Here is a 57,044-nt window from a genome sequence, read left to right as displayed (position 1 = left end):
TCCGTATCCCGATCCTGTATTCCAATGGCAGACAACGGTTGTCCAATGTATACAGGATCGGGATGGACCAAGATACGTTGTTCCCGATTCAAAATGATCAGTCCTGAGGCAGCATTGCCTAAGGAGGCTTCTCCTAGTGTGTTTTGCAAAGAGCATGCAGGGATTCCCGCAATCAGGGCAGCATCGGAAGACGTATTCAGATTCGGAATAGATCTCGCAAGGGCAATATGATAAATACAGCCTGTACCGGGTGAACGCTCATCATTGCTGAACACCGATGAAGGGGAGAGTTGCCATCCAGAAGTTAACGTATCCGATATCAATTCCTTCATGGGAAGAGCCAATGGAAAATCCGTATTACGATATAATCCGGCATGATCAATAAGCCAATTCTGAGATTGATTCACCAGGGTAATATCCAGCAAAGGTTCCCATGACCTCATATTCTGAAATTCGCTCTGTAGTTTGTCGGCAAGTAAAGGTCCTTTCCCTTGTAGTGATGAAGAAGAAGCAGACAGGGAACGGAGGGTTACTGGAGAGCGAACGGCCTGATCAAGCATATAACTGACTGTAGCGAGTTTGTGCTCTACGTTGGATTGCATTTGTTCCAGCAACTGTCTGTTGGCCTGCGTACGATGCAGCTCAGTTTGGTTTGATGAATAGATAAATGCGGCAATTCCCGTTAACAAAATGGGCAGGGTGCTTAACAGGATTCCGAAGATAATCATTTTATGGAGATAGCTGATTGGTCGCACAGTTTCAGTTCCACTCCTGACATTAGTAATAGTAACACTTCCTATTTTAGTAAACGCTTACATATAGAACAATCTAAAATTTGTTTATTTGGATAAAAAAGTAATTTAGTAAGAGGGTTTAGGAGCAGAGATAAGGGATTACTGACAGATAATCTTGCAGAAAATGCTAGAGAAACGGCTTGGACTAACTATCCTGAACGGAATCATGAGAAACGAAATAGCAGTGTGAACGTAAATAGAGACATGGACACCATCTCTCTACAGGTCGATATCGGCTAAATGGTAGCCTGAATACGGGTAATAGAAGGTATCTTGGAGTGCTATTCAGCTTAGGTGGAACGTTGGTCTTATATAGGGACAGTCAAAGGTCCAACTAGATCCCCGACCTGAGTCTAGGATGAAAAACCGTCCACGGTCTGTTTTGAAAAGTCGCGGAATCCCCTAGAATAAGGACATAAGGTTAAACAAGAAACACGGAAACAAAAAAACAAGAAACAAACGAACAAATGACTCAACACATTAAAACGAACGAATGGAAAGGGCGGTGAACAACAATTATGAGATTGAATAAGGGAAATGGATGGGCGATTGTATTGATTGCGCTGGGTGCACTACTCCTCTTCGGAAAGTTAACTCCACTTCTTGGACACTTAATGGGTTATCTGATTCCGGTACTGATGATTGCACTGGGATACTACGGGGTTAAACGAGGGAATGTGATGCTTGGCTGGATTGTTCTCATCATCGGTATTATCTCACTGATGGGTAAACTGGCATGGTTGATCGGACCGATCATCGCGATCGGGTTAATCATCTTTGGTATCTCAATGCTAAGCAATAACCGCAGTCGTCGTGGTCGGTACTAAGCTTTCACGATTATGAAAAGGAGGGACAGAACATAATGAGTGTATTTCGTCGAATGCGGGATATTACCGTAGCCAATCTGAACGAACATTTGGAGCAAAGTCAGGACCCAGTCAAACTGATTGATCAGTTCCTGGTCTCGACCCGCCAAGACATCGGTGAAGCCGAGAAACTTCGTCATCAATATGCAAGCCATACCAGACAAATGAAACAACAAGCCGATCAGGCAGCAGGTATGGTGAACAAACGGGAAGAACAGGCTTCCATGGCTCTGAAAGCAGGGGAAGAACATCTCGCTAAGCTGGCCTTGCAGGAGAAAATCCTCCACGAGGAAAAAATGGAACAGTACAATGAATTGTATGCACAAAGTTATGCGGCATTACAGGAGTTGGATGAACAGATCGACCAGCTGAAGGTTGAATATCAGAATGTATACAGCAAACGCCAATATTACTACGCTCGTATGCAGACGATTCAGTTACAGCAACGTATGAACCAGAGAGGCAATCACAACGGTCAGAATGTACCCCGTATGTTTAACCGACTGGATGATCAAGTCTCTGATCTCGAATATGAAGCACAAAGTCTCCGCGATATCCGGCGGATGAATCAAGATGGTTCAGGAGTGACTGGCAGCATGTCATCCTCTACGCTGGATAAGGAACTGGAACGCTTAAGACAGAAATTGAACAATGACAGAAAGGAGTAGTCACATGAGTAAATTATACCGCTCGGCGCGTAATCGAATGCTAACAGGTTTGATCGGTGGCATTTCTGAAAATCTCGGATTGAGTACCACGCTGCTACGTATCATCTTCTTCATCAGTATTTTCGCTACGGGAGGTACATCATTGTTGATCTACTTCATCGCTGCGTTGGTGGTACCCAAGGAATCCAATCACGTTGATCCATATGCTTATGATTCCAACGTAAGAGGATACAAGTAAACGAAAGGAGCAAGCACATGAGCAAATTATACCGCTCAACGCGTGACCGGATGTTAACCGGCTTGTGCGGCGGAATTTCCGAAACCATCGGAATGGATTCCACCCTGCTGCGTATCATCTTTGTTATCAGTATCTTCGTAACTGGCGGCACGTCGTTGTTAATATACTTTATTGCAGCACTGGTGGTACCAAAAGAACCGTATCCGCCTTATGATCCATATGGCTACGGTCCGGGCCCAGGCCCTGGTCCTGGCAGAGGATACGACAACTATGATCATCAGCCACCAAGAGGTCCTTTTCAAAATAATCACAACCAGCAAGGTCCTGGTAACTTCGGTCCCGGCCCTGGATTCAACGGCAGACCTCAATCTGGTCCCCGTTCTTATGACAACAACGCCTACGGAGCAGGAGCACCACAAGAAAGTGAACTTGATTCCATGATGAAAGATATCGAGAAAAAAGCACTGAAAAAAGAAGTTGAAGAGCTTCGCCAAAAATTATCTCGTTACGAGAAGGGAGAAAAGTAAAATGGGAGTATTTAAACGGATTAAGGATATGACGAAAGCATCGGTAAATGATATGTTGGATAAAGTAGAGGACCCGATTGTAATGTTGAACCAGTACTTGCGTGATATGGAGGCTGAGATTCATGAGGCAGAGGTAACTGTTGCCAAACAAATGGCAAATGAGCGTCGCATGAAACAACGTTTGGATGAAGCGGAGCGTACTTCGGTACAACGTGAGTCCCAAGCAGAAGCTGCTCTGTCTAACGGTCAGGAAGAAGTGGCACGCAAATTGTTGGAAGAGAAAATCTACTTTGATCAAAAAATTACGGAGTACAGCGAACTGCATGCACAGTCCGAAGCACAAGCAAAAGATCTGTTGCAACAGTTGCATGATATGAAAGATGAGTTCTACAAAATGCGTAACAAACGTAATGAACTCGTATCCCGTGCACAAATGGCAAAAGCCAAAAAACAAATGTCTTCCATCAACAGCTTGCATTCGATAGAAAGTGGCGGCGCATCACTTGGATTCCACCGCATGGAAGAGAAAATCATGCAGCTTGAAGCTGAAGCTGACGTAGCTCGTGCACCTTATCGCAACACATCATCCACGTATACGAATCCTGTAGATGTGGAAAAACAGTTCAAAGTGGATCAGCAATTACAAGCCCTCAAAAACAAAATGGGCAATGGTTCCAAGAATGAAGCGAACGGAACTTCAAAAGAATAACTGTTCGCTTAGTGGACAATATGATATTCTATAAATCGTGTATAATGTACGGTTGGTAGAACAAAAGTTAAGCCATACAGGACTTCATTGCCTGGTATGGCTTTTCCGTTGAATAAAGAGAGATTAACTTACAGAGGAGGTGCGGCGGGGATGAATCAAAAGAGTAAATGGCTTGCAGTTGTCATTATGATTATTGGCACAATGATGTTATTGAATGACAATATTAACTTCCTGACCGCTGCCGCACTTATTCTGTTAACGGTTGGAATGCTTCAAGTTCGCAATGGGGATACCCGCAAAGGTCATCGGTATCTTGGCATTGGTGCGGCACTGTTATTGCTGGATAATTTAATGATTGTATTTTTGATTGTACTTGCTTCTTTAGCTTACTTTTATTCAAAAAACAAAAAGATTCATCTGGACGAAGGCGTTATGAAGAAACAGAATTTTATGGCTCGTTACTACTGGGATCAATCATCCTGGACGTTACGTAGTATGAGTCTGTGGCATGCCATAGGTGAGGTTAACGCCGATCTATCTCTTTCGATTCCGGAGGAGAAACAAACGATTGTGCTGCTGCAAGGAGTTATGGGTAATGTTCGCCTTACACTACCAGAAGATTATGGTGTGGAGATTGAAGCATCGGTTCTTTTCGGCCGGATTAATCTTCTTGGAGAACAAGATAGCGGCATGATGAACAAATTAGTATGGAGAACGCCTGGATATGAATCCAGTGAATATAAAGCAAAATTTGTCATTTCTTATATTGTTGGCGACCTAAACATCAGTAATCCGTAGTAAAATAGATGAAGAGAAGGAGGAGACCCCGATGAAGACAAAACGACATACCGACATGGTAACCCGAAGTATGGGTGAAGGGATCCTCCTGGTTTTCATTGTGCTCGCTGTTATTTTGTATGTATTGTATACATATGGTTATCTTGCTCCGTTTGCAGGCTGGCGGCATCTGATTCAGTCGGGTCTGGCTCTATTGCTGCTTCTGATTGGGATCGGTGCGGTCTTTGGGTTCTATCAGAGTTACCGGGTTAAACGCCGGCTTGAACTGCTGCGGGAAACACTTCTACTGTGGGAGAAGGGCTCTCTATCACGCACTGTACCTGATCTGGGCGATGATGATGTGGGCCGTTTAAGTGAGCAACTCGGACGAATCGGCAAAAAGTGGGAAGATCAGATATCTTCGCTCCAGCGATTGTCTACTCATAATGCACAGCTTGCTGAACAAGCCAGAATTACGGCTATTGTGGAAGAGCGGCAACGTTTGGCACGGGAACTGCATGATGCGGTATCGCAGCAATTGTTCGCGATATCCATGACAGCAACAGCCGTTGGACGGAAGATGGAGAAGGATTTTGAACGTGCTCAGAGGCAGGTGGCTTTGATTGAGGAAATGGCTTCGGTAGCTCAGTCCGAGATGCGTGCGTTACTGTTACATCTGCGGCCAGTCTATCTGGAGGGTAAACATCTCGAACAAGGTCTGCGTGATCTGGTGATGGAATTGAAAACAAAAGTACCCATGGACATTGTGCTCGAAATGGACGAAGACATTGATCTGATCAAAGGCATCGAGAATCATCTGTTTCGAATCGTTCAGGAGGCTATGTCCAATACGTTACGGCATGCAAAAGCGGATAAAATGGAGATACGGATCCAGCGCCGTACTGATGCGATCCGGGTATTGATTCGTGATGATGGGCAAGGCTTCGATCTGGATGAGAATAAACAAGCTTCCTACGGTCTGGCTAACATGCGTGAACGTGTTACGGAGATTGGTGGAGCCATACAATTTGTAACAGCGCCTGGTAAGGGAACGCGGATTGAGATTACGATACCTTTGATGAACGATGAAAGCGAGGAAGAACATGTCAATGGAACCGGAAGTCGAAACGGAGACGGAAACGTCGATCAAAGTATTGCTCGTGGATGATCATGAGATGGTACGTATTGGTCTTGCAGCGGTACTGGATACCGAAGATGGAATTGAAGTTGTTGGTGAAGCAGGTAGTGGAGAGGAAGGCATTCGGCTCGCACAGGAATATAAACCTGATGTTGTTCTGATGGACCTGGTTATGGAAGGAATGGACGGCATTGAGGCTACTCGTCAGGTACTTAAAATGTATCCGGAGTGCAAAGTCATCGTATTGACCAGTTACCTGGATGATGAAAAAATGTATCCTGTCATTGAAGCAGGCGCATTCAGTTATCTGTTGAAAACATCAAGAGCCAATGAAGTGGCAGATGCGATTCGCGCAGCAGCTCGCGGGCAATCCGTTCTGGAGTCACAGGTGGCTTCGAAGATGATGAATCGCTTCCGGCAGCCACAGGCAGCAGCTCCTTTGCATGATGAATTGACGGATCGGGAAATGGATGTACTTCGGTTGCTGGCTAAAGGCAAATCGAATCAGGACATCGCTGATGATCTGATCATCGGCATTAAGACAGTCAAATTCCATGTTACAAACCTACTGGCAAAATTGGGCGTAGACGACCGTACACAGGCCGCGATCTATGCTTATAAGAATGGACTTGCAGAGTAAATAGGATCATATGCAATAACATCATTAAGCCAAAGAACCGTACATTAATGTGCGGAAGTTATAGATAAGAGATGATTTATATAAATTGAATTAAAGATTTACACAAAACGGAGAGGACAGAAAGAACCTGAAGAAGCGAAGCTAAAAGCTTTCTGAAAGAAAGCTACTTCGGAAGCATACACTTCGCCTTTATCCTCAGATTTTCACCTTAAAAAAGGGAATTAAAAAAATCTGGGGATAACAGCGATCGGAAGGTTGTTCTGTCAGCGGAGTGCGAGTGTAAATATTGATTAGTTCAATTTATCTAGAAAAGGATGAATGGAAAGCTCTGATCTGCCATGAATGTGGCGGGTGGGGCTTTTTTTGCTATGTGCAGAAGAAGTATAGCTAATGTGGGAAAGGGGCATGCTGTTGATAGATTCATAGAATGCAAGAAAGAAGCGGGGGATTCGAATGTTAAATCGTTGGATGACAGCAGGTATATTGGCAATGGCTATCATTATTCTTATTGGTGTGACACAGGTATACGCAGAGAAAAACGAACTCAAAGCAGCCCAACTGGAACAGTTAATCTATACTGCTGACAGCGTTATTGATAATGTGGATCGTCTGGTTATTAAATGGCAAGGAGAAGGCCGGGGAGATGCTGAGGCACAAGCAGCATTACTGGCCAGTCACTTGGGTCTGGAACAACCAGTACGGGTACGCCAGACGGGCCATGATGTGTACCGCAGTGAGCTGGTTGTAGGTACAGCTAATGGTGGCGTAGGTATGTTGGTCAATGTCGTCGCGACAGGAGATAACGGCTACTACGCCATCGTACAAATTTCAGGGGATGCACACACGGATCGGAAGACTTTAATGACAGTACATGAACAGGTGGATCAACTGCTTGTAGACTCAGGGATGAAGGCAACCTGGAATATGTCTGTGCAAGGTACGGCAGCTACTACTATTGAAGGTGATGCGAGTCTGCAGTTGGCACTGATCGAGAAAGACCTGTCCAAAAATGTGGATATCGCCTCCGTTGAACGTTATACGGATGTAGCCAGCGCAAGTGTCTCTTATGAGGCGGCTGAGCTGCCCTTGTCAATCAAGAGTGGCTCGCACATGCTGAATATGCAACTCGCAGTTCACCAGATTGGTGAACAAGGGAACAATCGAATCACTGTAGGTTTCCCGGTGATTACGATTGAATATTAAGGGATGAATTTTTCATGAATTGGGACCCAATATTGAGAATCTTTATCAGAAAAATGAGTTAGAAATAGTGCATCCGTTCAGTTGATATGCTAAAATGGCATCACATCCAAGAAGGAACTTGCTGGTAATTGACAGTTGTATGTCATGCATATATAACACCATTACATAGCTCGGGGAGAGCGTGAAGGTTATCTTCCCGGAAGAAAGAGGAGCCCATGGTTGAAAAACAATTGCAAGATGAAGTACAGACACCAGGCGCAGTATTTTTCATTTTTGGAGCAACGGGTGATTTGGCCCGCCGGAAGCTGTTTCCGGCAATCTACAGTCTTTACCGTGAAGGCAAGCTTGCCGAAGACTTTGCGGTTATTGGCGTAGCACGTCGTCCGAGGTCCCCAGAAGAATTCCGGGAAGACATCTATGAATCCATTAAAGAGTTCTGCCGCTATCCAGCGGGGGAAGCTGATGAGTGGAACGCTTTTGTCGATCATTTTGAATACAAAGCACTGGATATCAATAATGTGGAAGGATTCAAAGAGCTGCGTGCGCAAACGGAGCATCTGGAATCGAAGTTTAACACGCCGGGGAACCGGCTGTTCTATCTGGCACTGGCACCTGAGCTGTTTGGCAGTGTCTCGTACAGTTTGCGGGACGGCGGTATGCTGGAAAGTCAGGGTTGGAACCGTTTGGTGATCGAAAAACCATTTGGTTATGATCTGCAATCCGCCGAACATCTGAATGAGCAGATTCGTGAGGTATTCCGTGAAGAGGAAATCTATCGGATTGATCATTATCTGGGCAAGGAAATGGTGCAAAATATTGAAGTGATTCGGTTCGGAAATGCTTTTTTCGAACCGCTCTGGAACAACAAACATATTGCCAACGTTCAGATTACGCTGGGTGAGACGGTAGGCGTGGAAGAACGTGGTGGTTATTATGATCACTCCGGTGCACTGCGTGACATGGGGCAGAATCATATGCTTCAGATGCTGACGATGATTGCGATGGAACCGCCGAGTCGCCTATTCCCGGAGGACATTCGGGATGAGAAGGTGAAGGTATTGCGCTCATTGCGGGCCTTTACTTCGGATGAGGAAGTAAGGAACAACGTTGTGCGGGGACAGTATTCCGAAGGGGAATACCGTGGCAAGCAACTTCCGGGGTATCGCCAGGAAGACAAGGTTGATCCGCAGTCGAATACGGAAACTTATTTTGCAGCACGTGTATTCGTGGATAATTTCCGCTGGGCGGGTGTTCCATTCTACATTCGGACAGGCAAGCGTCTTCCGGTGAAAACAACCGAGATCGTAGTTGAGTTCAAGTCGATGCCAAACAACGTGTACCTTGGGAAAAAGTATAAATTGGAACCGAATCTGCTAGTCATTCGGGTGAATCCGATGGAAGGCATATATATCAAAATCAATGCCAAGAAACCAGGCTCGGATTCCGAGATTCAGCCACTCGCAATGGATTTCTGTCAGAGCTGCATGATTGGAATTAACTCGCCTGAAGCGTACGAACGTCTGCTGCACGACGCCGCAGAGGGGGATTCTACGTACTTTACCCGTTGGGATGAAGTGGCAACAGCCTGGTCTTTTGTGGATCGGATCGCAGCAGCCTGGGGACAGAATCAGGGAGAGCTTCATACGTACCCTGCTGGAACATGGGGGCCAGAAGCGACAGATAAGCTGCTGGAGCAGGACGGATTCCACTGGTGGCCGGTGAATGGTCAGGACGAGGACAGCGTGATCTGGCAAGTGAATGGTTAGGGTAGGGTAAGGTAAGGGCATTAACAACAGTATTAACAACATACACAACATGACTGAGCCTGGGGAAATCGCAAATTTTGCGGTGTACCCAGGCTTTTTAGCGGGGAAAAGGTAGGTATCCATCATAAGGAAATAAGTAATTTAAATTAAGTTGTTGACAAAAAGTAAGTATGTAACTTATACTCAACACATGAGTTAAAGAGTTACGCAAATGACAAACTTCATCCGGGCAAACGTTTCGGATAAGTTATCATTCATGAGATAAAATGTAAACCAGTTGAAGGGGTTTGCGTCACAGAGAATCATGAAAAAAAATATGCATAATATCTTTAATCTGAGAATACTATTTTGTATATATTGAATGGAGGAAAAAGAAAATGATGTTGGATGTAGGGTTGTTGTTGATTCGTTTGGTGATTGGATTGTCGTTCATGGCGCACGGGGCTCAAAAGCTGTTTGGTTGGTTCGGAGGTTACGGGATCAAGGGTACAGGCGGCTGGTTTGAGTCGATGGGCATGAAGCCCGGTGCATTGGTGGCGGTGCTGGCTGGACTCGCGGAATTCGGTGGCGGATTGCTGTTGGCTCTGGGTCTGCTTACACCAGTAGGTGGCATTCTGATTGCATTGACAATGGTCATTGCGATTGTGAAAGTCCATGGTGCGAACGGATACTGGTCCACCCAGAATGGATTCGAATATAATCTCGCGATTCTGGTGATTGGTGTGGCGCTGGCCCTGACAGGTGGCGGACAATACGCGCTGGATGCATTGATTTTCTAAACCCGATAAATAAAAATGAATGAGGAGTGCCTGGATGCCATGGAAATGGCTGAAGGGTGCTTTTTTTTGCAAGTGAAAAGAGAAGAATCTGCTGTAGTAATCGGTTATTTTCGGTACAGATTATGGTACAATAGGAGAGTTGGGTTAAGAAGCAGTTCATGGTATGCATGAAAGCACAGATTTGAGGAGGATGAACTCCATTGTAAATGTGTAAAATTAATCTAGTGTGTAAATACCTAGTATGGAAAAATGACCAGTGTACAATCAACCGGCCTCGCCGGATTGCATAAAGATTGAATGATGGACCGGCCATGCCGGATTAACGTGAATGAACGGACGAAAGGGATTAAACCTATGAGCAAAGCTGCAAATGATATTCTTCAACAGGAAGTGGACAAACGGCGGACGTTTGCCATTATCTCTCACCCGGATGCGGGTAAAACCACATTAACTGAGAAACTGTTGCTGTTCGGGGGCGCGATTCGCCTTGCGGGAACGGTAAAAGCTCGGAAAGCCAGCAAACACGCAACAAGTGACTGGATGGAAATTGAGAAACAACGGGGGATCTCGGTTACCTCTTCCGTAATGCAATTTGATTATCTGGATCATCGCGTCAACATTCTGGATACACCGGGTCACCAGGACTTCAGTGAAGATACGTATCGTACACTGACGGCTGCCGATAGCGCGGTGATGTTGATTGACGTGGCAAAAGGTGTCGAGGCACAAACGATCAAGTTGTTCCAGGTATGTGCGAAGCGTGGCATTCCAATCTTTACGTTTATCAACAAACTCGACCGTGAGGGTAAAAGCCCATTTGACCTGATGGAAGAACTTGAAAATGTACTGGGTATTCGTTCGGTTCCAATGAACTGGCCTATTGGTACAGGTCGCGAGCTGTGCGGTGTCTATGACCGGATGAAAAATCAGGTGGAGTTGTTCCAAGGGGACGATCACTCGACGATTAAAGTACAAAAGGTAGATGGCTACAAAGATCCGATTATCCGTGAGATGGCAGGAGAATACCTGCATGATCAATTGTGTCAGGATCTGGAGTTGCTGGATATTGCGGGCGACCAATTCGACATGGAGAAAGTTCAACGCGGCGAATTGACACCTATTTTCTTCGGTAGTGCGATCAACAATTTCGGCGTACAGACCTTCTTGGAGAATTTCCTGGAACTGGCACCGAAGCCTGAACCACGTCGCAGTACGGCAGGAGAGATTCAGCCAACGAATGAGAAATTCAGCGGTTATGTGTTCAAGATTCAGGCAAACATGAACCCGGCACACCGGGATCGTATTGCGTTCCTGCGTATTGTGTCAGGCAAGTTCCAACGTGGAATGAGTGTGAAGCATACTCGTGTGGGCAAAGAAATCAAGCTGTCACAGCCACAGCAATTCCTGGCACAAGACCGGGATATTGTCGAAGAGGCATATGCTGGCGATATTATCGGTTTGTTCGATCCGGGTATCTTCCGGATTGGCGATTCACTGAGCCAAGGCAGCGAGATTGTCTTTGAGGAGTTGCCAACGTTCTCACCAGAGATTTTCGCCAAAGTTACCGTGAAAAATGCATTGAAACATAAACAGTACCAAAAAGGAATTGATCAGTTGACGGAGGAAGGAACCATTCAGGTGTTCCAGACAGCAAGTTTCGACGAGACAATCCTCGGTGTAATTGGTCAACTTCAGTTCGAGGTATTTGAATACCGGATGAAAGGTGAGTATGGGGTAGACGTGCAATTGCAGCGCATGCCTTATCAGTTCGCTCGCTGGATCGTGGACGAGAATCTGGACCCAAGCAAATTCCGGATTAACTCTGCGCTTGTAAAAGATAAAAAAGGGAATTATGTAGTGCTCTTCGAAAATGAGTACGCAATGAGAACGGCTATGGATAAAAATCCTACAGCTCAATTCCTGGAGACTGCGCCTTAAATAAGGCCGACGTATTCCTCTGGAATCATTGAAGGGTTAGTTAAACGTGACAAGCTCATGTGTTGAGATAGAGCTTGTTAAAAATAAGATCCCTCCGCCCATTGGCGGAGGGATCTATTGCTATACACCTTACTTAGAGGCGGGTATGATCCAGCCGAATAAGGGAAAGCTTTCTTTTGCAGACAGAACAAACGTAATGATGGTTACCTTACCCTCCAATGCTTCGATTAGCGAAGCGGTTGAACGGGAATGGTGTGCAGATGCTCCTGCGCGATTTGAATCAGTTCTTCCTGCTTGGCAGGTTCTGTGTTCTTCCAGATCATCTCGAAAATGGCGCCAAGTCCAGGTAATGCAGCTTCCGGTCCATCTACTGAACCTTCAATCATCTCCCGGAGCTGATCATCACTCTTGTCATGAACTTTATGAACAATCGCTTCACGCAGGCTTAATGTAATGGGCATCGCAATTCCCTCCTCGTATATTCGGCTGCTCTTATACTGTTCCCTGGGAAGCGCGAGCGCATTCAAGTTTATCAGGCTTTGTGGTATACTACGAAGGATTATTTACGTTAGCATGGGTATCCGTAATGATGCGTCATGCTGAAGTGCAGCGGGAGGTTAAGACCCTAATGGCCAAGAAACAGTATGCCGTAATTGGCATGGGACGGTTCGGATCAAGTGTTGCCAATGCACTGAGTGGCATGGGATTTGACGTGCTGGCAATTGATGCGGACGAGCAGCGGACTCAGGAAATGTCCAATGTGGTGACCCATGCGGTATCGGCAGATTCAACAGATGAAGAAGCGCTGCGTGCGCTGGGCATACGGAATTTCGACGTTGTCGTTGTGGCAATTGGTGAAGATATACAGGCGAGTATTCTGACAACCTTGATATTGAAAGATATGGGTGTACCGGTGCTGATCGTAAAAGCTCAAAATGAGCTTCATGGTAAGGTGTTGCAGAAGATTGGGGCGGATAAAGTCATCTATCCTGAGCGGGATATGGGACTGCGCGTAGCTCATCATCTGACCTCGCCTAATATACTGGATTACATTGAGTTATCTGAGGATTACAGCATTTTGGAGATGAGAGCCTCCGAGCAAATGATCGGTAAGAATCTGATGGAATTAAACATCCGTGCTCGTTTTGGGTGCAACGTGATGGCGATTCGCAGTGGAAATTCGATGAACATTTCGCCGTATGCGGATGACCGGATTGAAGCTGGAGATGTGCTGATTATTGTGGGTCACAAGGATCATTTGACGAAAATGGAGCTTGCGTATCCGAAGTGATGGATGCAGATGGGAAGGATGGAAAGATGGATATTGTATCACCGCAAAATACACGTGTAAAAGAATGGGCGCAGTTGCTGGAGAAAAAGCATCGTACGCGTCAACATAAATATATCATTGAGGGCATTCATCTGGTCCAGGAAGCATTGCGGGCCGGAGCGGATCTGGAGTGTATTGTGTACGACGGAGAGCAAGGCGTACCTAGCGAACTGGCCGGGCTTGAGAACCCGTTACAGCGTGTGGAGTGGGTCAGTGTATCTCCTGCGGTTATCGCCAAATGTACGGATACGATGACACCACAGCCTGTATTCGCAATTGTGCGTAAAGGCAGTGAGCCACTGGAAAGCCTGATCGCAGGAGCGCGTGGGTTTGTTGTTGTGTTGGATGGAGTTCAAGACCCGGGTAATGTGGGGACAATCATCCGTAGTGCGGACGCAGCTGGAGCAGCGGGGGTTGTACTTGGCGCTGGCTGTGCTGATGTATATAACCCGAAGACGATTCGCTCGACGATGGGGTCATTGTTTCATCTGCCCATTGTGGAGGGCCAGTTGGAATCCTTGCTTCCCGAAGCGAAGGCCGCGGGCGTGAAGCTGGTAAGTACTTCTTTGCAGGCACAGCATTCATGTTATAGTTATGATTTTACGCAGTCAGTATGGCTTGTCATTGGTAACGAAGGCAAAGGCATCTCGGATGCTACGGCACGTTTGGTGGATGATTCGATTAAGATCCCGATGCAGGGACAGGCAGAGTCGCTCAACGCGGCAATGGCGGCAACGATTCTGTTATTTGAGGCGATGAGACAGCGGATGTTTAACAAATAAAAAATTCCTGTCCAATTTTATTTTTAACGTCCCTAACTAAAATTAACTGTCCCCAAACCACCAAAGACTGGAACCTGGTTGACGATTGTCCCAACCATTTCTCCAGTCTTTTTCTCGTCCATTAAACCACCACAGCAGGGATTTCCCATCCAAATCCCGAATAGGTGTTATAGTTTCTATCTCTTAAGCTGATGGGCAGGTGTTCATTTTGGAAATGAATAATGGAAAAGGAAACACTCTCTTTAGGGAATTTATGACTTGGGCTGGGGAAAAGGGCTGGGACATAATGAGTAAATCCGGTTCACAGCTACATTTAAACAGCAGCATTACTTCAAGATATAAAGGACTTCCAGATGAATATTTAGAATTTCTAAATGTAGTTGAAAAATGCGTTGCACCGGATGAGCAAACCTGGTTTATTTGTGAGGCTGAGTTCAACAACAATAGCACGGAGACCGCATTCCAATGGAATGAATTTGAAATGCTTAGTTTGGAGGCAGCAGAGGGTGATTCTATTTGGCAGTCAGAGATAACGGCTTGGTGGGATCATCACTTGCCGATCGTAATGTCTGTGGAAGATGGATATTCCTTCTATGCCATTGACTTAACAACGGACAGTGGAGCTATTGTCCGTGGATGTGAGCCTGAATTTGAAGAGGTTGAAAAGGTATCCGAGTCGTTTGGAGAATTTCTGGCATGGATGATGTCGAATTCAGATTATCGTAGCTAGGAAAGGTTGATGGTTATACTTGTGGCCAGTGGCCTGACATTAGATTATTCAATGAAAGAACTTATAAAACGATATAGGAATTCTTAATTTATGATATAAAAAATGGCTTATATAGCGTGATTTTAGTCTTATTTAAGTGTGTTTCAAGCATATTCTCTAAATAAGAATAATTCTTTACTGTTCGTTCTAGAAATGATATGCTAACAGCAAGTTAGATCTAACTACTTTTTTTTGCACAATATAGAACGATCGTTCTCGAAACTGAAATTACACTAATCTAAAGAATATGAGGGAGAGAATATGATGAAATACACAGTGATTACAGGAGCAAGTTCAGGAATTGGATATGAAACAGCATTGGCATTTGCAGCACGGGGCAAAAACTTGATTTTGGTAGCTAGAAGATTGGATAAGCTTGAAGAGCTTAAATCGACTATTCAGGGTATCGATCCTAAAGTAAATGTTATCGTTCACACAAGCGACCTGTCTGTTACCGCAGAGGCATATGCACTGTACAACAATTTGAAGGAATATGAAATCGAGACTTGGATCAACAATGCAGGGCTTGGAGAAGGCTCGTTCATTGCTGAACAGAATTTGGGTAAAGTGGAGACGATGCTGCGTGTTAACATCGAATCTTTGACCATTCTATCTACACTGTATGTGCGAGATTATGCGAATGTGGAAGGCACTCAATTGATTAACGTCTCATCCGCACTTGGATATGCCATCGCTGTAGGCAGTGTAGCTTATTCAGCATCGAAATACTACGTTAGTGCCTTCACAGAAGGTCTTGCCAAAGAACTGGAACTGAAAGGTGCAAAACTGAAAGCGAAGGTACTTGCACCAGCGATTACGGAAACAGAGTTTGTACAAAAATCTATAGATGCTGAAGGATTTGATTACAAAGCGAATATGTCCAAATATCACACTGCTAAAGAAATGGCGGGCTTCATGATCGATCTGTATGATCGCAACGATGTGGTCGTAGGAATTGTAGACCAGAACTATGATTTCCAGCTGACAGGCGCAATCTACCCGGTGATTTCAGAATTGAGTTAATACAGCAGAATCCAGAGGATACATTTACAAAATCTCAAATAAGAAGAGGAGTTTCAGCCAATCCGGATTTGGTGGAACGACTTCAACAAGGTGCGCCACTGAATGAAGCAGACCCAACAACATTCTTTGGTTTGGGAAGTAAGGGCTACACGGATTATCCTACGTTGGAAGAATTAAAGCCACAAGAGGGGCAACACTAGCACAAGCAAGTAAGGTGGCGTACAACTGAACATTGTGCGCCATGTTCCTAGTCTATAAGCAAAGGAAGCGGATAAATGATGAAAGCAACTCAAATTCAGAAATACTCCAAAAAAATCCAAGTGGAAATCAATAATATTGAGACACCTCAGGTTCAGAGCCATGAGGTCCTCGTCAGAGTAAAAGCTGCGGGTGTAAATCCGCTGGATATCTTGAATATGAATGGCAGTGTTCGGATGATTGCCGACTATAAGTTACCTCTAACTTTAGGGAATGAATTATCGGGTGTCATTGAAGCCGTCGGTGATGATGTTTTGAATTTTAAAAAGGGGGATTCGGTTTATACCAGGTTGCCACTGAATAAAATTGGTGCTTTTGCTGAATATGCGGCTGTACATGAGGATGCCTTATCCATTATGCCTGAAAATCTGTCTTTTATCGAAGCTGCGGCGGTACCCCTTACTGCCCTGACCGCGTATCAAGCATTGCATGATGTACTCCGAGCGGAATCAAATAAAAAGTTGTTTATACCTGGCGGAACTGGTGGATTCGGTGCGATGGCCATCCCGATAGCCAAGTCCATGGGATTAACGGTTATTACAAGTGGTAGTGAGAGGGGCAGCGGATGAGATCAAAGCTGAATTGAGTATTTTGAAACCACAGGGCAAATTAGTTTCTTTGAAGGCGGGACCCAATTATCGCTTTGCAGTGGACAGTCAATTCCCGTTGTGGAAAAGAGCATTGTTTGGTCTTGTAGGTGCACGCCTGGATTCGTTAGCACGTAAGAATCAAAATGAATATCGTTTTTTATTTGTACACTCCAGTGGGATTCAATTGCAAGAAATCACAGCTCTTGTAGAAAAAGAAGACATTAAACCTTCGATCGATTCTACGTATACGTTTGATGACATTGAAAAGGCATTGATTAAAGTATCAACGGGTCACTCCCAAGGCAAAGTCATTGTTACCTTTTAAAGGCTCGTTAAGATGATGCTCATGCTGTTCAATGTTCGTATTCTGAACAGGAGGGAAGCCAATGGCGAGAAGCAAAGAGTTCGAAGAGTCTGTTGTACTGGATAAAGCGATGAGACTTTTTTGGGAACAAGGATATGAGAAAACTTCTATGACGGATCTGGTTAATCATATGGGAATTCATCGTAAAAGCTTGTATGACACATTTGGCGACAAACATACCTTGTTTCTAAAGTCAGTAGATCTGTATGATCACAAAATCAGCTCCGCCCTTGCAGCAGGCGTAAAGCGTTCCAAAACGGCAACTGAAGCACTTCAGTTTATATTTTCTTCTTTAATTCATGGAGAGGGACCTCCAGTATCAGGCTGCTTCATTGTCAATTCGACGGTAGAATTGGCGGCACGCGATGACGACATGAACAACCGATCGACGGAGATGTTTGCAAATACGGAGAAACTAATCAAGGACATTATTATGTGGGGCCAGCAAGAAGGTGAATTCACAACGGAGTACAACGCCGAGGTATTGGCGGAATATCTGCTTAATGTAGGCGTTGGGTTAAGGGTGATGGCCAAGACTTCGACGACCAAGGAAAAACTGCTTCGTATAGCAACGCTATCTATGGATCTCATACGAAGGTAGTCTATTTTTTCACATTAAAAGAATGTTCGTTCTAATATGGGTGTTCCAGATGAAACATATGTTATAGAAAGAGAGGCAGGTAACGATATGAGAAAGACAGTTCTAATCACAGGGGTCTCTGGTGGGATCGGTAAAGAGTTAGCAGATCGATTTGCCAGAGGTGGACATCATATTGTGCTGGTGGCACGAAGCAAGGGTAAAATACAGGATCTAGTTCAGGAGTATCAGAAAAAGTATGGCATTCAGGCAACGGTTATTGCCAAAGATGTAGCAGCACCTGGGGTACCACAGGAGATTTACAATGAGCTGAAGGAAAAGGGGATTGTTGTTGACTATCTTGTAAACAATGCGGGCTTCGGTCTGTTCGGGACGTTTATGGAAACGGATATGGAGCAAGAAGTTAATATGATTGACGTGAATATCAAGGCTTTAACCATCATGACAAAGCTATTCTTGCCGGATATGATCCAACGTGGGCACGGCGGTGTGATGAATGTGGCTTCGTTGGTAGGTTTTTTCCCAGGACCGATGATGTCGGTATATTATGCAACAAAGGCATATGTGCTATCATTCACCGAGGCTTTGGAGAATGAAGTAAGCGGAACTGGCGTTACGGTAACGGCACTGTGCCCAGGCCTGACATCTACCGGATTTGTTGATCGATCGGGTATGGGTGTCTCGAAGATGTTGCAGGGCCCGATTATGGAAGCCGGGCAGGTGGCCGAAGAAGGGTATCGAGGTTTCTTACGTGGCAAGACGTTAATTATGCCTGGTGCTCGAAACCGATTCATCGCGTTTATGCCGCGGTTGTTGCCGCGTAAGATGATGACTCGCATGATTAGATCCTCACAGGACAAGACAGGACATTAAACATTTATAGAGTGTGTCCTTCATCTTGTCTTTTACGACAAACATACACAAAAACAGGAGGGAAACTAAAGGGCACAAATTGAATTTTCTCCATCTCAAATAACTCAGCTAATTGTTTCCTCATATGAAGGGAGTACTGGTATAAAACTAACGTGCCTCCAGGTCGGAGCGCTGTATGGATCTGTGACAGGATGTTTTGTCTCATTTCTCTGGAGAAATTAAAAAAGGGCAGTCCGCAAATGATGCTATCCAACTGATGCACATGTTCTTGATTGATCCTTTTCAATAGATAGGATGAATTGGAATGGAACATGAATTCAGGATATGTTTTCTTTAGATTATTCCTCATTTTGGGGTCTCTTTCAAATAAAAACACGGTTGCAGATTCCGGTAAATTTGCCCTCAAGAGACGTGTGACGGCCCCTGTTCCCGGCCCCAGTCAGCAATGGTTCTAACCTCATTCCATCGTACAGACCGAACGATTTTACGGGCTAAAAATTTGGAACTGGGCAGGACACTACCTACTCGTTTGGGATTCCTCAGAAATCCTTGCAGGAAAAGAAATGTTTCGGGTGTTTTCATCGCGGTATCCTCCATGGTTGAATTCATTGATGGTTCACTTGATGTTGGAAGGCAAGTTTAACTCGAATGTAAATACGTTATGCGTATGTTGAAGCGTCAAGGTACCTTGATGTAGCTCTGCAATATTTTTTGCTATCGAAAGACCCAAACCTGACCCCGTTTGAATGCCTTCGCTGCTTCTTGAATAATCCACCTTATAAAAACGATCAAACAGTTTGTCTTTTTGCTCCATTGTGAGCGGCGCACTTTGATTTTCGACTTGAATGGTAATGTGCTCATGGTGCATACTCATACGAATGTGAATCACACCAGGTTTAAAGGAATACTTCAGAGCATTGATGAGAAGATTATCGATAGCCCGAGCAATCTTATCACTATCCACGCAGGCCATAATGGGAGCATTACCGATTTCTTTCTCGATATGGATACCATTCTCCTGAGCTAAAGGTTCAAATTCAAACAACAACTGGTCTAATAGCTGATATAGGTCAACCTTTTTCAAATCCAATTGGGCATCTACTGAGGTTAGACGTGTGTATTCAAATAAATCATCGAGCAGCTTTTTCAGATGCGTTGCTTTGTTATAGGTGTTCTGAATGAAGCGGTCATACTCTGCTTTGTCTTGAAAGGATTCTGTTCTAAGAAGCTCAATATACCCGATGATGCTGGTAAGTGGTGTGCGCAGGTCATGAGAGATACCCGTAATCATGTCCATCTTGGATTTCTCCAGCTCACGCTCTTTGATGATCTGCAGCTGCAACTGTTCAGTCATATGATTAATGTTGGAAGCGACTCGCCCAAGTTCATCTTGTCGATTAACGGGCACCCGGTAATTCAGATTTCCTTCGGATATGATTTGAAGCCCTTGTTCTAATGTAATGAGATCTCTCACAATTTTTCGTGTGGAAAACAAAAAAATTAACGTGAAAATTACGATGAAGATTGGTGTTAAAACGTAAGGAAAGATATAGAGAAGCGAAGGCCAATTAAATCTTTCACTAATTTTTGCAGCAGCTATGATCAACATATTATTTACACCCACAGAGCCAACAAACGAAATCAATAAACTGATCAACATTTGATATAGGATGTTAATCTGTATCTTTTTTTTAAACTGTGGTAATCGTTTAATCAATTTTATATCCCACTCCCCATACCGTTTTAATGTAATGAGGTTCCCGCGGGTTTACTTCCAATTTCTCTCGCAGATTACGAATATGGACCATCACCGTGTTGTCCGAATACCCGTAAGGTTCCTTCCATACGGTTTCGTAAATTTTCTCAGAGCTAAATACTTGTCCAGGATGGCTGGAAAGCAGCACCAGAATGGAAAACTCCAGTGGTGTAAGCGAAATTTCATTTTCTTTGAGCTTCACGGAATGTTTATTTGTATCAATGACAAGGTCCTTGATCAGGATAAGTGAATTGAATTCGGCTTTGCCAATCAGTGTTTGCCGTCGTAACTGAGCTTTAACGCGAGCTAGCAATTCTAGCGGATTAAACGGTTTGACCATGTAATCATCAGCCCCGGTAGTCAGACCAGTGATTTTATCAATGTCTTCTTCCTTGGCGGATAACATAATAATGGGAGTGGTTGATACTTCTCTTATTTTGAAGCAGGCTTTGATTCCGTCCATGATGGGCATCATGACATCCAGTATTACGAGTTGGACCGATGTTGTTTTGATAATATTTAGCGCTTCTTCACCATTGGCTGCTTCAATGACCTGATATCCTTCGTTACGTAAATAGACGTGAATGACATCACGGATATCGGGTTCATCATCAACAACGAGAACGGTATTCATAATTCAACACTCCTTTTATGACCTGTTTTAAATAAAGTTATATTTCTTATAAAGAGGATAATATCAGTGTAAACGATAGCCCAGGCTGTTTAAATTGTTTCCTTTTTGCGACAGACATAAACGAACGCAGGTGGGATATTCAAAGGCACTAATTCTATTTTTTCGATGATAAAATGCTCGGATAATGTGTTTTTCATTTGAAGTGAATATTGAAAGGCGATGAATAACCCTCCAGGCTTGAGTGCCTTATAAATCTGGTTTACCAACGTATTTCTTAATTCAGGCTCAAAGTTGAAGAAAGGCAACCCGCTAAAAATGTAATCCAGTTGCTGAACGCCCTCTTGATTCATACATTCCACTAATCGAGCGGCATCTGGATAACAGGAGAATTCCGGGTATGCGGTTTGCAGATTATTCCTCATCGTTTCGTTCATCTCAAACAACAACACTTTCGTTGAACCCTGCACCTCTTGTTGAATATAACGAGTGATAGCACCTGTACCTGATCCGAGTTCGGCAACTGCTTTTGTCTCTATCCAAGATGCTTGATTCACCATGTTATTGGCGAGAAATCGGGAACTTGGTATGATGCTGCCGACATGTTTAGGGCTTTGAAGAAAGCTTTTCAGAAATAAAATGGGTTCATTAGAATTCATATTTGTGGTTCCTCCATATATGTGATGGTATGTTATCAAACCAGTTAGAAATGGAATAATTGCAGAGTAGATAGAATGGGACCGCCGAAGTAAGTTCCCGCTGTAAAATACGTTATGGTCCATAACAAAGTACTGGAATATGAAATGAGAGCAAATTGCCGATACTGCACGCCGCTCATTCCAATAAGTAAAGGGAGAACATATCGCACAATTGGAATGAACAAACCGATGCACATCGCCCAATGGCCACTCTTATTCAGAATCAGTTCAGCCTTGACGAAGTGTTTATGATGTTGAAATCTGTGTTTTATCTTGGTTCCAAATAACTTCCCTGCAAAATAAGCAATGGTAATGGCCGTTAATAGTCCGGATAAAATAGAGAAGTATGTGATCCATGAATTGATAACTCCTGTGTGGCTCAGAATGGCACCGCTGATAATCGTGATCTCATTTGGAATTGGAATCCCGAAAGGCCCCAATGAGAAGGCAAAATAAAAAATCAGATATCCATACTGATGAAGTAGCTCTAAGATCGTATTACTGATCATTGTTTTGCCTCCTCTCTTGTTGATATAGAAATCATAATGAAAAAAACTAAGGAATTAATGAGCATATTTCTGAAGAAAATCTAAAGAATACATAAGCAAAATCAAATAACTACGTGCAAGAGAAAAAAGCCTTGCCAACGTACCGGCAAGACCTAATCAGGTGGAACTATTCAGGAGCGGTGATCAAGTGACACGAATTTCTGAATATCAAGTAAAGTTTGTCTCGAAAAGGAACTTATAAGCGAGCACAGATTCAATACCAATATCTTTATCTGTACGGAAAAAATGAGCATAAAAGAAGAGCCGAGACGTCATAATGACGACTCAGCTCTTTTTTTAAGTCCCATGAGGACGGACTTTTTGAAATCAGATTAATTTAGGAAGTAGAACCATCTGAATTTGGCACCAGCAACAAAAAACAAAACAATCCACCCCCACTATTAGAAATATTCAATAAATAAATCGAACGAAATAATGCTGGCATGCCAATATATAGTGTAAGGAGGAGGGGGATGGATAATGAGTGAACAAGATGAGTACATAGAACTTGTAACGTTAATACGTGCGGGGCATGAAGAAGCATATGGAGAATTATATGAGAAAACAGTGACGGGGGTATATCAAACTGTGCGATTTCTCATCAAGGACAAGTCTGACGCGGAGGATGTAGTACAGGAGATTTACATTCAGGCGTATCGATCATTGGCGCGATATGATGCGGAGCGTGCTTTTCGTCCCTGGTTGATGGGGGTGACGATGCGACAGGTTCAGAGTTATCGACGCAAAAGATTGATGCAGTTTCGGTTTGGCAAGCGCATTGAAAAATCTGACGTGGGACTAGAATATGATTTTTCCACTGATCTGGTCAACAAACTGGCAAATCGTCCTTTGCTGGAACAGGTGCGCCGTTTGCCGTACAAGCTGCAGCAGGTGGTCACACTTCATTATTTGAATGAATACACGCAAGAGGAGATTGCTGGCATATTGGAGATTCCGCTTGGAACCGTAAAATCGCGTATACATGCGGCGCTGGCGAAGTTGAGACAGAAAGAAAAGATGAATCCAAGATTGCGGGGAAAGGCGGAGGATCTGCATGAAACTCGATGAACAGTTGCGAACAGCCTACCAGGAAGAGACCAAAGACTGGTCCGTTCCTGCGAGGATTAAACATAAAATGATGGATGGTATTCGAAGTGATTCACACATCAGAAGAAATCGAAAAAAATGGCTGGTCACTGGGCTATTGGCTGCTGTGCTCATTATTCCCACCGGAGCCTATGCAGGGTACACCTATCTCGCAGACGGAATATATGGTTCACAGGAGAATATCGCTGCTATGGGGGGGACAGCTGAGGATTATATGAGGTTGGAAGCAAAGCTGCAGACGGCCAAGGCCCATTTCAGCGAAGAAGAATTTGTTCAATATATGGACTTGCTGAAGCAATTAGGGCAAATGGCCGTGAATTATGCCGATTCTCAGGGCAATATTCATCCAGAGCAGTGGAGTACAGTGGAACAGGAACGATATAACCTTCTTGTAGCTGAGCTGGAACCGTTTTTCGAGAAGCTGGAAGCTGTGAGTGTAGGGTCCTCCAAAAAACTGATGGACGAGCAGCAATTTTGGACGGAACAGTTGGAACAGGCAGAGAAGACATTCACCAAGGAACAATATCGTGAGTTCAAGTCTGTCTATGAACAAATGAAAAAATACAAAGTTATGGTGATGGACAAGGATGGAAGTATCCATGAGGAACGCTTGTCAGCGGAACAGAAGGATGATTTAAGGCAGCTAGAGAGACGCCTAATTCCATATTTGAAACGGTTGGAGCTCAATGTGCGTTGAGTCGGGTGGAACTGTGAAAGAGGAGAAGAAGCGGAGAAGTGAATTCTTTCGCTTCTTTTTTTATGTTGTGATCCATTACTTCCTCCCCTGCACCTTCAGCCGATATTGATGTGGTGTAGAGCCTGTGGTAGTACGGAATACTTTGCAAAAGTAGGAGGGGCTGGTCATACCGACACGGTGACCGATTTCGGGAACGGAGAACGAGGACCGAGTGAGCAGCTCACAGGCATGACGAATGCGGGTGGCTTGAGCATAAGCAACGATGGTGGTGCCAGTCGCTTTTTTGAATATATGAGATAGATGATAGGGGGACAGATGAAGAGTGTCTGCGATATGCTCCAAACGAAAAGGCTCTTGGTAATGCTGCTCAATCCATTGCATGATGGCTTCGGCATGAGGGTGAAGAACGTTTGCACTGGACGAGAGTACATCTTCGGAGCGGCGTTGCTGCCCGTCCTGCCACAGGTAGCGAAGTTGTGCGAGCAGATCCAATAAAAAGAGGCGTGTATCCTCCTCTACTTCGTGGGGAAGCAGACCTGGATACGTATCTGCATATTGTTCCATTCGTTGAACGAGTGGGGATGTGGCAGCAAGTCGGATGGGCTGAATGGGGGATTGCTCTTCCAGCAGATCCTGTATGAAGTCGTGAGTAACGATAAATTGGGGCCAATGTGCCTTCAGTAGATCAAGTTCAACCATGAGTACATTTCGAATGAAAGGCTGCTGTCTGGATACTTGAATCTGGATGTGGTGCAATTGAAAAGGTCGAAAAATCATGAGCATACCGGGTTCAAGGGAGAAAACCTGACCTTCGGTTATCAACTGCCCATATCCTTCGTGAATATAGGTTATCTCCAGCTGCGAATGAGCATGGAACACTTCGCGAAACGTAGTGTTGGATGTACGACGACAGACCAGATTAAATTGTTCTCCCAGGAAGATGGACATCATGAATGCCTCCCTTATCATGCGCAAGATAGTTTTATTTTAGCACAAGATGAATGCATAAAAGCGCTTTATTATTGTGTATTGTGAAGGGAATAAGGGAGGTATGCAACGATGTTAAAAGTGGCGATTATCGGAGCAGGTGCAATTAGTGGAGCACATATCTCAGCATATTTGGCGTTCCCTGAGCGATGTCAGATTGTTGCTGTGGTCGATATCTACGTGGAAAAAGCACAGAAGCGAATTAATGAATATGGTCTGGAAGGTGCACAAGCTGTCACGGATTACACAGAGCTACTTGCCAAAAACATTGATCTGGTATCAGTCTGTACACCACCGTATACGCATGCTCCCATTGCGTGTGATTTCATGCAAGCAGGTGCACATGTGCTGGTCGAAAAACCGATGGCATCTTCCCTGGAGGAAGCGGATCTGATGTTGAGAGCAGCGCAAGAAAGTGGCAAGTTACTATCTGTAGTAGCACAGAATCGGTTTACGACACCGATAATGAAGCTAAAAGGTGTGCTGGACAGTAAACGGATGGGACCGATTGTACATGTGCAGGTTGATTCGTTCTGGTGGCGGGGCCACAATTATTATGATCTGTGGTGGCGCGGGACATGGGAAAAAGAAGGCGGAGGCTGTACCCTCAATCATGCGGTGCATCATATTGATGCCATGCTTTGGATGATGGGGCCTCCAGTGGAATTGCAGGCCATGATGGCAAATACGGCACATGATAATGCCGAAGTTGAGGATATATCCATGGCGATGCTTCGCTTCCAGGAAGGGGCGCTTGGCATGATTACCAGTTCCGTCGTACATCACGGAGAGGAGCAGCAGTTAATTTTTCAGGGCAAAGAAGCTCGGGTATCTGCACCATGGAAAGTGGTTGCTTCTACCGCGCGGAATAACGGATTTCCGGAACCCAATCAAGAATTGGAACACCAGATTCAGAAACTCGCTGACGAATTGCCGGATGTTACTCATGTCGGTCACGCTGGGCAAGTTGAGAATGTGTTAAATGCTATTGAGACAGGCTCTCCCCTTCTGGTGGATGGCCAAAGTGGTCGGAATACGCTTGAACTGATTGTGGGTATCTATAAGTCGGCAAGTACGGGAGAAAAGGTTGTTTTTCCACTAGGAGCGGAAGACGCGTTTTACACAAGAGAAGGAATCACGCAACATGCCGTACACTTTTATGAAAAAAAGACGACGGTGGAGAACTTCGAGGATTCAAGTATTACACTCGGGAGGAAGTTGGATTCGTAATATTTTACGTACACCCGGTGCTTCATCCATTAAACTCTCGTATTCGCTTCAAGATAATAATCTCCATAGTCATGGATTAGATCAATAAAAAGAGGGAGTAGATGAAGCGCTTTCTCAGTTAGCGGATTCACGTCATTTGAGACACTCGGAGAAGATAATGCAATGGATTGAAGAGCGTTTCAAATATGAGATCAGATTGGACCAGATGACGGCAGATGTTCACCTGTCCAAATCGTATGCTTACCGTATTTTTCATCAAGAGACAGGTAGCAGCATTACGGAATACGTCAAAGCTCGAAGGTTGAAGCAGGAATACTTACTCCTTGAGACAACATCACTTTGGGTGGAAGAGGAGGGGAAGACGCGCTGGTTTCCAAATGGACCGTATTTCATCCAGTTATTTCGCAAATCTGCCGGGTCGACCCCGCTTCAGTAACGTCAACAATTTGAACGGAGCAGTAAGCATTAATTTGAATTGTAAAAAACAGCGTTATTACGTCTCTATATTTAATTAGTATTCACCGTTCCAATTGAAAAAATCCCGGATGCGGAGTATCACTAGCCATTTGCTAAACGCGATACTCCACCTCCGGGATTGCACATCGGTAAGCTTCAAGCTAAATAAACATTAAGGATTCCTCAAGCTGTTACAGCCACTTATCAGCCCAACGTTCCACGGCGCTTAGCGCTCTCCCCAGTTCCGTTCCTTTTCGTGACAACATATATTCAGTTCGAACTGGACGTTCCGTGACCACATGGCGAACCACAAGTCCTTCTTCCTCCAATTCCTTCATTCGCTCATTTAACACACGTTTGCTCAAGTCAGGGATATAAGCGTGAATCTCACTGAAGCGTTTGGGTTCCTCCATCAATGCATGGATAATGAGGGCTACCCATTTTCGGCCAATGATCTGATAAGATTGTTCCACTTTTGTGCATATTTGCTTGGCATTCTCATCATCGCTCATGATTGTACTCCTTTGATTTAGTATTGCTTGTAATATCATTAGTATACTTATTGTAACCTACTTGTCCACAGGCCATATGTGTAAAATGTCACATACCAATTGTTCTTAATGTTACCACATAAAGCGTTATCATCAAATAAAAACCCTATAAAAACTGGAGTTCACAGGTTCGACACGATTATTGACGAATTGTGACGACAGGTGTAATATGGGTAACGTTAATTCAAATGGTTACAATTTATAACCTAAACACAGGTTGTGGAGAGAAGGAATGTTCCATGGTTGAATTCGGGTACGATATATAAACGGAGGCAAGGCGGGGAACACACCCACTTATTCCGTCTTTTGTCATGCTTGGATTTGAACATTTTGCAACATCATATACTATACTGCATAGATCACAGGAGGCACTCCAATGGATGCAATGACATTTGTCCTGTTCGGGGCAACAGGCGATTTAGCCAAACGCAAGATTTACCCTGCATTATATAACTTGTACATGGATCAGAAAATGCCGAAATCCTTCTCCGTTATCGGATTGGGACGACGTGAATTGTCGGATACGGACTTCCAGGCGAATGTTGAAAAGTCACTGCATGAATTCTCACGTCAGACGCCGGAGGAAGCATCTCAGGTTCGTGATTTCATTGGCGCTTTCCGTTATTGTTCTTTAAATAATACGAAGCTTGAAGATTACACTAAACTGTTGGAGTTGGTTCAACAGCGTGAACAAGAGCTTAACATTCCCGAAAACCGCATGTTCTACATGTCGGTGGCACCGGAATTCTTTGAGCCAATCGCATTAAACATTCAAGAAAGTGGCCTGGGTAGCACTAAAGGCTGGAAGAAACTGATTATCGAAAAACCATTCGGACATGATTTGCAATCGGCTCGTGATCTGAACGAAAAACTCAGTAATACCTTTGCGGAAGAAGAGATCTATCGCATTGACCATTTCCTTGGTAAACCGATGGTTCAAAATATTGAGACGCTCACCTATGCAAATCCGGTGATTCAGGCGTTGTGGTCTAACCGTTATATTGCCAATGTACAGATTACGGCAAGTGAGACGGTGGGTGTTGAAGAACGTGCCGCGTATTACGACCAAAGCGGTGCCCTTCGTGACATGTTCCAAAACCATATGCTTCAATTGCTGATGATGATTGGTTTGCACTTGCCAAAACGTTGCACACCGGAAGAAATTCAATTCAAAAAGCAAAAAATTGCTGAAGCACTTCGTCCGTTGACGAAAGAAAATATCGCTTCTGAAGTTGTTCGTGCGCAATATGCAGCAGGTGAGCTGCAAGGCGCTTCGGTTGTTGGATATCTGGACGAGCCTGGCATTCCAGCCGGATCTCAGAATGAGACCTATGTTGCGGCAAGACTTTGGATCGATGATCCGTTCTGGAGCGAGGTTCCATTTTACATCCGTACAGGTAAACGCCTGGCTGAGAAATCCACCAGAATCGTTGTTGAATTCAAGGCCCCACTGAAGACAGGTCATGAATCCGAAAATACAACGGAACCTAACCTGCTGACGATTGAAATTGGTCCGGGAGAAAGTATTTCCCTTCAATTAAATGCGAAGAATCCATTGAACCATGGTGAAGTGGAGCCAATGCATATGACCTTCAACTCAGGTAAACGTAACATCCCTGAAGCTTACGAGAATCTGATCTTTGACGCTATGCGTGGTGATTCCACCTTCTTCGCTCACTGGAACGAAGTGGAGCTGGCATGGCAATGGGTACAACCGATTCAGGAAGCATTCGAAGCGGGCAGCGTGCCACTGGATACGTACAGTGCAGGTTCGCATGGACCAGAGTCAGCAGATCGCCTGACAGCAAAAGACGGCTACCGTTGGTGGTAAGTGAAACGAAAGAGTGAGCATAAGAGAACACAATAGTAAAAACAACAAATCCAAACAACACTTTCCAAGTCAACAGGATATAGAACAAAATGTTTTATTCCCCTAGAGCTTGTAGTCGGAAGCGAGTTGGATTGAAGGTGCAAATTGCTGATATAACACAGTATCTTTTACAAATTATACCGTTCCAATTTTGCATAAGCCCTTCCGGTTATGTGGCCGGGAGGCCGTGAAAATTTTTGATATAGATTAGCGGTTCAGTTTTAAAACGGGTTGGCTTGAACGCTGAGAATGTAGTGTAGGGGACGAAATCGATTCTGTAGAAGCAAAGCGTTCGCCTTTATCCCCGGATTTTCTCCTATATAGGAGATTCAAAAAATCTGGGGATAACAGCGATCAAAAGAACGATTCGTGACCGGAACGGTTACTTCGCCAAACGTTAAATTTTGAACGCACATGAAATTTAAACATTGTTCATAACAGGAGGATTTTGAAATGAAACTTGGACTTGTCGGATTAGGAAAAATGGGATTGAACCTGGGTAGAAACCTGATTGATCACAAACACGAAGTGGTTGCTTTTGACCTGAACGCTGAAGCAGTAAATGAAATGAAAGAATACGGCGCTGAAGGCGTATCTTCTTACGCAGAGATGGTGGCTTCGCTCGAATCCCCACGTGTATTGTGGATCATGGTCCCTCACAACGTAGTAGATGCTGTACTGGCTGAAGTTAGCCCATTGTTGTCCAAGGGTGACATCATTATTGAAGCGGGTAACTCCCACTACAAAGAATCCATCCGTCGCTACGAAGAGATGAAAACTAAAGGCATTCACTACATGGATGCAGGTACATCTGGCGGTATGGAAGGCGCACGTAATGGAGCATGTTATATGATCGGTGGAGACCCTGAAGCTTGGGCAATCGTTGAACCGGCATTCAAAGATACTTCCGTGGAGAATGGCTACCTGTATGCTGGTAAAGCGGGCAGCGGTCACTTCCTCAAAATGGTTCACAATGGTATCGAGTACGGTATGATGGCATCCATCGGTGAAGGTTTTGACGTATTGGAGAAAAGTGGATTTGATTTCGACTTCGAACAAGTGGCTCGTGTATGGAATAACGGTTCCGTTATCCGCTCTTGGTTGATGGAGCTGACAGAACGTGCCTTCTCCAAAGATGCAAACCTCGATGAAATTAAAGGCGTAATGCACTCTTCCGGTGAAGGACGTTGGACGGTAGAAACGGCATTTGACCTTCAAACCGCTACACCGGTTATCGCTTTGTCCTTGCTGATGCGTTATCGTTCCCTGGAAACAGACACATTCACAGGTAAAGTGGTAGCAGCATTGCGTAATGAATTTGGCGGTCACGCTGTAGAGAAAAATTAATTTTATATATAACTGTTAACATATGATGAACATCGGGTAATGACTTATATCGTGTTTACGAATTCATCAAGTGGAGGTAACATATCATGAAATTTTTCTTGGATACAGGGAATGTGGAAGAAATCAAACGGATCGAACGTCTGGGTCTGGTGGATGGAGTCACGACTAACCCGTCTTTGATTGCCAAAGAAGGTCGCGTATTTAAAGAAGTCATTCAGGAGATCTGTGGCGTCGTTAAAGGCCCGGTCAGCGCTGAAGTTATCGGTCTCAAAGCCGAGGATATGTTGAAGGAAGCTTATGAAATTGCAGAATGGGCACCGAATGTAGTCATTAAATTGCCGATGACCGAAGATGGGTTATACGCTTGTCATGAGTTGACGCAAAAAGGGATCAAAACCAATGTCACGCTGATTTTCTCCGCAGCACAGGGCCTGATGGCGGCGAAAGCCGGTGCAACCTACATCAGTCCATTCGTTGGTCGCTTGGATGATATTGCGGTGGATGGTATGAAATTGATTCGTGATCTGCGTCTTATTCTGGACATGTATGATCTGCCTTCCGAGATTATCGCAGCAAGCATTCGCAATATCAAACATGTAGAGGATGCAGCCCTTTCCGGTGCACATATTGCCACCATTCCGGGTTCGCTTCTGCCGACACTTTGGAAACACCCACTGACGGACAGCGGGATTGAACGTTTCCTGAAAGACTGGGAATCTGTTCCGAAATAATAGGATAGACATGGCCTGAATCTTTGGGTGGTCTGAACATAAAGCCTTTCGCCTTGCAGAGTAATCTGCGGGCGAAAGGTTTTTTTATCTCTGTTTACGTATTTCCGATTTCCATTAGGTCAGCGATGAGGAGTACTTGTCTCTTTCATGTTGTTGTTACTTTCTATCCAGTGTCCACGTACTGTCCTTCTTTTTCGGGACAACGGTGCATAAGGTTAACATATAGCCTATAGCTCATCCCGCAGGGGAGGGACACTTCGATGATGAGAAGAAAATGGCGAAGCCGGAGACGCCGTAAACCGCCAAGTGGCAAGCGCAAAATGTGGTTGATCATTTTATTGGTCACCGCGTTTTGTTTGATGCAGGGCTTTGCTTATGTGGATAAGAAAATGAAGCCCCCCATCATGCACTTGGCCAAGATCAGAGTGAAGCAGATTGCGACCGAAGCGATCAACAAGGCGATTACAGCACAGGTTGCAGATGGCAAAACCAACGAAGGGCTGATTGACTGGAAAACGGATACCGCCGGGAAAGTGTCCGGTTTCATGCTGAACTACAATGAGCATATGCGAATCACCGCAAGTACAATGAATATTGTGCAATCCACGCTGCAGAATGTACACATGTTAAAAGAAAAAATCCCGCTGGGCCAGGCGCTGGGCAGTCCGGTGTTGGCTTCATTTGGCCCGAGTATACCGGTCCGTATTGAGCCCCAAGGCGCTGTCAAAGTGGACCTGAACACCCGTCAGCAAAATGCGGGAATTAACATGATTTTGGTGGAAGTGTACATTCACATTATTGCTGAGGTCGCAGTCGTGGTGCCCTTCGACATGGAGCCTGAAACGGTTGATACGGAAATCCCGATTTCCTACCTTCTGGTTGTTGGGGATGTGCCAATGTATTATTACGATAATCAGGGCAAGCCAGTGGGCAGTAACGGCAGTAATGCCCCAGCTATTGCGCTGCCATCAGGTCATACGGGTGTATCAAGCGGTAATGGAGTGACTACGAATCCCCCTAACCAGAACCAGCAACAGACGCCGTCAGACCATTTGCAAGGGAATGAACTTGAAATTGAGCCGGATGATCTGCCTGATGTGAATGGGGGATTTCAGCCCAATAAGGACGCGCACCCATGAACCACACAAATTTGAATTGCAAAGCAAAGAAAGGGGCCTCTATTAAAGAGGTCCCTTTTTCGCTTTGCTTATCGTACTCTGAGCCGAAGAGAATCGACTTAATCCCGCCAATTTACAGGTTTGGGTCAAGACATGAGGTGTACTCCAAATTGCTTCCACGTACGGAACATATCCTCGTCTCACTTGCTTTTCTTGTTCTTCTGTTTGCGTTCATCCTGTTCCCAATGTTTCAGTAGTGGATAAGGATCGAAAGACCATTCGTGCAGTCCGCTGTCCCGGTAGATCCCATAGTGCAGATGTGGAGGGAATTTGCCCTGCGTGCCCGGTTTACCGTAACCCGAACTGCCTACCCAACCTACGACCTGACCGGGGATAACAACTTCACCGATGCGTGCACTTTTGTCAAAACCCGATAGGTGGGCGTAGTAATGATAATGGTTGTTCAAATCCCGGATACCGATGCGCCAGCCGCCAAACGGGTTCCAGCCTTTGATTTCCACGACCCCATAACAGGTGCTGCGCACAGGCAGGCCATGCGGAGCGAAGATATCCGTTCCCTCATGAATGCGATAACCGCCCCAGCTTCGTTTCGTCCCCCAGGTACTGCGATAGGAGTAGTTGGTTCCGAGCGGGACCGGAAAGGCATGTCCGAATAGATCCAGATTGTCAAAATGCTCATATAACTTCGCGAATTGCTGTATCCGTTGCACAGCACGGGAGTTGTGATAATATTCCCACAAGGCAATGTTGAAGTCCTCTTGCTTGTTTCCGTAACCTTGAATAACAGAAGCCATGCTGTACAGCACATCCTGATCATTGTTGGCATCCGCTATACCGTCTCCTGAACCATCACGTCCATATCCTTTGAAAAAAAGAATGGATTCCGGATGTTGATCCGTCTCATCGGGATTTAGCCATCCTCTCCAGGCCGGAGGGGTCATGAAGATACCCGTAAGCCGCTCCGGATGCTTGCGATCCTTCGGGTGTGCACGGGTAATCGTTCGTTCATACTGATCAATGGCGGCAAGCCTGTACCAGGGAATCTGGGTCATCTGACCGATGGTTTCATATAAATGGCGACGTGCAGCGAAAATTTCTGCAGGTTTTAACTCGGCAGCCTGTGGTTTGGGAGCGGCCTGGGCGGGTTCACTGTAAACTTCTACAGGCAAGAATGGGAGAAGCAGAGTGCCTGCAAGTAATGTTTTGATCCAAAAGCGGTACGTGTGCCTGAAGGTCAAGCGTTGTTGCACTGGGAAGCAGCCCCTTTCCATTAGAATGATACAAGGTACCCGATGAACCAAGCTAAAGGTTAGCGTTCTTCAAAAGTTCTCATTTTATCCATGTAAGCTCTTGGGGGGGAATCGAATTATACAAATTGTCCATATCGGGCATGAATGCACAAGATGTGACAAATGGGGGTTTTTCCAGCGCTTTCATGGTATAATATGTTCCGAGCAACAGCCTAACTTCAGTAGAAAGAAGGTTTATGCATTGGCTAAACGTGTTAAAGAACCGAAGCCGGATTGGATTCGGATCAAATTGACAACCGGCGATAACTATCAGGAAATGAAAACGATGATGCGTTCCAAAACGCTGCATACGGTATGTGAGGAAGCGCGGTGTCCGAATATTTATGAATGCTGGGCCAATCGAACGGCCACTTTTATGATTTTGGGCGATATTTGCACAAGGGCATGCCGTTTTTGCGCGGTGAATACAGGCTTGCCAACGGAGCTTGATTTGCAGGAACCAGAACGTGTGGCGGAAGCAGCAGAGCAGATGAATCTGCAACACTGCGTAATTACAAGTGTAGCTCGTGATGATCTGAAGGATGGGGGAGCTACGATTTTTGCGGAGACGGTGAAGGCCGTACGGCGGCGGTTGCCATTGTGCAGCGTTGAAGTACTTATTCCAGACTTTCTGGGCGATCGGGAATCTTTGCAGATTGTAATGGATGCCAAACCGGATATACTGAATCACAATATTGAGACGGTTGAGCGGTTGTCAGACAAAGTGCGTGCCAAGGCAAAATATAAACGTTCACTGGAATTGCTTGCTCGTGCCAAAGAAATGCAACCTAACATCCCTACGAAATCAAGCATTATGCTTGGTGTAGGTGAGGAATATAATGAAATTTTATCAACAATGGATGATCTTCGTGCGGTGAACTGCGATATTATGACGATAGGTCAATATTTGCAGCCATCGGAGAAACATCTGTATGTTGAAAAGTATTATCCGCCAGAGGAGTTTGCTGCATTGAAACAGGAAGGATTGAAACGTGGGTTCAGCCACGTCGAATCCGGCCCGATGGTACGCAGCTCCTACCATGCGCATGAACAGGTGAAATCGGCTACCAAACATGCTGAACAGGCGGCAACACACGCGTGATGGAGGATACCCGATTGGAAGAAGAAAAAATCACAGAACAGATTCAGGAACAACTTCAGGAGCAGATCCAGGAGCCGGTTCAGGAATCGGTTGTTGAATCGCTTGAGGAAAAGCCCAAAGAACCGGTCATTGTACAGATCGGCGGCAAAAATTATGAAATCGTCCAGAACCACAAAGAAGGCTGGAATCCAGAGGTCTTCCGTGATCGTTACAGTGAAGTGCTGGAGCGGTATGATTATATTATCGGGGACTGGGGTTATAGCCAGTTGAGGTTAAAAGGTTTTTACCGTGATAACCATCCAAAAGCGACGAAGGATTCCACGATCGCCAGTATGGTGGATTATATCAATGAATATTGTAACTTTGGCTGTGCGTACTTTGTGCTTCAGAAGAGCAAGGATCAGCCTCAAGTCAAAGCAAAAAGCGGTTCCTGAGAAGGACCGCTTTTTGGTGTGTTTATTTAGTCAAGAAATGCCGTACGAACCCGGTTCCAGAATGGATAAGGACGGAAACGCGCGAAACTGACCTTGTGACTGGATACCTGACAACGGACGGATATCAGATCCTCCACCATCACGTTCACATGATCAATGGTCATCAGTAATCGCTGATCCTTGCGGGAGAAAATATCACAATGATGATGCTTGGGCAAAATAACTGGTGAACCAAGTGTCCGATAGACCCGGTTATTAATCGATGCAATCTCAGCAATCTGAATGGCCTCGATGGTCGGATGAACCATGGCACCGCCAAGGGCCTTGTTGTACGCCGTGCTGCCTGATGGCGTGGACACACAGATTCCATCCCCACGGAACATCTCAAATGTCACATCGTTAATATCGACTTGGGCCACGACGGTACCGTCTACACCTTTTAACGTAAATTCATTAAGGGCGATGTAAGAGGAATTCCCCGACTTTTTCCGAATCTCAAGCTCCAATAGCGGGTATTGTACAATGCGTGGTTTGAGACGCTCCGGATCTCCTTTGCCACTCATCAGCCTGACTAATTCCCGTAATTCTTCCTTCTTCCAATCGGCGTAAAAGCCGAGATGGCCTGTATGAACCCCAACAAAAGCAATATCCGGAATACGGTCGATGAAATTGTGAAATGCCTGTAGCATCGTACCATCGCCCCCGATGGAGATAACAATCTCCGGCGATTCTGCATCCAGCTTGAACCCTTCTTCCTTCGCCAGCGCATGAAATTGCTGACTGAGATCAATCGATAACTGGTCTCCGCGGTCTTGAACATAATATCTCAAGATGAAAGCTCCTTTGTGGTCATTATACTACCGATGATAATCAATTCCGCGGAAGAACACAACGTTTGGGCGCATATTCCGTTAAATATAGATGAATCATTCACTTATTATTGGCATGTCGTCTAGGATTGAGAATGGAACTTAATACCGCAAGGAATAACAACAACACGATGAGGCTTACAAAAACAATCATTCCGGACAAGAAGATCAGTCCCCAGTCTGGTGTATACGTTGACGTTGATAAGGATGGGATGAAACCGGGCTCCATGAGAACAGGTGAAGAGGAACGCCCCATCATGGGTGTCCACAACAGCAGGACCAGCACAGGTGCGATTAGCGCATGAATCGCTCTGGCGAATAGAAATGGACCATATCTCATAGGTGTGTTGCTAAGAACACTCATAATCTGTGCATGGACGGATAATCCGCCCCAGGAGAGAACAAAGGCTGCTGCTGCGACTTTATAGACGAGTGGGATGGATGCCCCGGCACTCCCAGCCTCTTTGTTCCCCAGCGTTACTTCAAATAGCCCACCGACCAAGCTAGGAGATAAGGATGGAGGAAGCCCGCTATGTCGAAGCAATTGCTCGGTTATCCCGTATAATCCGCCAAGCCAACCGGTCTGTACAAGCAACTCCATCATGACCGAGAAGAATACAACCAGCCCTCCTACGATAATAATAAGGCGAAGGGATGAGGAGACTGCCTGGCGCAGCAGTTCACCGAATGCCCGTCCGTCAGCCTTTCTTGCTTCATGCATTGCATAGATGGCCCGGACCAGTCTGTTTCTAGGTATCTCCTCCGATGGAGATGCAGAAGAGATGTCTGGCTGTGAGCCTTTTGCTGTACCCCCGTGAAAACGCATGAGCATACCCACCAGAAAAGCTGCAGCGTAATGGCTCGCAACCAATACTGGAGCAATGGCGACATTATGGAAGAACCCAACCGATACCGCTCCAATCATGAAGATCGGATCGGATGATGTTGTGAAGGCAACGAGCCGTTCTCCTTCTTCCCGGGTAACCAGCTTTTGTTCCCATAACTGCGCGGTCAGTTTCGCCCCTGTAGGATAACCGGATGCACAGCTCACGGCAAATACAAAACCACCGCTTCCGGGAACACGAAACAATGGACGCATCAATGGATTCAGCAAGGTACCTAGAAAATGAACAATGCCAAAGCCGAGCAGCAGCTCGGACAGCACCAAAAAAGGAAAAAGGGAGGGAAACAATACGTCCCACCAGATGGACAGTCCGCGTACACCTGCATGCCAGGTTTCCGCTGGATACAAGACCATTAACACACAAAGGATCAGGAGAGCGAGTGTGACCAGGACATGGGTGAGTCGTTGTGAAGCAGCCATGAATTCTTCTCCTTTATTTTTGGAGTGGTCGGTGTGCGGAAGTCTGTGATGCTATTGCCATCAATATATGAAAAAAAGTGGACAAACAGTACAAAATTTACGTAGAAAGCGCTTGCAAAAGTGGCTGTGTTTTTGAGTGATGTGTGCTAAAATGAGAAAAACGCCTGAACGTCACCTAATTGTCTCCAAGGTGGAATTCAATTCGGATGGAGTGATGATCATGAGTCTTGTCACCGGAATCCTGGTCTGTGCTTTTGTATATGTGATACGTGCCTCGCTGGTACGCTCTGAGGAAGAGGACTGGCGGAGTTATTAATGGAATATCTAGTGCGCCAACCTATGCGGTTGGCGCTTTTTTTCTGTTATGTTCTGAAGAAAGTCCTATATACAGATGGCAGGTTACATGTCCTGATGATTTCATGTTATATAGGACTTTTTGGTTTTTTTTGATAGAATGGAGATAAAGGCTTATGTAGCCTGGATATTGTTACTGTTTTCACAATGTTCACGGAACGTGTAATATATGGCAAAATTCGACATCAGAAAGGGGAATCAGACGAATGAATCCCAGTTTGAGTATTTATGACAATCTTGGCGGTGAGAAAGGTGTTCGCGCATTGGTCGAGGCTTTCTATCCGATCGTTCAACAGAATGAGCAGCTGGCTCCGCTTTTCCCGGAAGATATTCAGCCGGTCATCGACAAGCAGTATATGTTTTTGTCTCAATTTTTTGGAGGACCAGGGCTGTTTTCCGAGGCGTTTGGACATCCGATGATGCGTGCCCGTCATATGCATTTTGAAGTGACGGTTGAACGGGCTGAGGCTTGGCTTGCATGTATGGATCAAGCCTTAACACAGATTGGTGTGGAGGAGCCCTTGCATTCGTTTATCCTGCAGCGTTTATCCGGGCCTGCACATCATTTTGTGAATACACCGTAGATCCGAATATGATTACAAGCGTACGGGAGAGGGATGGAAGAGATTGGAATTAGAGCCGCTATATAAGGTGAAAGTGACCTGTCATTATTGCGAAACCGAGTATGAGACCTCACGGGTAAGACCGAGTTTGAAAAGGCCATACCGGACGGATTCGGATTTTTGTGCTTACTACAAGCTGGAGAACCCAGACTTTTATGTGGTTCGCATCTGTCCGCAGTGCGGGTTTGCCTCCACGGAGAACGCAACGGAGCATTTGAATGATGCTCAGCGCAAGGCTTTTAAGGAACAGGTCGGTAACCGCTGGGTTAAACGTGATTATAGCGGAGCGCGGACACTGGACCAGGCGCTGGCTACGTATAAGCTTGCCTTGCTGTGCGCACAAGTTATTCAGGAGAAAGACCGTGTTGTCGCAGGTCTATTGCATCATATAGCTTGGTTGTATCGTTATATGGAGGACCATGCACAGGAACATCGTTTTCTTGAATTTAGCCTTGAAGCCTATGTGAAGGTGTTCGAACGTGAAGGAACGGGTGGCAATGAAGCCAAACTGTTGTATTTGCTCGGGGAATTGAACCGCAGGGTAGGACGGTTTAATGAAGCAGTGCAATGGTTCAGCAAGGTCATTCATGACAAGCGGATCACAGATGCGGCCATGATTCGTGCTTCAAGGGAACAGTGGGCCGTGCTGCGTGAACAGATGATTTCAAGTAAGTTGGAACTCCCTGAAGAGATGCTGGAAACAGACAAAGAGGCTGCGAAGCGCAGCCCCCTCTAAGTTGATCTCACATTAGTTACGGACAGGACGGCTAGATAACAAATAGTCACTGTCGTTGTCGATCACGGTCATGCTTGTATTACAGCAGGGAAAGACCAGTAATTTCTTTTTGCCTTCGCGAATGAGCACAAGCTCTTTGGGTTTGAGGGGGAGCAGCACGTTGCTTGCATGACAGTAGGGACATTGCTGTACATAGATGTCTCCCATCACAATATCGTAAGGCCAGCTGTTCTCAAACGGAATCATTCTTGTTCGCCTTCTGGTGCGGAAGGTTTGGAGGCTTCTTGTTTGGCGAGTTCCGCAATCTTCTGCATCAGGATATGTTGGGGCATGTGCATCAGGTGCTCCAAAGGTACGCCTAGGGATTCTGCTAATTTGACGGCTGTATCAGCCGATACTTGTAAAGGTTTCATACGTTTACCTCCTGAAAGTTACTCTGAATACATGTTCAAAAAGTCTGGTTTTCAGTACCGAGAAGATGGAATGAAGCTAGAAATGGAGTAGCGGAGCGTAGGCAAACTACGTGAGCAACTACATTGTTTCCAAAGGAAACAACCTTCGTAAGCATCCGCTTATTTCGGCTGAATTTCATATTCGATGCTAATGATGCCGTTAGGCATGATTCGTAATCAAAAGTGGACTTTTTGAACAACCTCTGTAGCTATTTCTCTAGTATAGAGATATGGCACGCAGAAAACCAGTTTTTTTAATTCAATCCTAACCATCCAATTTATAGAGAGAGGTGCCTTATTAAATGAAAACGCCATTACACCCCGTATGGGATCTGGAGTCCATTTTTAGTGGAGGTTCTTCCTCCGAGACATTCGCTGCGTATCTGATTGAACTGGAACAGGATGTACGTAAACTGCAACATCTGTTAAACGAAACACCTGCACCGACTTCAGCAGAAGAGACGGCTGCATTTGATCCCATTTTGGAACTGCTGCAAAGCTGTTATGTTCGTATATCGGAAGGTTCTGCGTTTGTATCCTGTCTTTCATCGCAAAACCAGAAGGATAAGAAGGCAACGCAGCTTCAGGGTGCCATCAGTTCTATTGCTGCGATGCTGAACGGTAGCAAATCGAAATTCGATAATACACTCAGTCAGACATCGGATTCGGTGTGGGACGCTTGGATTGCTCGGGAAGATATTCAGCCGCTGGCATTTGTACTGAACGAGAGTCGCAGGCTGGCTCGTGAGAAGCTGTCGCCTGAACTGGAAGGCCTTGCTCTGGATCTGGGTGTAGATGGTTACCATGGTTGGGGCAAATTCTACAACACGATTGTCAGCAAGGTGAACATTCCATTTGAGCAAGATGGGGAAACGGTGATGCTCTCGGCAGGACAGGCTGCCAACAAGCTGAGCGATAGTGATCGGAATGTACGCGAGACGGTATTCGCAAACTGGGAGCAGGCTTGGACCGATGTCGAAGATTTCTGCGCTGACACGCTGAATCACCTCGCGGGATTCCGTCTGAAGTTATATGAGAAACGTGGCTGGGATGATACCCTCAAAGAACCTCTGGCTATCAACCGGATGTCACGTCAGACATTGGATACGATGTGGGATGTGATTAATGGTGCCAAACCTGCGCTTGTTCAATATCTGGAGCGCAAGGCAGAACTGCTGGGGGTAGACAAGCTCAGTTGGAGCGACGTAGATGCACCCGTAGGTAAATCGAGTGGCAAAATCACTTACGATGAGGCAGCCATCAATATTGTTGAACAGTTTGCCAAGTTCAGTCCTAAACTTTCTTCTTTTGCAGAGATGGCTTTTGAGAAACGCTGGATCGAAGCAGAAGACCGTCCTGGCAAGCGTCCAGGCGGATTCTGTACGTCTTTGCCACTTAGCAAAGCAACCCGAATTTTCATGACCTTCTCCGGGACACCATCTAATGTGTCGACTCTTGCGCATGAACTTGGTCATGGATATCATCAACACATTATGGAAGAGTTACCTGCGTTGAATCAACGTTATGCGATGAATGTGGCTGAGACAGCGTCCACGTTTGCTGAATTGATTGTGGCAGATGCCCTGGTGCAGGCGGCAACAGATGAGCAAGAGAAGCTGGCTTTGCTGGAAGACAAGATACAGCGAAGTGTGGCTTTCTTTATGAATATCCATGCCCGGTTCCTGTTTGAGAATCGTTTCTATGAACAACGCAAAAAAGGCCTGGTCAACGCGGATGAGCTATCCAAATTAATGGTGGAGGCACAGCAGGAAGCGTTCTGTGGTGTACTTGCATCAGATCATCCTCATTTCTGGGCATCCAAACTGCATTTCTATCTGACTGGTGTGCCATTCTATAATTTCCCATACACGTTCGGGTATATGTTCAGTGCGGGAATCTATGCAAGAGCGCAGCAGGAAGGTACAGCATTTGCAGATAAATACGATGATTTGCTGCGGGATACAGGGCGTATGACGGTCGAAGAACTTGCCCAGAAACATCTGGGTACGGACCTGACACAACCGGAATTCTGGCAAAATGCTGCGGACTTGGTTATTGCCGATATTGAGCAGTTTCTGCAGATGACAGCAACCGAAAAATAGGTTGAACATAATAGGTTGAATATATATGAAAAGGCTGAAATTCCGTGTTAACAGACACGGGATTTCAGCCTTTTTTTGTACAGAATCCTCATTTTTGATTCTCGAAGATTTTGTCGTAATTAAGTGAAAAAGCTCATTTTAAGGGAGTGAAATGGCAATTAATTGTGCAAATTATAGTTAGAAATACCCAAATTTGCCGTTCTTTGTTGAATGAGCACATATGATGTCATATAATGAGTCGTAAGTCCTTGATGTATAGGACTATAAGCATATAAGGAGAGTGTTAATATGAAAATTGATGAGCTTTCATTAGCGAGACAGTTGGATCTGGTATTCAAAGAACTGGATAATGAGTTATCAGGGTTAGATTCAGGGGTGGTTTTTGTGCAAATACGAAACAACGTAATTGGGAAGTTCGGTATTCGACATAATCCGATAACCGGACGGGATGGGCAGATGGATGTGGAGGAAGGGGGATTGAACGAAACCCAAAGAACTTCTTTCCGGGCGATGGCACTGGAGACTTTGAAATTCAAACGCAATTGGACACATGGCGAAATATCGTACGACTTCACAGTAAGACAAGGTATGATTTTGGTAGATGCAACGATGGAGTCCAATTACAATATGGCAAGCTTGATGATTCGTTACCCTAGAACCAATACATACAAGGATTCGGATATGGAGTCGACCTCATAATTCGTTGCACAAGAGAAAGCGGCACTTCCGAAGAAGGCCGCTTTTACTTTTGGATTCTGCTTAGGCTCAAGCAATAATTACGAGTTTACGAACGACCCGATAATTGCTGCTCAGCGATTTGTACCAGACGTTTAGTGATGTATCCACCCAGAGAACCTGTCTCACGGGAAGTATAGTTACCGTAGTAACCATCTTGTGGAATAGTTACACCCAGCTCTTGAGCAGCTTCAATTTTCAATTGTTGCAATGCTGCAGTTGCTTGGGGAACGACCAGGTTGTTGGAGCGGCTACCGCTACCTTGGTTTTGACTTCCGTACATATGTGTCACCTCCTTATGGCTTGGTGATGTTAGTATGGTTAGAGAATAAGGAAATATACATGATATGGCGTAAGGGAAAATATGGATAACTATCAGTGCACAGGTCATATAAAAAAGCCGACCCAATGCGGGTCGGCAAGTTGTATTTGGATATCAAAATATATGGTGATGTGCGTAAAAGCAAAATAGAGGATGATCAGCTCGTTTAGTCTGTAGGAGGTATAACCTCAATACGTGTAAATAACTCAACAGGCTGTTCCGGTTCCAGGCGAATCAATCCGGTTTGTTCATCCGATAAAGCCAAATTAGGTGCATCCGGGAGCCAAGTGTACGGTTCAATGCACAAGAACTGATCGGATTCACCTTTGGTAAAGAGAACCCAATGTTTGAAAAATGCTTCATCTGCTGAATATTTCAATGTATATCCATCTTGCCTGCGTAAGTAAGCCGTAGCCGGTTCACCTTCGGTAGCTTTCAACAGGGTATCCCAGTTACGCCCCTGCAAATTGATGCCTTCGTTAAGAGCAGACCATTCACCCAGGGATTCCAGTTCACCTGTCGGTAATTGTTCTTCATTCTGTCCGTATATTCCGGAAACAGGCAGTTGCAGTGTCCAGTCCGCAGGTTTGCCGTCTAACAAAAACCATGTATGATATCCCATCCCAAAAGGAGCAGGCGTTGAGCTCAGATTGGTGACTCGCAGACGCTGGCTAAATACAGCATTTTGCAGACTGAACGTCATCTCAAGTTTCAGGGGAATCGGGAATTGAGCCATCCAATGCTCTTCATTTTCGGTCAGTAATTCGGTCGTGATTGCACAGCCGTCTTCATCTTCCTCAATGTCACTGACACACCAGGATTGGGTACGGTGGAGACCGTGAATATGGTTGTCATTCGCCGTGTTCTGATCGAACTGGTAATGAACACCTTCATAATTGAATTGTCCACGATGAATGCGCCCTGGTGGAATCAGGAGAGGAACGCCAAAATGGTACGGCTTCTGCAGATAAAAGGCAAGATCGTCTTCATCCGGACGACGGACGACATCTCTGTCCTGCACTAAATCGCGAATAGAAATAATATTATTTCCAAGACGCGGCAGCAGGGTGATTTCCAATTCACGGCTATGTAGGATATACGTGTCGTAACCATTCCATTGGCCTTTGGTCACTTGTTTCATATCGATGCTCCTTTTCCCACTTGAAATCTGTCTGCAAGCAGTCGTGATAAAGCTACTGCTGCAGGCGTGTCGTTGTGTACATGCCAGCTATTTCCTGCGCTATTTCGTATGAAGCCGGCAACAGGATAAGCAATTCCATCATAACAGATTTTGATGTCTCGGGTAAAAAAGTTCAACTCATTTTGACATTCGCGCCTGTGCGCATTAAGATGGAACTCTGAAAGCATTTATTAGAATTGAATGACATGAAATCGATGACAGGGATAAGTAGGCCGAGAGAATCCTCTTCAGAAAGCCGGTGTTTGATGCGAACCGGTGTGAGCTCTTTACTGAATGGACCCTTGAGTGTAGGTTTGAACAGGTTAAGCCAGAGATGGGCTTGCCCCACTAGAGTCTGCCGTATAATCCACGTTACGGAACAATGAAGGCATTTCTTCGGCTTGACTTGATTCAGGGTCAGGAGCAATCGAAGAAAAGCGAATAAGGGTGGCACCACGGTCTCACGTCCCTTGCGGATGTGGGGCCTTTTTGCGTTCGCAGAGAATGGCAGGAGCTTTTTATATACAATCAGGGAGGCGTTATGTGCAATGAAAACAGTACTTTCAGGTATCCAACCAAGCGGTAAGCTCACTTTGGGCAACTATATTGGTGCAATCAAAAATTTTGTAAAACTCCAGCATGACTATCAATGTCATTTCATGGTAGTTGATCTTCATGCCATCACCGTGGCTCAGGAGCCAGCAGCATTGCGTGAACAGTCGGAAGCGGTAGCTGCACTGTTTATTGCAGCAGGTATTGATCCGTCGAAATCTAACGTATTTCTGCAATCCCATGTACCACAGCACGCGGAATTGGGCTGGTTGATGACAACGCTGACCTCCATGGGTGAGCTAGAGCGCATGACTCAGTTTAAGGATAAATCATCCGGTAAAGATTCCGTTGGTGCCGGACTGTTCGTGTATCCATCATTAATGGCGGCTGATATTTTGTTATACAATGCTGACCTTGTCCCAGTAGGTGAGGATCAGAAGCAGCATCTGGAACTGACACGTGATCTGGCAGGACGTTTTAACCACCGTTATGGGGAGTATTTCACCATTCCAGATCCGTATATCCCACAGGTAGGTGCGCGGGTAATGTCACTTGACGATGCTTCTTCGAAGATGAGCAAAAGCAACCCTAACGCTGGCAGCTATATTGCCCTGCTGGATCCGCCGGATGTGATTCGCAAAAAAATTAGCCGTGCCACTACAGATTCGGGACGTGAAGTCGTATATGATCCGGCAAACAAACCGGAAGTCAGCAATCTGATGAGTATCTACGCGGAATGTGCAGGTATGACGCTTAAGGAAGTAGCTGAGCGTTATGAAGGCAAGATGTACGGTCCGTTCAAAAAGGAACTGGCTGAAGTGGTCGTATCTGTGATTGAACCGCTGCAACAAAGATATAATGAGATTCGTGAGTCTGGCGAATTGGCGGATGTTCTGGATACGTCAGCCCGTCGTGCAGAAGAAGTTGCTGCTCAAACGTTGGATGCAGTAAAAGAACGTATGGGATTTGTTCCGAGACGTAAACAGTAGTCCTGAACAAGATCTTCATTTCACGCAATGAATAGTTAACATGAATAAAGAGGAGCCCTATTGAAGGACTCCTCTTTATTGGTGTGTTCGTTATTGAACAATCAAACTGCTCAAGAAGTGGGCTCTGAAGCAGCCGAGCGAACTTCCTGACGTTCTTTTTTGGCTCGAATCACAAATCCCCAGCCAATGTTGGCAATGGACAGGACAAACATCAGTGCAGCAAACCAACCGGAGTAGGAGATCATAATCGCTGAAACCGTTAACAAGATAATCGAAGAGAATGCGAACCATAAGGATAAGCCTTTACTCATTGGGAAAAACCTCCATCTACAAATTTAGTAAAACTCCGTATAACCTGAAGCCTGCGAGCCATAATAATCTTGCAAGCTTGCAATTACATTACAGACACAGATTGAAGGGAGATTATAAATATGGCTCAAGGATCTCGTTCTAACAACTTGGTGGTACCTCAGGCAAATTCAGCATTGCAACAATTGAAAATGGAGGCTGCACAGGAACTGGGTGTAACTATCCCACAAGACGGTTACTATGGTAACTACACTTCCCGTGAAACAGGATCTTTGGGTGGATATATCACCAAACGTCTGGTACAAATCGCTGAGCAGTCTCTGGCTGGGTCTGGCAAATAATTCATTTTAACCAACAGCAACAAAACAGGATAAACAGAAAGCCCGGAGCGGAAACGCTCCGGGCTTTCTCGCGTATCAGTTCCTATGTCTGATTGTGCCTTGCCATGCTCACTTCGTCAAGGGCGTGCAGATAAAAGTTTTTTATCCATTTTCTCATCGCTTAACCAGCCTACATACGTATCAATCGTTTCAAAATTCCGATCCATCACAATTACAGCGACAAATGGATATTGTTTCCGGTGTCGATAACGTACATCTGCCCAGCGGACCTTGTAACCGGCAGGCAGTTCTTCAACCTCTGCCACCGCATAGGAGGTGAAATAGAGGAAGGCACTGACTTCCGGCGATTTGCGTGAAGCGGCAACGGCCGCATGAGTAGAAGACGAGGCGTGCAGACTCCATACCAGATTAGAACCATCCATTTTACCGATCACATAACTGCCGTCCTTAACTCTTTTAACCACATGCCAGCGGTTCCAGGATATCGTTGGAATGACGATGTATTTTGCCTGCTCTGGGCTGTTGTCGAGACGTCTAACTTTTCTGACCGCTTGTGCACGAGCAATCGTTCGCCATATATAATATAAACCGGTCAAACTATACAACGTAACGAAGAGCGGTGCGGGGGCGATTAGATCAAAGGCCCATAACAGGATAGCTATGACATGTGTAGTGAATAGAAACGGATCGAAAATATGAATGATGTTCCAGGCGATCCAGCGTTCCGTAAAAGGCCGGGCTGCTTGGGTTCCATAGGTGTTGAACAGATCGGTGAATACGTGAACGCCTACGGCCACAGCGGTCCAGGTGGCAACGTGTCCAATAGGGACACCAGGGAATATCAGTGCAATGACGCCGGTGATGAGCAACACCCATAACAGGAGAAATGGCAGAGAGTGTGACAAGCCCCGATGATTCCGAATGTAAAGCGAATTGCTTTTGAGACGTAACGCAGTATCGATGTCAGGGGCCTGGGAACCGGCGATCGTGCCAACCATTACCGCAGCTGCAAGCATGGGACTAGCCGCGACGACAGGATCGACATAAGCCAGACCGGCTAAACCAATCCCCATGACAAAATGTGTAGAGGTATCCATAAACGTCTCCTTTGTGTGGTGTATCGTTCTAAGGCATATTACTTCTCTATCTAGGTGATACCCATATATAGTGTATAATATCCGTCTGTCAGGATGCAAAACATCCCTAATTTCAAAGTTATGACAATAACCTGTATCATACCCAATAAATGTACGCAGTTTGTCAAACTATTTCGGCATTTCCTATGATAAACTTTATATCGGATACTGAGAGAAATTTCCTCAGAGAATACGCGGTCAGTTATGTTCCCTAAATATTTATGGGCATTGTTCATTTAAACCGTTACAATAATATAGAATCTCATAAAAAGTAGGTTTCTTTGAATACATATGTCACAGTAGATGGATGAAGTGTAACAAACGTGATTTTGGGTTCACATATGTATGCGTATTCATAAGAAAAGATACAGAAGGGACGAGGAAGATGCTGAAAAAGTACAAATGGACATGGATGCTGCTCGGGCTCGCACTGATTATGGCTGTGTATCTGATGTGGGGCACCGTATTTGCCAGTAAGGAAAAATTACCCGAGATTCGTGAAATCCAATCCTTTTCCATGGAAAATGTAGATGGCAGTACGGTATCACTGGAGGATACCCAAGGGAAAGTCCGTTTGTTCTACTTTTATTTCACCAGTTGTCCGGATGTCTGCCCGATTACGACGTTTACATTATCCCAGGTGCAGGATCTGTTGAAAGAGGACGATACCTTCGGTAAGGATGTCTCGTTTGTATCCATTTCATTCGACCCTAAAGTCGACACCAGAGAGAAGATTAAGACGTTTGCGGATCGCTTCCATGCGGATTATTCCGGATGGTACTTCTTGCGAGGGGATATGGACAAAACCAAACAGTTGGCCAAGGATTCATTCCAGATCTTGATTGAAGGGGAGAATAAGGACGATTTTGCCCATATGAATATGATTGGGTTGGTGGATGAGAACAACCAGCTGCGCAAGGTATATAATGCATTTAATACAGAGGACGTTGTGCCTGCTGTGATTGCCGAGGATATTCGGAATCTGATCAAGGAATAATCATCTAATACTTATATGGTAAAGGCTGCCTTCAGGTTGGATATCAACCCAAAGGCAGCCTTTTGGTATTTCGTTTTAAAAGGAAGGATGTTCAGGGTATTGGATGTATGTCTCTAACCCGGCTTTTTCCAGCTGGGCAATGATATACTCATCAGGTGTTCCTTCCACACCCGCATATCCTCGTCGTGTATACATCTGTACTGCATCCGGGAAAGCATCCCGAAGCACACCTCTAATTTTTTTGCCGGAACTGTCATTATCCATAAATAAAAAGACTTCATCATAACCGACTTGCTTGCGCAGGGTCTCCAGCTTGAGGGAATTAAGTGTTCCAAACGTACATAGAATGTTGATTTCGGGTCCAACCAAACGTTTCAGTTTGCTTCGGTCATTTTTACCTTCCACAATGACATGAATAGGCATGATATTCACCTCTTGTTCGAGAGCTTATGTCGACATTCCCCGGGAAATGTTGCAGCGAAAATCGACTGATTATATAAAATGGACTCCTTTTCTTTACACGACTGCTAACTGGATAGAACAACCCATCAAGTTTGAGGTCTTATTTCATAAGTGCATCATTAGGGAAGTAATAGCTTGCAGTGGCCGTTCCGGTTACGGATCGTTCTTCCGATCGCTGTTGTCTCCATATATTTCTGAATTACTTTTATAAAGTTAATATTTGGAGACAAAGGCGAACGCTATCGCTTCTTCAGAATCGATTCCGTCCCCTTCACTACTTTTGGCTAATTGTTCAACCTTAATGATCTTCAATAAGATAAAACCTTCGGCGATGTGAAGGATAGATTTCCCAGTTAGCTTTTATCAACGTGTAAAACGTTAGTCCATTTTATATAGTTTAGCTGTAAATGGGGGAATGATGCAAAGCTAATGAAAATACTGGCCTAATTCAATATACTTTTCGGATCGGACAGGGAAGCTTCGCGTCTGGATGTATAGTATGGAAGCAACAGCATACCAATCATTAATAAAACAAAGGCGATGAAATAGGGTGATAACCCGACACGAAGTTGTCCGGCTGTGATGGGGCCGATGAAAGAGCCGATGGAGGTGGCAATGGATTGCAGCGAGAAAATGCGGCCCAACTTGCTTCCTCCGCTCAGACGGATAAATAGGGTAGCCATAGCTGGAAAGATAATACCTTTGGACATCCCCAGTATAAACAATACGGTGGTCAACGGAACTTGCGGAATGGCTGCCATCACAAAAAAACACAAGGACATTAACAGCACGCCAGCAACCAGACGCAACTTGGGGGAATACCGGTTTAGAAATAACATGCTGAGTGTGAAGAGTGCCCCAATACTGATAATAGAGAACAGCAGTCCGGTAGACATGATGGACGATTGTCCTCCTCCCCGCAGGGGTAATTCGAAGAAGAGTATCCCTTGAGCACAGGCAATCACCAGAGGCAAGGCAAAGTATCGCCAGGACACTGGCAGAAAAGCACTTGTGGCATCTGCTGGTGAAACGTCAGCTTTGGCAGGTTCAGTTATTCTCTCCTGCTGCTTGATGATGCCGCGGGGCATCGTCATGAAAGCAATGACACCTGTGAGAATAAGAAGATAGCCCAAGCCTGAGAATGTAGCAGAGAATCCCATGGAACCCACAATGATCGCACCAGCTGCAGGCGATACCACAGACGCGAGGGTATGCACTACCCCGTGACCCGACATATATTTCCCCTGTTTCACCGGATCGCTGGATAACTGTGCAAGCAGGGCGAGACATGCAGGAGACAGGAAGGCCAGTACAAAGCCGCTGATGGAACGCAGCGCCAGCAGTTGCCACGGTGTCTGGACATAGGCTTGCAGGAGCAGGATAAATCCTGCACCGAGCAGACTGAATACAATGTAGCGGCGACTACCATGTTTATCGATTTGTGTTCCAGCAATCAAATTGCCAGGAAGATGCGTTAAGGAATAGATGCCCATCATCCAGCCAATGAAGGTAGGGGCGGCTCCCAGCGAGATAGCAAAAGGGGTCAGAATGGGATACTGGGCGTGCAAATCAAATACGGCAAGGAACAAAAACAGGTATAGCCAGATGGCCGTTTTCACATAAGCCCCTCCTTGTTAAGCGATGCATGTTCAAACTACAGGTCTTGAACGTATTCCCGTTCGCCCGGCAGAACCTCATGGTACTACTTGTACGCCCGGCGGGACGAACTTAGACCGTTTATTTTTAAGGGAGAGGGCTTAGCTGACAGCAGCTTCGGAAATCATGTATAATATTCGGGAGTGTTACGAATGAATTCTAATACGGAAGGTGTAGTCATGAACATAGAAGTAATCAAAGAGTTTGTGATGCAGAACTGGCTGGTGATCGTGGTTGCATTGATCATATTGTTCTTTGTTTTGAATGTGGTCAAAACCGTATTGAAATGGGCGATTGCCATCATCATTATTGCGGCTCTACTGATATACAGCGGCATCTCCATTGATCAGATCAAACAGACAGTGACAGACGTACAATCCAGTACGATGGACACATTGAAGAAGGAAGCAACCAGCATGATGCTTAAGGAAGCTACCAAAGCGAAATACGTCAAAGGACAGGATGGTGCGTTCACCATCACAAGTCCCAATGTGGAGATTAAAGGCAGAGCTCAATCGGATAAAGTTAATGTGACCTTCCGCGGAATTTCACTTGGCGAATGGAAACTCGACAATGAAACCATACGTACGTTTGTCGAACAGGCACAGGAGAACAAAACAGCACCAGCATCGTAGTAAAGGGGGAATCGGTACGTGCTGCAGAATTGGCTGGACAGCCTGAAGGAATTGAATGGAATCACGATTATGCTGTTGCTGATTGTGGCTGCTTCATTATTGCAGGGGTGGTCCAGAGGGGCTTCGCGTTCAGCAGGCAGACTCTTTGGGTTCCTGATGGATGGCATTATGGCGGTTATTGGTATTCTGTTGTCGATCGGTTTAACGTTGTGGCTTGCGCCATATGTACAGCAGTGGTTGTCTGAGTACGCTTCAGCCATGCCTAACCGTGAGTTGAACCGTTGGGAACAGATGTATTATACGTTGGTAACGGCGATTGCAGATTTTCCGCTAATGCGGTTCGCTGTATTATTTGTGCTTAGCTATGGACTCATCCGATTGATTCTCGGGTTTCTCTCTTCATTTATTTTTAGTAGCAGGCAGGGGTCAGCCGAGGAAAGTGCGCCTAAAGGTATGTTCAGTCGGTTGACGGGTGCATTAATTGGCACGATCATAGGCTCCGTCCGCGGAATGATTGTCATTGCGGTTTTGTTCATGATTGTCAGTCTTTATCCCGGGAGCATGTTCAGCCGATATGTGGAGGCATCTCCGATCTATATGCAAGGGGCCAAATCGGTTATTGAACCGTTGTCTGGCACGTTTATCAAGGACAAGCTACCCGTATTTACGCAGGCTGTGCAGAAGGAACTGGGCGGCATCCTGCAACGCAAATATGAAGTCATCGACCACAATATTCCGACGGACATTGAATCTGCAGCGCGTGAGGTTGTCAAAGGCCAATCGACAGATGAAGCCAAAGCAAGAGCACTATACGACTGGGTAGGTTCACGTATTCAGTATGACTATGGTAAAGTGGATGACTATGAACAAAAGGGCATATGGCATGAACAGAATCCACAGAATACATTTGATACACGCAAAGGCGTGTGTATTGATTATGCCCGTCTCTATGCCGTGATGGCCCGTTCACAAGGGCTTGAAGTCAAAGTTGTTACAGGACTTGGTTATAACGGCCAGGGAGGGTACGGTCCGCATGCGTGGAATGAAGTGTATTTGAGTGATTCCGAGAGCTGGGTTCCGCTTGACCCGACATGGGCGATCAGTGGAGACTGGTTTAATCCTCCGAATTTTGCCGACACCCATCTAAAGGATCAATCAGCATAACATTACAACGGACATGGGTCCGGAATATGACGACGTTGCCAGGTTATCATGCCGCGAAGAATCAGTTTGAGTGGTATGCATCAAGTCATGAAAGAGGTAGGATGGATGAAAAAGCATTCCAATGAGAAGGATGAACTTACCGACAAACGGCGCTTTAGTTACCGGATGAACATATTTTTCTTCGCTTCCTTTGTTATTTTTAGCGTTATTATTGTACGCTTGGCCTTTTTGCAATTCGTGGAAGGGCCTGAACTCAGTCAGGAAGAAGCAAGTAACATTACCAAGGATGTACCGCTTCCTCCTGTGCGAGGCACGATCTATGATTCCACAGGTGAAGTGAAGCTGGCTTATTCCAAACCCATTCAGTCGCTATACCTGACGCTGTATAAAAACTATGGGGATGTTGATGGGAAACCGAGTCCTAACATAGGGGAAGTGCAGGATATTGCAACCCGGTTGCATGATGTGTTTGAACAGTACAAGCTGAAGGATTCAGAGTCACTTACGGTGGAGAAAATTATTGAAGAGATGGACTTGAACTCCCGCAAAGCGAACGGTTTTATGCCGCGTCTGATCAAGAGTGATCTGTCCGAGGAAGAAGTTGCTTATTTCCTGCAGCACAAGGACGAGTTCAAAGGTATTCAGATCGTCGAGGAGAGTGTACGATTCTACGATCCGGATACGGTAGCGGTTCAGACCATCGGTTATCTGAAGAAGTTCAGAAGTTCGAAGTCCTTGAACAAATACAAAGAGGTGGACGAGGCCAATAAAACGCAAACGGATCCGGGCCTGGTGTATACGGAAAATGAATTTGTAGGCTTTGATGGACTGGAACTGCAATATCAGGATGCTCTCCGCGGCAAAAGCGGATATACATCCGTTGATGTTGATTTGCGTAATTTGCCTGAAGGTGTAGCAGGTTCTACCCCGCCGCAGAAAGGTTACGACCTGATTTCCAGCATTAACAAGAACGTTCAGGTAAAAACAGAACAGGCCATTCTGGATCAGTTGAGTTGGCTTCATCGGAATCCGGTTTCCGGTCGATTGCATCCAAATGCCAAGACCGGATTTGCAGTTGCGATGGAAGTGGATACGGGGAAAATCGTATCTGCTGCCAGTATGCCGGACTATGATACCAACATCTGGAGAACAGGCAGTATCACCAATGATCAGTATGATGATATCAAATATGTGTATCAAAATGGTACCATTCGTTCATTCCCTCCGGATGACTCTAAAAAGCGAGCTGAATCAATCGTGCTACTTGGCTCGACCATCAAACCGCTTAGTGTCTTGATCGGTTTGAAAGAAGGTTTCTTCACTACCAATACGGTTTATTCGGATAGAGGTTCAACGACCTTTGGTGGTGACAACCGCAGAGTGCAGAACTCATCAGGGCATGTGTACGGTGCAATGTATCCTCGTGATGCGATTCGTCATTCCTCGAACGTATTCATGATTGATGAGATTGGGAAGAAGATGTACTCGAAATACGGTGCGACCGGAATTGACAAATGGGATGCATACATGAAGCAGTTCGGCCTTGGGATATCTACAGGGGTGGATCTGCCGAATGAGTTCTTGGGCATACGGGATTACATGAACGAAACGGAAAGCTCGCTGACTCGTCTCGTGTATGGTTCCTTTGGACAGCAGGGGAAATACACAACCATGCAGTTAGCACAGTACACTACAATGCTGGCGAACAAAGGAAAGCGGATGGAGCCACAACTGGTCAGAGAGTTCCGGGATTCAGAAGGCAATGTGGTCGAGAAGGTAAAACCGAAGGTACTCAGCACGGTGGAGTTTAACGATGCCTACTGGAATGAAGTACAACGAGGCATGGCAACCGAAGTATCTGCATTTAGCGGATTCCCTTACGATTTTGCCAGAAAAACAGGAACATCGACACAGGTAGTAGGTGGTAAACTGGTGGATAACGGGGTGTTTATCGCGTATGCACCACGTAATAATCCCAAGCTTGCTGTCGCTGTGGTTATCCCCGAAGGGGGCTTTGGTTCGAACAGTGCGGCTCCGGTTGCACGTGCGATCTTCGATGCCTATGATGAGGAATTTGGTCTTGACGGTGTACCGAAAAAGGACAAAAATAAAGATTTAAATTCGGAAACAGGCGCACAGTGATGTGATGCATTGGTTACAGAGAGGACCCTTGGTGGGTCCTCTTTTTTGTGTTTGCAAGGAGAATAGATCGTAAGAGTGAACTATTTAGTTGCATTAATATGTAACCATATGAACTGTACCACGTTTATATAAAAGAAGGGTAAACGCGATCTGGAAAGCGGGACAACGTTGATATGTCAGTGTTTACATTGAAATCGGTAGATGGGGTAGTGTAACGGTTTTGTTTACGAAAATGTAACCAAATATTGAAAGACGTGACAGCTAACCTTTGGTAGACTTGTATGAGAAAGGATTAAATATTGGATTGAACACGTTCACAAGACGGATTAAATATTTTATTTTTATATAGGAACGGGAGAGGCTTAAAACATGTTTAACCGATTGAGGAAGAAACCCATGACTGAGGAAGATACACCCGTCAACAAGCCTTCCACCGCAAGGCTGAATCTGTTTTTTTTCGCGGCATTTGTCATATTCAGTATCCTTATTTTCAGATTAGCCTTTGTGCAGTTTGTGGAGGGTCCTGAGCTGACGTATATGGAAACGAGTCGTAATACTAAAGACATTCCACTCGCACCTGTTCGTGGTCCCATCTATGATGCGACAGGGGAAGTAGCACTCGCTTATTCCGAACCTGTACAGTCCCTGTATGTGCTGTTATATGAGGATTATCGGAATGATGAACGTAGACAGGAAGCAGAGGAACTGGCTCATGATCTGGCGGCTGTGTTTAAGCAGTTTAATCCAGGGGACAAAGAGCAGCCGGATGCGGAAGAGATCATCAAACGATTGGATCTCAAATCTCAGAAGGCACATGGGTATACCCCTCGCCTAGTGAAGTCGGATCTAAACACGAAAGAAATTGCTTATTTTATGGAGAAGAAGGCGGAGTATCCAGGTGCCATGGTACTGGAAGAAAACATTCGAAAATACGATCCGGATGGAGTTGCCGTCCAGGTGATTGGATATACAAGAGAGTTCAAAGGTCAACAGGAAAACTTGAAAAAATATATAGAAATAAGCAAGGCGGAGGCAACAGAACGTGATCCTGGACTGCGCTATACCCAACAAGAAAAGGTTGGAGTTGATGGCTTGGAATTTCAGTATCAGGAAGAGCTTCGTGGACGTAGCGGTTACCAGTCCATTGATATTAATTCACGTAATTTGCCAGAGGGCACGATGAAACAGACTCCGCCAGAGAAAGGTTACAGTCTGGTTTCCACCATTAACAAGGAAATTCAGATGGCCGCACAAGAGGCGATAACGGACGAATTGCGCAGACTGCCCAAGGCAATTACAGGATACGCAGTAGCCATGGAAGTAGATACGGGAAATGTGGTGGCTATGGCGAGTATGCCGGATTATGATCCGAACGATTGGGATTATGACAAAATCAAATTTGTGTTCCGGAATGGAACCACCGAGTCGTTCCCGCCGAATGATGCCAAGCCTAGACGGGCGGAATCCGTTGTTCTTCTTGGATCGGTCATCAAACCGCTAAGTGTGCTTATTGGATTGAAAGAGGGATTATTTACAGCAGGACAGACCTATCATGATCCGGGATATGCCATTCTGGGGAAAGACGGACGACAAGTGAGGAACTCGCATTCTGCGTATAATGGTTCCATTACCGCCAGAAAAGCGATCGAGAAATCGTCCAATGCGTTCATGATCGATATGGTGGGTAAACGTTTGTTGAGCAAATATGGCTCGATTAAGGGTGTTAAAGTATGGGACGAGCACATGAAAGAATTCGGATTGGGTGTGTCTACGGGTATCGATTTACCCAATGAATACCTAGGTACTTTGGAATATAATAATGATGAATATGAATCAGCTCTAACACGTTTGGCATTTGCCTCGTTTGGACAGCAAGCCAAGTATACCACCATGCAACTTGCACAATATACCACCATGCTTGCCAATAAAGGCAAACGGATGGAACCACATCTGGTGAAGGAAATCCGTGACGCGGACGGCAATGTGGTGAAAGAGATCAAACCTAAAGTGCTCAATGAAGTTGATTTTGCCGATGCGCACTGGAATGAAGTGCACAAAGGTATGGTTACTAAAGTAAGTTCATTTGACGGTTTCCCATACGATTATGCACGGAAAACAGGAACATCAGAGCAGGGGACCGGACCGAACAAAAAAGAGAATGGTGTGTTTATTGCCTTTGCACCACGAGATAATCCGAAGCTTGCTGTAGCTGTTGTTGTACCAGAAGGTGGATTCGGGTCAGTCAGTGCCTCGCCGATTGCACGGAAAATCTTCGATGCATACGATGAAGTGTACGGTCTCGATGGAACGCCGAAAGGTAAGAAAGACGAAGGAAAAGACAAAGAGTAATGCAATAGAACGTCGCGGGTATTAGTTCTTTTAACATAGTGACCAGAAAGTTAATGAAGTGAATTAAATACATTTGGACAGGCAGGGGAAATAATCCCTTGCCTTTTTTTTTTGCTTCGGATAAAATTTGCACAAGGGAAACATTGTTAGTCTTCATTAAAAATTAATACCTTGTACAACAAAATTAGATGTAGACAAGTATTTTAGGAGAGGGAAAGGGGACGGTCGAATTGTTAATGGTGAAAATGAGGAGTATTCAGAGGGGGTTCATTACGCTAGCGGCTCTGGTGGTGGTTGTCGTACTTACGGCATGTTCCAGTGATGCAGAGACGAGCAGTGGTGGCAAGCTACAAGTAACTGCTACAACGGGAATGATCGCTGACGTAGCACGTGAGGTAGGCGGGGCATATGT

Annotated in this window: 61 protein-coding genes, 1 pseudogene and 1 other annotated feature (2 of these 63 only partly in view); of the genes and pseudogenes, 42 read left to right on the top strand and 20 right to left on the bottom strand. The window is 45.3% G+C overall.

What is annotated here, in order from left to right; all coding sequences use genetic code 11:
* Positions 1–755: the 5' end (the start) of a helix-turn-helix domain-containing protein gene (locus QVE09_RS18300; protein ID WP_315937910.1), read on the bottom strand. 1,639 nt of this gene lie to the left of the window's left edge; the window shows 755 of its 2,394 coding nt (coding positions 1–755); it begins with the start codon at positions 753–755; its stop codon lies off the left edge, out of view.
* A 557-nt stretch (positions 756–1,312) separates the two neighbouring features.
* Between QVE09_RS18300 and QVE09_RS18295 the strand changes: the two genes are divergently transcribed.
* From QVE09_RS18295 to QVE09_RS18240, 12 genes are all read left to right on the top strand, one after another.
* Positions 1,313–1,621, top strand: a complete 309-nt coding sequence (locus QVE09_RS18295; protein WP_017692311.1) for a LiaF transmembrane domain-containing protein — start codon at positions 1,313–1,315, stop codon at positions 1,619–1,621.
* Between the two features lie 35 nt (positions 1,622–1,656).
* A complete protein-coding gene (locus QVE09_RS18290; RefSeq protein WP_017692312.1) occupies positions 1,657–2,328 on the top strand; it encodes a PspA/IM30 family protein in 672 nt (223 codons plus the stop codon).
* Positions 2,329–2,332: 4 nt separating this feature from the next.
* Positions 2,333–2,566 (top strand): PspC domain-containing protein, encoded by a 234-nt coding sequence (locus QVE09_RS18285; protein ID WP_017692313.1) that lies wholly within the window; start codon positions 2,333–2,335, stop codon positions 2,564–2,566.
* A gap of 17 nt (positions 2,567–2,583) precedes the next feature.
* Positions 2,584–3,093 (top strand): PspC domain-containing protein, encoded by a 510-nt coding sequence (locus QVE09_RS18280; RefSeq protein WP_315937909.1) that lies wholly within the window; start codon positions 2,584–2,586, stop codon positions 3,091–3,093.
* A 1-nt stretch (position 3,094) separates the two neighbouring features.
* Complete coding sequence (locus QVE09_RS18275; protein ID WP_017692315.1) at positions 3,095–3,802, top strand: PspA/IM30 family protein; 708 nt, start codon at positions 3,095–3,097, stop codon at positions 3,800–3,802.
* Between the two features lie 150 nt (positions 3,803–3,952).
* On the top strand, positions 3,953–4,600 hold the full coding sequence (gene liaF / locus QVE09_RS18270) for a cell wall-active antibiotics response protein LiaF (RefSeq protein WP_315937908.1): 648 nt from the start codon (positions 3,953–3,955) through the stop codon (positions 4,598–4,600).
* A gap of 31 nt (positions 4,601–4,631) precedes the next feature.
* The gene (locus QVE09_RS18265; protein ID WP_315937907.1) at positions 4,632–5,747 is read left to right on the top strand and encodes a sensor histidine kinase; all 1,116 of its coding nucleotides are present in this window, start codon (positions 4,632–4,634) and stop codon (positions 5,745–5,747) included.
* Positions 5,689–6,357, top strand: a complete 669-nt coding sequence (locus QVE09_RS18260) for a response regulator transcription factor (RefSeq protein WP_091020933.1) — start codon at positions 5,689–5,691, stop codon at positions 6,355–6,357. The genes QVE09_RS18265 and QVE09_RS18260 overlap by 59 nt, the downstream gene beginning before the upstream one ends.
* 453 nt (positions 6,358–6,810) lie before the next feature.
* Positions 6,811–7,560: a YwmB family TATA-box binding protein gene (locus QVE09_RS18255; protein ID WP_315937906.1), complete on the top strand. Its 750-nt coding sequence runs from the start codon at positions 6,811–6,813 to the stop codon at positions 7,558–7,560.
* 215 nt (positions 7,561–7,775) lie between these two features.
* Entirely contained in the window at positions 7,776–9,326 is a 1,551-nt protein-coding gene (zwf, locus tag QVE09_RS18250; protein ID WP_315937905.1) for a glucose-6-phosphate dehydrogenase, read from the top strand.
* Positions 9,327–9,706: 380 nt separating this feature from the next.
* Positions 9,707–10,105 (top strand): DoxX family protein, encoded by a 399-nt coding sequence (locus QVE09_RS18245; protein ID WP_315937926.1) that lies wholly within the window; start codon positions 9,707–9,709, stop codon positions 10,103–10,105.
* Positions 10,106–10,459: 354 nt separating this feature from the next.
* Entirely contained in the window at positions 10,460–12,043 is a 1,584-nt protein-coding gene (locus QVE09_RS18240) for a peptide chain release factor 3 (RefSeq protein ID WP_074096423.1), read from the top strand.
* A 227-nt stretch (positions 12,044–12,270) separates the two neighbouring features.
* On the opposite strand, the gene sspI is transcribed toward QVE09_RS18240, so the two are convergent.
* Entirely contained in the window at positions 12,271–12,504 is a 234-nt protein-coding gene (gene sspI, locus QVE09_RS18235; RefSeq protein ID WP_036673259.1) for a small acid-soluble spore protein SspI, read from the bottom strand.
* 128 nt (positions 12,505–12,632) lie between these two features.
* Here sspI and QVE09_RS18230 point away from each other — a divergent pair, with 128 nt between their 5' ends.
* From QVE09_RS18230 to QVE09_RS18200, 7 genes and pseudogenes are all read left to right on the top strand, one after another.
* The gene (locus tag QVE09_RS18230) at positions 12,633–13,334 is read left to right on the top strand and encodes a potassium channel family protein (protein WP_315937925.1); all 702 of its coding nucleotides are present in this window, start codon (positions 12,633–12,635) and stop codon (positions 13,332–13,334) included.
* Between the two features lie 26 nt (positions 13,335–13,360).
* A complete protein-coding gene (locus QVE09_RS18225; protein ID WP_315937904.1) occupies positions 13,361–14,155 on the top strand; it encodes a TrmH family RNA methyltransferase in 795 nt (264 codons plus the stop codon).
* Positions 14,156–14,369: 214 nt separating this feature from the next.
* On the top strand, positions 14,370–14,885 hold the full coding sequence (locus QVE09_RS18220) for an SMI1/KNR4 family protein (protein WP_315937903.1): 516 nt from the start codon (positions 14,370–14,372) through the stop codon (positions 14,883–14,885).
* Between the two features lie 303 nt (positions 14,886–15,188).
* Positions 15,189–15,947, top strand: coding sequence for an SDR family NAD(P)-dependent oxidoreductase (locus QVE09_RS18215; RefSeq protein ID WP_315937924.1), 759 nt, complete (start codon positions 15,189–15,191; stop codon positions 15,945–15,947).
* 278 nt (positions 15,948–16,225) lie between these two features.
* Positions 16,226–17,120, top strand: a pseudogene (locus tag QVE09_RS18210) (NADP-dependent oxidoreductase).
* Between the two features lie 61 nt (positions 17,121–17,181).
* Positions 17,182–17,760 (top strand): TetR/AcrR family transcriptional regulator, encoded by a 579-nt coding sequence (locus tag QVE09_RS18205; RefSeq protein ID WP_315937902.1) that lies wholly within the window; start codon positions 17,182–17,184, stop codon positions 17,758–17,760.
* A gap of 87 nt (positions 17,761–17,847) precedes the next feature.
* A complete protein-coding gene (locus QVE09_RS18200) occupies positions 17,848–18,630 on the top strand; it encodes an SDR family NAD(P)-dependent oxidoreductase (RefSeq protein WP_315937901.1) in 783 nt (260 codons plus the stop codon).
* Positions 18,631–18,634: 4 nt separating this feature from the next.
* Here QVE09_RS18200 and QVE09_RS18195 read toward each other — a convergent pair whose 3' ends face one another.
* The 5 genes from QVE09_RS18195 to QVE09_RS18175 all read right to left on the bottom strand — a co-directional run bounded on the left by QVE09_RS18195 (position 18,635) and on the right by QVE09_RS18175 (position 22,224).
* Positions 18,635–19,036 carry a class I SAM-dependent methyltransferase gene (locus QVE09_RS18195; RefSeq protein ID WP_315937900.1) on the bottom strand — a complete coding sequence of 134 codons (402 nt, stop codon included), beginning with the start codon at positions 19,034–19,036 and terminating at the stop codon, positions 18,635–18,637.
* Between the two features lie 210 nt (positions 19,037–19,246).
* Positions 19,247–20,239 (bottom strand): sensor histidine kinase, encoded by a 993-nt coding sequence (locus QVE09_RS18190; RefSeq protein WP_483874298.1) that lies wholly within the window; start codon positions 20,237–20,239, stop codon positions 19,247–19,249.
* A gap of 100 nt (positions 20,240–20,339) precedes the next feature.
* Entirely contained in the window at positions 20,340–21,020 is a 681-nt protein-coding gene (locus tag QVE09_RS18185; protein ID WP_315937899.1) for a response regulator, read from the bottom strand.
* Positions 21,021–21,109: 89 nt separating this feature from the next.
* Positions 21,110–21,676 carry a class I SAM-dependent methyltransferase gene (locus tag QVE09_RS18180; RefSeq protein ID WP_315937898.1) on the bottom strand — a complete coding sequence of 189 codons (567 nt, stop codon included), beginning with the start codon at positions 21,674–21,676 and terminating at the stop codon, positions 21,110–21,112.
* Between the two features lie 44 nt (positions 21,677–21,720).
* Positions 21,721–22,224 carry a DedA family protein gene (locus tag QVE09_RS18175; protein ID WP_315937897.1) on the bottom strand — a complete coding sequence of 168 codons (504 nt, stop codon included), beginning with the start codon at positions 22,222–22,224 and terminating at the stop codon, positions 21,721–21,723.
* Positions 22,225–22,743: 519 nt separating this feature from the next.
* Here QVE09_RS18175 and QVE09_RS18170 point away from each other — a divergent pair.
* Together QVE09_RS18170 and QVE09_RS18165 are read left to right on the top strand one after the other, a co-directional pair.
* Positions 22,744–23,331 carry a sigma-70 family RNA polymerase sigma factor gene (locus tag QVE09_RS18170; RefSeq protein ID WP_017692329.1) on the top strand — a complete coding sequence of 196 codons (588 nt, stop codon included), beginning with the start codon at positions 22,744–22,746 and terminating at the stop codon, positions 23,329–23,331.
* Complete coding sequence (locus QVE09_RS18165; RefSeq protein WP_315937896.1) at positions 23,318–24,067, top strand: DUF3600 domain-containing protein; 750 nt, start codon at positions 23,318–23,320, stop codon at positions 24,065–24,067. The genes QVE09_RS18170 and QVE09_RS18165 overlap by 14 nt, the downstream gene beginning before the upstream one ends.
* A gap of 75 nt (positions 24,068–24,142) precedes the next feature.
* Here the strand turns inward: QVE09_RS18165 and QVE09_RS18160 are convergent, their stop codons facing one another.
* The gene (locus QVE09_RS18160; RefSeq protein WP_315937895.1) at positions 24,143–25,018 is read right to left on the bottom strand and encodes a helix-turn-helix domain-containing protein; all 876 of its coding nucleotides are present in this window, start codon (positions 25,016–25,018) and stop codon (positions 24,143–24,145) included.
* A gap of 108 nt (positions 25,019–25,126) precedes the next feature.
* On the opposite strand from QVE09_RS18160, the gene QVE09_RS18155 reads away from it, so the two are divergent.
* Entirely contained in the window at positions 25,127–26,284 is a 1,158-nt protein-coding gene (locus QVE09_RS18155; protein WP_315937894.1) for a Gfo/Idh/MocA family protein, read from the top strand.
* Between the two features lie 157 nt (positions 26,285–26,441).
* The gene (locus tag QVE09_RS18150) at positions 26,442–26,720 is read left to right on the top strand and encodes a helix-turn-helix domain-containing protein (protein WP_315937893.1); all 279 of its coding nucleotides are present in this window, start codon (positions 26,442–26,444) and stop codon (positions 26,718–26,720) included.
* A 211-nt stretch (positions 26,721–26,931) separates the two neighbouring features.
* On the opposite strand, the gene QVE09_RS18145 is transcribed toward QVE09_RS18150, so the two are convergent.
* Entirely contained in the window at positions 26,932–27,252 is a 321-nt protein-coding gene (locus QVE09_RS18145) for a winged helix-turn-helix transcriptional regulator (RefSeq protein WP_036605715.1), read from the bottom strand.
* Positions 27,253–27,667: 415 nt separating this feature from the next.
* On the opposite strand from QVE09_RS18145, the gene zwf (QVE09_RS18140) reads away from it, so the two are divergent.
* The 4 genes from zwf (QVE09_RS18140) (at position 27,668) to yunB (ending at position 32,378) form a co-directional block, all read left to right on the top strand.
* On the top strand, positions 27,668–29,122 hold the full coding sequence (gene zwf / locus QVE09_RS18140) for a glucose-6-phosphate dehydrogenase (protein ID WP_315937892.1): 1,455 nt from the start codon (positions 27,668–27,670) through the stop codon (positions 29,120–29,122).
* A gap of 492 nt (positions 29,123–29,614) precedes the next feature.
* A complete protein-coding gene (gene gnd, locus QVE09_RS18135; RefSeq protein WP_062838007.1) occupies positions 29,615–30,508 on the top strand; it encodes a phosphogluconate dehydrogenase (NAD(+)-dependent, decarboxylating) in 894 nt (297 codons plus the stop codon).
* Between the two features lie 86 nt (positions 30,509–30,594).
* Positions 30,595–31,239 carry a fructose-6-phosphate aldolase gene (gene fsa, locus QVE09_RS18130; RefSeq protein WP_036605718.1) on the top strand — a complete coding sequence of 215 codons (645 nt, stop codon included), beginning with the start codon at positions 30,595–30,597 and terminating at the stop codon, positions 31,237–31,239.
* A gap of 260 nt (positions 31,240–31,499) precedes the next feature.
* The gene (yunB, locus tag QVE09_RS18125; protein ID WP_315937891.1) at positions 31,500–32,378 is read left to right on the top strand and encodes a sporulation protein YunB; all 879 of its coding nucleotides are present in this window, start codon (positions 31,500–31,502) and stop codon (positions 32,376–32,378) included.
* Positions 32,379–32,557: 179 nt separating this feature from the next.
* Here the strand turns inward: yunB and QVE09_RS18120 are convergent, their stop codons facing one another.
* On the bottom strand, positions 32,558–33,628 hold the full coding sequence (locus tag QVE09_RS18120; protein ID WP_315937890.1) for a M23 family metallopeptidase: 1,071 nt from the start codon (positions 33,626–33,628) through the stop codon (positions 32,558–32,560).
* Positions 33,629–33,869: 241 nt separating this feature from the next.
* Here QVE09_RS18120 and lipA point away from each other — a divergent pair, with 241 nt between their 5' ends.
* Positions 33,870–34,769, top strand: a complete 900-nt coding sequence (lipA, locus tag QVE09_RS18115) for a lipoyl synthase (protein ID WP_017692371.1) — start codon at positions 33,870–33,872, stop codon at positions 34,767–34,769.
* Between the two features lie 14 nt (positions 34,770–34,783).
* The gene (locus QVE09_RS18110) at positions 34,784–35,203 is read left to right on the top strand and encodes a YutD family protein (protein WP_315937889.1); all 420 of its coding nucleotides are present in this window, start codon (positions 34,784–34,786) and stop codon (positions 35,201–35,203) included.
* Between the two features lie 26 nt (positions 35,204–35,229).
* Here the strand turns inward: QVE09_RS18110 and QVE09_RS18105 are convergent, their stop codons facing one another.
* Both QVE09_RS18105 and ylbJ read right to left on the bottom strand, forming a co-directional pair.
* The gene (locus QVE09_RS18105) at positions 35,230–36,033 is read right to left on the bottom strand and encodes an NAD kinase (RefSeq protein ID WP_036673293.1); all 804 of its coding nucleotides are present in this window, start codon (positions 36,031–36,033) and stop codon (positions 35,230–35,232) included.
* A 100-nt stretch (positions 36,034–36,133) separates the two neighbouring features.
* A complete protein-coding gene (ylbJ, locus tag QVE09_RS18100) occupies positions 36,134–37,396 on the bottom strand; it encodes a sporulation integral membrane protein YlbJ (RefSeq protein ID WP_315937888.1) in 1,263 nt (420 codons plus the stop codon).
* A 151-nt stretch (positions 37,397–37,547) separates the two neighbouring features.
* Here ylbJ and QVE09_RS18095 point away from each other — a divergent pair, with 151 nt between their 5' ends.
* From QVE09_RS18095 to QVE09_RS18085, 3 genes are all read left to right on the top strand, one after another.
* Entirely contained in the window at positions 37,548–37,712 is a 165-nt protein-coding gene (locus QVE09_RS18095) for a hypothetical protein (protein WP_155984997.1), read from the top strand.
* Between the two features lie 244 nt (positions 37,713–37,956).
* Positions 37,957–38,334, top strand: a complete 378-nt coding sequence (locus QVE09_RS18090; protein WP_036605723.1) for a globin domain-containing protein — start codon at positions 37,957–37,959, stop codon at positions 38,332–38,334.
* Between the two features lie 43 nt (positions 38,335–38,377).
* On the top strand, positions 38,378–39,109 hold the full coding sequence (locus tag QVE09_RS18085; protein WP_091037923.1) for a DUF2225 domain-containing protein: 732 nt from the start codon (positions 38,378–38,380) through the stop codon (positions 39,107–39,109).
* Positions 39,110–39,121: 12 nt separating this feature from the next.
* Here the strand turns inward: QVE09_RS18085 and QVE09_RS18080 are convergent, their stop codons facing one another.
* Positions 39,122–39,355, bottom strand: coding sequence for a hypothetical protein (locus QVE09_RS18080; protein WP_017692378.1), 234 nt, complete (start codon positions 39,353–39,355; stop codon positions 39,122–39,124).
* Positions 39,352–39,522: a YycC family protein gene (locus tag QVE09_RS18075; protein WP_017692379.1), complete on the bottom strand. Its 171-nt coding sequence runs from the start codon at positions 39,520–39,522 to the stop codon at positions 39,352–39,354. Before QVE09_RS18075 ends, QVE09_RS18080 begins: the two co-directional genes overlap by 4 nt.
* Before the next feature lie 341 nt (positions 39,523–39,863).
* Here QVE09_RS18075 and QVE09_RS18070 point away from each other — a divergent pair, with 341 nt between their 5' ends.
* Together QVE09_RS18070 and QVE09_RS18065 are read left to right on the top strand one after the other, a co-directional pair.
* The gene (locus QVE09_RS18070) at positions 39,864–41,663 is read left to right on the top strand and encodes a M3 family oligoendopeptidase (RefSeq protein ID WP_315937887.1); all 1,800 of its coding nucleotides are present in this window, start codon (positions 39,864–39,866) and stop codon (positions 41,661–41,663) included.
* A 288-nt stretch (positions 41,664–41,951) separates the two neighbouring features.
* Positions 41,952–42,362 carry an O-methyltransferase gene (locus tag QVE09_RS18065; RefSeq protein ID WP_315937886.1) on the top strand — a complete coding sequence of 137 codons (411 nt, stop codon included), beginning with the start codon at positions 41,952–41,954 and terminating at the stop codon, positions 42,360–42,362.
* 85 nt (positions 42,363–42,447) lie between these two features.
* On the opposite strand, the gene QVE09_RS18060 is transcribed toward QVE09_RS18065, so the two are convergent.
* On the bottom strand, positions 42,448–42,681 hold the full coding sequence (locus QVE09_RS18060; protein WP_047841310.1) for an alpha/beta-type small acid-soluble spore protein: 234 nt from the start codon (positions 42,679–42,681) through the stop codon (positions 42,448–42,450).
* 205 nt (positions 42,682–42,886) lie between these two features.
* Positions 42,887–43,861 carry an aldose 1-epimerase gene (locus QVE09_RS18055; RefSeq protein ID WP_315937885.1) on the bottom strand — a complete coding sequence of 325 codons (975 nt, stop codon included), beginning with the start codon at positions 43,859–43,861 and terminating at the stop codon, positions 42,887–42,889.
* A gap of 245 nt (positions 43,862–44,106) precedes the next feature.
* Positions 44,107–44,374 (top strand) — a binding site (T-box leader).
* Between the two features lie 74 nt (positions 44,375–44,448).
* Between QVE09_RS18055 and trpS the strand changes: the two genes are divergently transcribed.
* Entirely contained in the window at positions 44,449–45,441 is a 993-nt protein-coding gene (trpS, locus tag QVE09_RS18050) for a tryptophan--tRNA ligase (protein ID WP_036605729.1), read from the top strand.
* A gap of 110 nt (positions 45,442–45,551) precedes the next feature.
* Here the strand turns inward: trpS and QVE09_RS18045 are convergent, their stop codons facing one another.
* On the bottom strand, positions 45,552–45,752 hold the full coding sequence (locus tag QVE09_RS18045; protein ID WP_249912812.1) for a hypothetical protein: 201 nt from the start codon (positions 45,750–45,752) through the stop codon (positions 45,552–45,554).
* Between the two features lie 120 nt (positions 45,753–45,872).
* Here QVE09_RS18045 and QVE09_RS18040 point away from each other — a divergent pair, with 120 nt between their 5' ends.
* Positions 45,873–46,091: an alpha/beta-type small acid-soluble spore protein gene (locus QVE09_RS18040; RefSeq protein WP_024634589.1), complete on the top strand. Its 219-nt coding sequence runs from the start codon at positions 45,873–45,875 to the stop codon at positions 46,089–46,091.
* Positions 46,092–46,207: 116 nt separating this feature from the next.
* Here the strand turns inward: QVE09_RS18040 and QVE09_RS18035 are convergent, their stop codons facing one another.
* On the bottom strand, positions 46,208–47,188 hold the full coding sequence (locus tag QVE09_RS18035) for a metal-dependent hydrolase (RefSeq protein WP_315937884.1): 981 nt from the start codon (positions 47,186–47,188) through the stop codon (positions 46,208–46,210).
* A 424-nt stretch (positions 47,189–47,612) separates the two neighbouring features.
* On the opposite strand from QVE09_RS18035, the gene QVE09_RS18030 reads away from it, so the two are divergent.
* Positions 47,613–48,224, top strand: a complete 612-nt coding sequence (locus QVE09_RS18030; RefSeq protein WP_315937883.1) for an SCO family protein — start codon at positions 47,613–47,615, stop codon at positions 48,222–48,224.
* 75 nt (positions 48,225–48,299) lie between these two features.
* Here QVE09_RS18030 and QVE09_RS18025 read toward each other — a convergent pair whose 3' ends face one another.
* The gene (locus tag QVE09_RS18025; protein WP_062837991.1) at positions 48,300–48,647 is read right to left on the bottom strand and encodes a toprim domain-containing protein; all 348 of its coding nucleotides are present in this window, start codon (positions 48,645–48,647) and stop codon (positions 48,300–48,302) included.
* 482 nt (positions 48,648–49,129) lie between these two features.
* Positions 49,130–50,305: an MFS transporter gene (locus tag QVE09_RS18020; protein WP_315937882.1), complete on the bottom strand. Its 1,176-nt coding sequence runs from the start codon at positions 50,303–50,305 to the stop codon at positions 49,130–49,132.
* A 189-nt stretch (positions 50,306–50,494) separates the two neighbouring features.
* Between QVE09_RS18020 and QVE09_RS18015 the strand changes: the two genes are divergently transcribed.
* From QVE09_RS18015 to QVE09_RS17995, 5 genes are all read left to right on the top strand, one after another.
* Positions 50,495–50,977, top strand: a complete 483-nt coding sequence (locus QVE09_RS18015; protein ID WP_315937881.1) for an ATPase — start codon at positions 50,495–50,497, stop codon at positions 50,975–50,977.
* A gap of 69 nt (positions 50,978–51,046) precedes the next feature.
* The gene (locus QVE09_RS18010; protein ID WP_397387059.1) at positions 51,047–52,141 is read left to right on the top strand and encodes a transglutaminase domain-containing protein; all 1,095 of its coding nucleotides are present in this window, start codon (positions 51,047–51,049) and stop codon (positions 52,139–52,141) included.
* Between the two features lie 105 nt (positions 52,142–52,246).
* Positions 52,247–54,283, top strand: a complete 2,037-nt coding sequence (locus tag QVE09_RS18005; protein ID WP_315937879.1) for a peptidoglycan D,D-transpeptidase FtsI family protein — start codon at positions 52,247–52,249, stop codon at positions 54,281–54,283.
* Positions 54,284–54,679: 396 nt separating this feature from the next.
* The gene (locus tag QVE09_RS18000) at positions 54,680–56,632 is read left to right on the top strand and encodes a peptidoglycan D,D-transpeptidase FtsI family protein (protein ID WP_315937878.1); all 1,953 of its coding nucleotides are present in this window, start codon (positions 54,680–54,682) and stop codon (positions 56,630–56,632) included.
* Between the two features lie 236 nt (positions 56,633–56,868).
* On the top strand, positions 56,869–57,044 hold the 5' end (the start) of the coding sequence (locus QVE09_RS17995; RefSeq protein ID WP_315937922.1) for a metal ABC transporter solute-binding protein, Zn/Mn family. 769 nt of this gene lie beyond the right edge of the window; only the first 176 of its 945 coding nucleotides appear in the window; its start codon is at positions 56,869–56,871; its stop codon lies beyond the right edge, outside the window.

The sequence above is a fragment of the Paenibacillus sp. ClWae2A genome (assembly GCF_032452295.1).
Classification (GTDB): domain Bacteria; phylum Bacillota; class Bacilli; order Paenibacillales; family Paenibacillaceae; genus Paenibacillus.
This window is presented reverse-complemented; position numbering and strand designations above follow the sequence as displayed.

Bases quoted from the DNA above. Each gene is read 5' to 3' on its own strand.
- QVE09_RS18295 (WP_017692311.1), top strand. From the start codon at position 1,313: ATGAGATTGAATAAGGGAAATGGATGGGCGATTGTATTGATTGCGCTG.
- QVE09_RS18290 (WP_017692312.1), top strand. From the start codon at position 1,657: ATGAGTGTATTTCGTCGAATGCGGGATATTACCGTAGCCAATCTGAAC.
- QVE09_RS18285 (WP_017692313.1), top strand. From the start codon at position 2,333: ATGAGTAAATTATACCGCTCGGCGCGTAATCGAATGCTAACAGGTTTG.
- QVE09_RS18280 (WP_315937909.1), top strand. From the start codon at position 2,584: ATGAGCAAATTATACCGCTCAACGCGTGACCGGATGTTAACCGGCTTG.
- QVE09_RS18275 (WP_017692315.1), top strand. From the start codon at position 3,095: ATGGGAGTATTTAAACGGATTAAGGATATGACGAAAGCATCGGTAAAT.
- liaF (WP_315937908.1), top strand. From the start codon at position 3,953: ATGAATCAAAAGAGTAAATGGCTTGCAGTTGTCATTATGATTATTGGC.
- QVE09_RS18265 (WP_315937907.1), top strand. From the start codon at position 4,632: ATGAAGACAAAACGACATACCGACATGGTAACCCGAAGTATGGGTGAA.
- QVE09_RS18260 (WP_091020933.1), top strand. From the start codon at position 5,689: ATGGAACCGGAAGTCGAAACGGAGACGGAAACGTCGATCAAAGTATTG.
- QVE09_RS18255 (WP_315937906.1), top strand. From the start codon at position 6,811: ATGTTAAATCGTTGGATGACAGCAGGTATATTGGCAATGGCTATCATT.
- zwf (WP_315937905.1), top strand. From the start codon at position 7,776: ATGGTTGAAAAACAATTGCAAGATGAAGTACAGACACCAGGCGCAGTA.
- QVE09_RS18245 (WP_315937926.1), top strand. From the start codon at position 9,707: ATGTTGGATGTAGGGTTGTTGTTGATTCGTTTGGTGATTGGATTGTCG.
- QVE09_RS18240 (WP_074096423.1), top strand. From the start codon at position 10,460: ATGAGCAAAGCTGCAAATGATATTCTTCAACAGGAAGTGGACAAACGG.
- sspI (WP_036673259.1), bottom strand. From the start codon at position 12,504: ATGCCCATTACATTAAGCCTGCGTGAAGCGATTGTTCATAAAGTTCAT.
- QVE09_RS18230 (WP_315937925.1), top strand. From the start codon at position 12,633: ATGCGTCATGCTGAAGTGCAGCGGGAGGTTAAGACCCTAATGGCCAAG.
- QVE09_RS18225 (WP_315937904.1), top strand. From the start codon at position 13,361: ATGGATATTGTATCACCGCAAAATACACGTGTAAAAGAATGGGCGCAG.
- QVE09_RS18220 (WP_315937903.1), top strand. From the start codon at position 14,370: ATGAATAATGGAAAAGGAAACACTCTCTTTAGGGAATTTATGACTTGG.
- QVE09_RS18215 (WP_315937924.1), top strand. From the start codon at position 15,189: ATGAAATACACAGTGATTACAGGAGCAAGTTCAGGAATTGGATATGAA.
- QVE09_RS18205 (WP_315937902.1), top strand. From the start codon at position 17,182: ATGGCGAGAAGCAAAGAGTTCGAAGAGTCTGTTGTACTGGATAAAGCG.
- QVE09_RS18200 (WP_315937901.1), top strand. From the start codon at position 17,848: ATGAGAAAGACAGTTCTAATCACAGGGGTCTCTGGTGGGATCGGTAAA.
- QVE09_RS18190 (WP_483874298.1), bottom strand. From the start codon at position 20,239: ATGTTGATCATAGCTGCTGCAAAAATTAGTGAAAGATTTAATTGGCCT.
- QVE09_RS18185 (WP_315937899.1), bottom strand. From the start codon at position 21,020: ATGAATACCGTTCTCGTTGTTGATGATGAACCCGATATCCGTGATGTC.
- QVE09_RS18180 (WP_315937898.1), bottom strand. From the start codon at position 21,676: ATGAATTCTAATGAACCCATTTTATTTCTGAAAAGCTTTCTTCAAAGC.
- QVE09_RS18175 (WP_315937897.1), bottom strand. From the start codon at position 22,224: ATGATCAGTAATACGATCTTAGAGCTACTTCATCAGTATGGATATCTG.
- QVE09_RS18170 (WP_017692329.1), top strand. From the start codon at position 22,744: ATGAGTGAACAAGATGAGTACATAGAACTTGTAACGTTAATACGTGCG.
- QVE09_RS18165 (WP_315937896.1), top strand. From the start codon at position 23,318: ATGAAACTCGATGAACAGTTGCGAACAGCCTACCAGGAAGAGACCAAA.
- QVE09_RS18160 (WP_315937895.1), bottom strand. From the start codon at position 25,018: ATGATGTCCATCTTCCTGGGAGAACAATTTAATCTGGTCTGTCGTCGT.
- QVE09_RS18155 (WP_315937894.1), top strand. From the start codon at position 25,127: ATGTTAAAAGTGGCGATTATCGGAGCAGGTGCAATTAGTGGAGCACAT.
- QVE09_RS18150 (WP_315937893.1), top strand. From the start codon at position 26,442: ATGCAATGGATTGAAGAGCGTTTCAAATATGAGATCAGATTGGACCAG.
- QVE09_RS18145 (WP_036605715.1), bottom strand. From the start codon at position 27,252: ATGAGCGATGATGAGAATGCCAAGCAAATATGCACAAAAGTGGAACAA.
- zwf (WP_315937892.1), top strand. From the start codon at position 27,668: ATGGATGCAATGACATTTGTCCTGTTCGGGGCAACAGGCGATTTAGCC.
- gnd (WP_062838007.1), top strand. From the start codon at position 29,615: ATGAAACTTGGACTTGTCGGATTAGGAAAAATGGGATTGAACCTGGGT.
- fsa (WP_036605718.1), top strand. From the start codon at position 30,595: ATGAAATTTTTCTTGGATACAGGGAATGTGGAAGAAATCAAACGGATC.
- yunB (WP_315937891.1), top strand. From the start codon at position 31,500: ATGATGAGAAGAAAATGGCGAAGCCGGAGACGCCGTAAACCGCCAAGT.
- ylbJ (WP_315937888.1), bottom strand. From the start codon at position 37,396: ATGGCTGCTTCACAACGACTCACCCATGTCCTGGTCACACTCGCTCTC.
- QVE09_RS18095 (WP_155984997.1), top strand. From the start codon at position 37,548: ATGAGAAAAACGCCTGAACGTCACCTAATTGTCTCCAAGGTGGAATTC.
- QVE09_RS18090 (WP_036605723.1), top strand. From the start codon at position 37,957: ATGAATCCCAGTTTGAGTATTTATGACAATCTTGGCGGTGAGAAAGGT.
- QVE09_RS18080 (WP_017692378.1), bottom strand. From the start codon at position 39,355: ATGATTCCGTTTGAGAACAGCTGGCCTTACGATATTGTGATGGGAGAC.
- QVE09_RS18075 (WP_017692379.1), bottom strand. From the start codon at position 39,522: ATGAAACCTTTACAAGTATCGGCTGATACAGCCGTCAAATTAGCAGAA.
- QVE09_RS18070 (WP_315937887.1), top strand. From the start codon at position 39,864: ATGAAAACGCCATTACACCCCGTATGGGATCTGGAGTCCATTTTTAGT.
- QVE09_RS18065 (WP_315937886.1), top strand. From the start codon at position 41,952: ATGAAAATTGATGAGCTTTCATTAGCGAGACAGTTGGATCTGGTATTC.
- QVE09_RS18060 (WP_047841310.1), bottom strand. From the start codon at position 42,681: ATGTACGGAAGTCAAAACCAAGGTAGCGGTAGCCGCTCCAACAACCTG.
- QVE09_RS18055 (WP_315937885.1), bottom strand. From the start codon at position 43,861: ATGAAACAAGTGACCAAAGGCCAATGGAATGGTTACGACACGTATATC.
- trpS (WP_036605729.1), top strand. From the start codon at position 44,449: ATGAAAACAGTACTTTCAGGTATCCAACCAAGCGGTAAGCTCACTTTG.
- QVE09_RS18045 (WP_249912812.1), bottom strand. From the start codon at position 45,752: ATGAGTAAAGGCTTATCCTTATGGTTCGCATTCTCTTCGATTATCTTG.
- QVE09_RS18040 (WP_024634589.1), top strand. From the start codon at position 45,873: ATGGCTCAAGGATCTCGTTCTAACAACTTGGTGGTACCTCAGGCAAAT.
- QVE09_RS18035 (WP_315937884.1), bottom strand. From the start codon at position 47,188: ATGGATACCTCTACACATTTTGTCATGGGGATTGGTTTAGCCGGTCTG.
- QVE09_RS18030 (WP_315937883.1), top strand. From the start codon at position 47,613: ATGCTGAAAAAGTACAAATGGACATGGATGCTGCTCGGGCTCGCACTG.
- QVE09_RS18025 (WP_062837991.1), bottom strand. From the start codon at position 48,647: ATGCCTATTCATGTCATTGTGGAAGGTAAAAATGACCGAAGCAAACTG.
- QVE09_RS18015 (WP_315937881.1), top strand. From the start codon at position 50,495: ATGAATTCTAATACGGAAGGTGTAGTCATGAACATAGAAGTAATCAAA.
- QVE09_RS18010 (WP_397387059.1), top strand. From the start codon at position 51,047: ATGCTGTTGCTGATTGTGGCTGCTTCATTATTGCAGGGGTGGTCCAGA.
- QVE09_RS18005 (WP_315937879.1), top strand. From the start codon at position 52,247: ATGAAAAAGCATTCCAATGAGAAGGATGAACTTACCGACAAACGGCGC.
- QVE09_RS18000 (WP_315937878.1), top strand. From the start codon at position 54,680: ATGACTGAGGAAGATACACCCGTCAACAAGCCTTCCACCGCAAGGCTG.